Annotated in this window: 54 protein-coding genes and 3 pseudogenes; 24 read left to right on the forward strand and 33 right to left on the reverse strand. The window is 64.7% G+C overall.

Features of this window, described 5'->3' with window-relative positions:
- Nucleotides 1–54 precede the first annotated feature (54 nt).
- Nucleotides 55–888, reverse strand: coding sequence for a dienelactone hydrolase family protein (locus tag ACFFWD_RS13635; protein ID WP_376965827.1), 834 nt, complete (start codon nt 886–888; stop codon nt 55–57).
- A 186-nt stretch (nt 889–1,074) separates the two neighbouring features.
- Here ACFFWD_RS13635 and ACFFWD_RS13640 point away from each other — a divergent pair, with 186 nt between their 5' ends.
- Nucleotides 1,075–1,302 (forward strand): DUF2093 domain-containing protein, encoded by a 228-nt coding sequence (locus ACFFWD_RS13640; RefSeq protein ID WP_376965829.1) that lies wholly within the window; start codon nt 1,075–1,077, stop codon nt 1,300–1,302.
- Here ACFFWD_RS13640 and lpxK read toward each other — a convergent pair.
- The 6 genes from lpxK to ACFFWD_RS13670 all read right to left on the reverse strand — a co-directional run bounded on the left by lpxK (nt 1,299) and on the right by ACFFWD_RS13670 (nt 6,876).
- Nucleotides 1,299–2,327 (reverse strand): tetraacyldisaccharide 4'-kinase, encoded by a 1,029-nt coding sequence (lpxK, locus tag ACFFWD_RS13645; RefSeq protein ID WP_376965830.1) that lies wholly within the window; start codon nt 2,325–2,327, stop codon nt 1,299–1,301. The two genes, ACFFWD_RS13640 and lpxK, sit on opposite strands and share 4 nt — an antisense overlap.
- Nucleotides 2,320–3,624, reverse strand: a complete 1,305-nt coding sequence (locus ACFFWD_RS13650; protein ID WP_376965832.1) for a 3-deoxy-D-manno-octulosonic acid transferase — start codon at nt 3,622–3,624, stop codon at nt 2,320–2,322. The genes lpxK and ACFFWD_RS13650 overlap by 8 nt, the downstream gene beginning before the upstream one ends.
- Nucleotides 3,617–4,330 (reverse strand): lysophospholipid acyltransferase family protein, encoded by a 714-nt coding sequence (locus tag ACFFWD_RS13655; protein ID WP_376965834.1) that lies wholly within the window; start codon nt 4,328–4,330, stop codon nt 3,617–3,619. The genes ACFFWD_RS13650 and ACFFWD_RS13655 overlap by 8 nt, the downstream gene beginning before the upstream one ends.
- On the reverse strand, nt 4,327–4,575 hold the full coding sequence (locus ACFFWD_RS13660; protein WP_376965836.1) for a DUF4170 domain-containing protein: 249 nt from the start codon (nt 4,573–4,575) through the stop codon (nt 4,327–4,329). Before ACFFWD_RS13660 ends, ACFFWD_RS13655 begins: the two co-directional genes overlap by 4 nt.
- A 107-nt stretch (nt 4,576–4,682) precedes the next feature.
- The gene (locus ACFFWD_RS13665) at nt 4,683–5,492 is read right to left on the reverse strand and encodes a 3'(2'),5'-bisphosphate nucleotidase CysQ (protein ID WP_376965838.1); all 810 of its coding nucleotides are present in this window, start codon (nt 5,490–5,492) and stop codon (nt 4,683–4,685) included.
- Nucleotides 5,479–6,876, reverse strand: coding sequence for a TldD/PmbA family protein (locus ACFFWD_RS13670; protein WP_376965840.1), 1,398 nt, complete (start codon nt 6,874–6,876; stop codon nt 5,479–5,481). The genes ACFFWD_RS13665 and ACFFWD_RS13670 overlap by 14 nt, the downstream gene beginning before the upstream one ends.
- Nucleotides 6,877–7,158: 282 nt before the next feature.
- Between ACFFWD_RS13670 and ACFFWD_RS13675 the strand changes: the two genes are divergently transcribed.
- Nucleotides 7,159–7,683, forward strand: a complete 525-nt coding sequence (locus tag ACFFWD_RS13675) for a DUF6101 family protein (protein WP_376965842.1) — start codon at nt 7,159–7,161, stop codon at nt 7,681–7,683.
- Nucleotides 7,684–8,486: 803 nt separating this feature from the next.
- On the opposite strand, the gene ubiA is transcribed toward ACFFWD_RS13675, so the two are convergent.
- Both ubiA and ACFFWD_RS13685 read right to left on the reverse strand, forming a co-directional pair.
- A complete protein-coding gene (ubiA, locus tag ACFFWD_RS13680; RefSeq protein WP_376965844.1) occupies nt 8,487–9,422 on the reverse strand; it encodes a 4-hydroxybenzoate octaprenyltransferase in 936 nt (311 codons plus the stop codon).
- 10 nt (nt 9,423–9,432) lie between these two features.
- Nucleotides 9,433–10,131 (reverse strand): hypothetical protein, encoded by a 699-nt coding sequence (locus ACFFWD_RS13685; protein WP_376965846.1) that lies wholly within the window; start codon nt 10,129–10,131, stop codon nt 9,433–9,435.
- Nucleotides 10,132–10,295: 164 nt separating this feature from the next.
- On the opposite strand from ACFFWD_RS13685, the gene ACFFWD_RS13690 reads away from it, so the two are divergent.
- The 6 genes from ACFFWD_RS13690 (at nt 10,296) to ACFFWD_RS13715 (ending at nt 16,373) form a co-directional block, all read left to right on the forward strand.
- Nucleotides 10,296–11,048: a 16S rRNA (uracil(1498)-N(3))-methyltransferase gene (locus ACFFWD_RS13690; RefSeq protein WP_376965848.1), complete on the forward strand. Its 753-nt coding sequence runs from the start codon at nt 10,296–10,298 to the stop codon at nt 11,046–11,048.
- Nucleotides 11,049–11,316: 268 nt separating this feature from the next.
- A complete protein-coding gene (locus ACFFWD_RS13695; RefSeq protein ID WP_376965850.1) occupies nt 11,317–12,480 on the forward strand; it encodes an ATP phosphoribosyltransferase regulatory subunit in 1,164 nt (387 codons plus the stop codon).
- Complete coding sequence (hisG, locus tag ACFFWD_RS13700; RefSeq protein WP_376965852.1) at nt 12,477–13,454, forward strand: ATP phosphoribosyltransferase; 978 nt, start codon at nt 12,477–12,479, stop codon at nt 13,452–13,454. The genes ACFFWD_RS13695 and hisG overlap by 4 nt, the downstream gene beginning before the upstream one ends.
- Nucleotides 13,455–13,533: 79 nt before the next feature.
- Nucleotides 13,534–14,580, forward strand: coding sequence for a glycosyltransferase family 2 protein (locus tag ACFFWD_RS13705; RefSeq protein WP_376965854.1), 1,047 nt, complete (start codon nt 13,534–13,536; stop codon nt 14,578–14,580).
- Nucleotides 14,577–15,422: a ChbG/HpnK family deacetylase gene (locus tag ACFFWD_RS13710; RefSeq protein ID WP_376965855.1), complete on the forward strand. Its 846-nt coding sequence runs from the start codon at nt 14,577–14,579 to the stop codon at nt 15,420–15,422. Before ACFFWD_RS13705 ends, ACFFWD_RS13710 begins: the two co-directional genes overlap by 4 nt.
- Nucleotides 15,423–15,551: 129 nt before the next feature.
- Nucleotides 15,552–16,373, forward strand: a complete 822-nt coding sequence (locus ACFFWD_RS13715; protein WP_376965857.1) for a DUF2076 domain-containing protein — start codon at nt 15,552–15,554, stop codon at nt 16,371–16,373.
- 154 nt (nt 16,374–16,527) lie between these two features.
- Here the strand turns inward: ACFFWD_RS13715 and ACFFWD_RS13720 are convergent, their stop codons facing one another.
- Nucleotides 16,528–17,331 (reverse strand): L,D-transpeptidase, encoded by an 804-nt coding sequence (locus tag ACFFWD_RS13720; protein WP_376965859.1) that lies wholly within the window; start codon nt 17,329–17,331, stop codon nt 16,528–16,530.
- Nucleotides 17,332–17,639: 308 nt separating this feature from the next.
- Between ACFFWD_RS13720 and ACFFWD_RS13725 the strand changes: the two genes are divergently transcribed.
- A complete protein-coding gene (locus tag ACFFWD_RS13725) occupies nt 17,640–18,425 on the forward strand; it encodes a protein phosphatase CheZ (protein WP_376965861.1) in 786 nt (261 codons plus the stop codon).
- Between the two features lie 331 nt (nt 18,426–18,756).
- Here the strand turns inward: ACFFWD_RS13725 and ACFFWD_RS13730 are convergent, their stop codons facing one another.
- Complete coding sequence (locus tag ACFFWD_RS13730; protein WP_376965863.1) at nt 18,757–19,272, reverse strand: hypothetical protein; 516 nt, start codon at nt 19,270–19,272, stop codon at nt 18,757–18,759.
- Nucleotides 19,273–19,588: 316 nt separating this feature from the next.
- On the opposite strand from ACFFWD_RS13730, the gene ACFFWD_RS13735 reads away from it, so the two are divergent.
- From ACFFWD_RS13735 to ACFFWD_RS13755, 5 genes are all read left to right on the forward strand, one after another.
- Nucleotides 19,589–19,885 carry a co-chaperone GroES gene (locus ACFFWD_RS13735; protein WP_376965865.1) on the forward strand — a complete coding sequence of 99 codons (297 nt, stop codon included), beginning with the start codon at nt 19,589–19,591 and terminating at the stop codon, nt 19,883–19,885.
- 169 nt (nt 19,886–20,054) lie between these two features.
- Nucleotides 20,055–21,698: a chaperonin GroEL gene (groL, locus tag ACFFWD_RS13740; protein WP_376965867.1), complete on the forward strand. Its 1,644-nt coding sequence runs from the start codon at nt 20,055–20,057 to the stop codon at nt 21,696–21,698.
- Between the two features lie 122 nt (nt 21,699–21,820).
- Nucleotides 21,821–23,017, forward strand: coding sequence for a hypothetical protein (locus ACFFWD_RS13745; RefSeq protein ID WP_376965869.1), 1,197 nt, complete (start codon nt 21,821–21,823; stop codon nt 23,015–23,017).
- Between the two features lie 571 nt (nt 23,018–23,588).
- Nucleotides 23,589–24,200, forward strand: a complete 612-nt coding sequence (locus tag ACFFWD_RS13750) for an alpha/beta fold hydrolase (RefSeq protein WP_376965871.1) — start codon at nt 23,589–23,591, stop codon at nt 24,198–24,200.
- A 55-nt stretch (nt 24,201–24,255) separates the two neighbouring features.
- Nucleotides 24,256–24,579, forward strand: a complete 324-nt coding sequence (locus ACFFWD_RS13755) for an alpha/beta fold hydrolase (RefSeq protein ID WP_376965873.1) — start codon at nt 24,256–24,258, stop codon at nt 24,577–24,579.
- 151 nt (nt 24,580–24,730) lie between these two features.
- On the opposite strand, the gene ACFFWD_RS13760 is transcribed toward ACFFWD_RS13755, so the two are convergent.
- From ACFFWD_RS13760 to ACFFWD_RS13775, 4 genes are all read right to left on the reverse strand, one after another.
- A complete protein-coding gene (locus tag ACFFWD_RS13760) occupies nt 24,731–25,060 on the reverse strand; it encodes a hypothetical protein (RefSeq protein ID WP_376965875.1) in 330 nt (109 codons plus the stop codon).
- A gap of 63 nt (nt 25,061–25,123) precedes the next feature.
- Complete coding sequence (locus ACFFWD_RS13765; protein WP_376965877.1) at nt 25,124–25,348, reverse strand: GDCCVxC domain-containing (seleno)protein; 225 nt, start codon at nt 25,346–25,348, stop codon at nt 25,124–25,126.
- Between the two features lie 16 nt (nt 25,349–25,364).
- Nucleotides 25,365–25,649: a cation transporter gene (locus ACFFWD_RS13770; protein WP_376965879.1), complete on the reverse strand. Its 285-nt coding sequence runs from the start codon at nt 25,647–25,649 to the stop codon at nt 25,365–25,367.
- A gap of 13 nt (nt 25,650–25,662) precedes the next feature.
- On the reverse strand, nt 25,663–26,049 hold the full coding sequence (locus ACFFWD_RS13775; protein ID WP_376965881.1) for a mercuric transporter MerT family protein: 387 nt from the start codon (nt 26,047–26,049) through the stop codon (nt 25,663–25,665).
- Between the two features lie 47 nt (nt 26,050–26,096).
- On the opposite strand from ACFFWD_RS13775, the gene ACFFWD_RS13780 reads away from it, so the two are divergent.
- A complete protein-coding gene (locus tag ACFFWD_RS13780) occupies nt 26,097–26,531 on the forward strand; it encodes a MerR family transcriptional regulator (RefSeq protein ID WP_376965929.1) in 435 nt (144 codons plus the stop codon).
- Between the two features lie 395 nt (nt 26,532–26,926).
- Here the strand turns inward: ACFFWD_RS13780 and ACFFWD_RS13785 are convergent.
- A pseudogene (locus ACFFWD_RS13785) lies at nt 26,927–27,378 on the reverse strand (GNAT family N-acetyltransferase).
- Nucleotides 27,379–27,567: 189 nt separating this feature from the next.
- A pseudogene (locus ACFFWD_RS13790) lies at nt 27,568–27,918 on the reverse strand (P-loop nucleotide/nucleoside kinase family protein); the annotation flags it as partial.
- 159 nt (nt 27,919–28,077) lie between these two features.
- Here ACFFWD_RS13790 and ACFFWD_RS13795 point away from each other — a divergent pair.
- Nucleotides 28,078–28,752, forward strand: a complete 675-nt coding sequence (locus ACFFWD_RS13795) for a hypothetical protein (protein WP_376965883.1) — start codon at nt 28,078–28,080, stop codon at nt 28,750–28,752.
- 49 nt (nt 28,753–28,801) lie between these two features.
- On the opposite strand, the gene ACFFWD_RS13800 is transcribed toward ACFFWD_RS13795, so the two are convergent.
- Nucleotides 28,802–29,173, reverse strand: coding sequence for an META domain-containing protein (locus ACFFWD_RS13800; RefSeq protein ID WP_376965931.1), 372 nt, complete (start codon nt 29,171–29,173; stop codon nt 28,802–28,804).
- Between the two features lie 201 nt (nt 29,174–29,374).
- Nucleotides 29,375–31,039: an L-lactate permease gene (locus ACFFWD_RS13805; RefSeq protein ID WP_376965885.1), complete on the reverse strand. Its 1,665-nt coding sequence runs from the start codon at nt 31,037–31,039 to the stop codon at nt 29,375–29,377.
- 308 nt (nt 31,040–31,347) lie between these two features.
- On the opposite strand from ACFFWD_RS13805, the gene ACFFWD_RS13810 reads away from it, so the two are divergent.
- Nucleotides 31,348–33,093, forward strand: coding sequence for an ABC transporter ATP-binding protein/permease (locus ACFFWD_RS13810; protein ID WP_376965887.1), 1,746 nt, complete (start codon nt 31,348–31,350; stop codon nt 33,091–33,093).
- Between the two features lies 1 nt (nt 33,094).
- On the opposite strand, the gene ACFFWD_RS13815 is transcribed toward ACFFWD_RS13810, so the two are convergent.
- The 6 genes from ACFFWD_RS13815 to ACFFWD_RS13840 form a co-directional block, all read right to left on the reverse strand.
- Nucleotides 33,095–33,598, reverse strand: coding sequence for an HPP family protein (locus ACFFWD_RS13815; protein ID WP_376965889.1), 504 nt, complete (start codon nt 33,596–33,598; stop codon nt 33,095–33,097).
- Between the two features lie 76 nt (nt 33,599–33,674).
- A complete protein-coding gene (locus ACFFWD_RS13820) occupies nt 33,675–34,664 on the reverse strand; it encodes a TorF family putative porin (RefSeq protein ID WP_376965891.1) in 990 nt (329 codons plus the stop codon).
- A 411-nt stretch (nt 34,665–35,075) separates the two neighbouring features.
- Nucleotides 35,076–35,468: a histone gene (locus ACFFWD_RS13825; RefSeq protein ID WP_376965893.1), complete on the reverse strand. Its 393-nt coding sequence runs from the start codon at nt 35,466–35,468 to the stop codon at nt 35,076–35,078.
- Nucleotides 35,469–35,659: 191 nt separating this feature from the next.
- Nucleotides 35,660–36,976, reverse strand: coding sequence for a glycolate oxidase subunit GlcF (gene glcF, locus ACFFWD_RS13830; RefSeq protein WP_376965895.1), 1,317 nt, complete (start codon nt 36,974–36,976; stop codon nt 35,660–35,662).
- Nucleotides 36,973–38,211: an FAD-binding protein gene (locus ACFFWD_RS13835; RefSeq protein ID WP_376965897.1), complete on the reverse strand. Its 1,239-nt coding sequence runs from the start codon at nt 38,209–38,211 to the stop codon at nt 36,973–36,975. The genes glcF and ACFFWD_RS13835 overlap by 4 nt, the downstream gene beginning before the upstream one ends.
- A 33-nt stretch (nt 38,212–38,244) precedes the next feature.
- A complete protein-coding gene (locus ACFFWD_RS13840; protein ID WP_376965899.1) occupies nt 38,245–38,934 on the reverse strand; it encodes an ArsR/SmtB family transcription factor in 690 nt (229 codons plus the stop codon).
- Nucleotides 38,935–39,260: 326 nt separating this feature from the next.
- On the opposite strand from ACFFWD_RS13840, the gene ACFFWD_RS13845 reads away from it, so the two are divergent.
- Complete coding sequence (locus tag ACFFWD_RS13845; protein ID WP_376965901.1) at nt 39,261–39,596, forward strand: putative quinol monooxygenase; 336 nt, start codon at nt 39,261–39,263, stop codon at nt 39,594–39,596.
- Between the two features lie 51 nt (nt 39,597–39,647).
- Here the strand turns inward: ACFFWD_RS13845 and ACFFWD_RS13850 are convergent, their stop codons facing one another.
- The 4 genes and pseudogenes from ACFFWD_RS13850 to ACFFWD_RS13865 all read right to left on the reverse strand — a co-directional run bounded on the left by ACFFWD_RS13850 (nt 39,648) and on the right by ACFFWD_RS13865 (nt 44,614).
- Entirely contained in the window at nt 39,648–40,730 is a 1,083-nt protein-coding gene (locus ACFFWD_RS13850; protein WP_376965903.1) for an acyltransferase family protein, read from the reverse strand.
- Between the two features lie 366 nt (nt 40,731–41,096).
- Nucleotides 41,097–41,251, reverse strand: a pseudogene (locus ACFFWD_RS13855) (FAD-binding oxidoreductase); the annotation flags it as partial.
- A gap of 33 nt (nt 41,252–41,284) precedes the next feature.
- Entirely contained in the window at nt 41,285–42,802 is a 1,518-nt protein-coding gene (locus tag ACFFWD_RS13860; RefSeq protein ID WP_376965905.1) for a hypothetical protein, read from the reverse strand.
- A 318-nt stretch (nt 42,803–43,120) separates the two neighbouring features.
- A complete protein-coding gene (locus ACFFWD_RS13865; RefSeq protein ID WP_376965907.1) occupies nt 43,121–44,614 on the reverse strand; it encodes an FAD-linked oxidase C-terminal domain-containing protein in 1,494 nt (497 codons plus the stop codon).
- A 231-nt stretch (nt 44,615–44,845) separates the two neighbouring features.
- Between ACFFWD_RS13865 and cycA the strand changes: the two genes are divergently transcribed.
- Nucleotides 44,846–45,238: a cytochrome c-550 CycA gene (cycA, locus tag ACFFWD_RS13870; protein ID WP_376965909.1), complete on the forward strand. Its 393-nt coding sequence runs from the start codon at nt 44,846–44,848 to the stop codon at nt 45,236–45,238.
- A gap of 147 nt (nt 45,239–45,385) precedes the next feature.
- Here cycA and ACFFWD_RS13875 read toward each other — a convergent pair whose 3' ends face one another.
- Nucleotides 45,386–46,345, reverse strand: coding sequence for an alpha/beta fold hydrolase (locus ACFFWD_RS13875; RefSeq protein WP_376965911.1), 960 nt, complete (start codon nt 46,343–46,345; stop codon nt 45,386–45,388).
- Between the two features lie 308 nt (nt 46,346–46,653).
- On the opposite strand from ACFFWD_RS13875, the gene ACFFWD_RS13880 reads away from it, so the two are divergent.
- On the forward strand, nt 46,654–46,830 hold the full coding sequence (locus ACFFWD_RS13880; RefSeq protein WP_376965913.1) for a hypothetical protein: 177 nt from the start codon (nt 46,654–46,656) through the stop codon (nt 46,828–46,830).
- Between the two features lie 149 nt (nt 46,831–46,979).
- Here ACFFWD_RS13880 and ACFFWD_RS13885 read toward each other — a convergent pair whose 3' ends face one another.
- The 3 genes from ACFFWD_RS13885 to ACFFWD_RS13895 form a co-directional block, all read right to left on the reverse strand.
- A complete protein-coding gene (locus ACFFWD_RS13885; RefSeq protein ID WP_376965915.1) occupies nt 46,980–47,633 on the reverse strand; it encodes a tetratricopeptide repeat protein in 654 nt (217 codons plus the stop codon).
- Nucleotides 47,634–47,752: 119 nt separating this feature from the next.
- A complete protein-coding gene (gene ykgO / locus ACFFWD_RS13890; protein WP_002718645.1) occupies nt 47,753–47,878 on the reverse strand; it encodes a type B 50S ribosomal protein L36 in 126 nt (41 codons plus the stop codon).
- A gap of 319 nt (nt 47,879–48,197) precedes the next feature.
- Nucleotides 48,198–48,584, reverse strand: coding sequence for a hypothetical protein (locus tag ACFFWD_RS13895; protein WP_376965919.1), 387 nt, complete (start codon nt 48,582–48,584; stop codon nt 48,198–48,200).
- A 225-nt stretch (nt 48,585–48,809) separates the two neighbouring features.
- Here ACFFWD_RS13895 and ACFFWD_RS13900 point away from each other — a divergent pair, with 225 nt between their 5' ends.
- From ACFFWD_RS13900 to ACFFWD_RS13915, 4 genes are read left to right on the forward strand one after another with little or no spacing between them, the layout of a single operon-like run.
- Complete coding sequence (locus ACFFWD_RS13900) at nt 48,810–49,694, forward strand: amidohydrolase family protein (RefSeq protein ID WP_376965921.1); 885 nt, start codon at nt 48,810–48,812, stop codon at nt 49,692–49,694.
- A 39-nt stretch (nt 49,695–49,733) separates the two neighbouring features.
- On the forward strand, nt 49,734–50,564 hold the full coding sequence (locus ACFFWD_RS13905; RefSeq protein WP_376965923.1) for a dienelactone hydrolase family protein: 831 nt from the start codon (nt 49,734–49,736) through the stop codon (nt 50,562–50,564).
- Nucleotides 50,561–51,307, forward strand: a complete 747-nt coding sequence (locus ACFFWD_RS13910) for a haloacid dehalogenase type II (protein ID WP_376965925.1) — start codon at nt 50,561–50,563, stop codon at nt 51,305–51,307. The genes ACFFWD_RS13905 and ACFFWD_RS13910 overlap by 4 nt, the downstream gene beginning before the upstream one ends.
- Nucleotides 51,308–51,312: 5 nt before the next feature.
- Entirely contained in the window at nt 51,313–51,783 is a 471-nt protein-coding gene (locus ACFFWD_RS13915; RefSeq protein ID WP_376965927.1) for a YbaK/EbsC family protein, read from the forward strand.
- Nucleotides 51,784–51,890 lie beyond the last annotated feature (107 nt).

Below are 51,890 nucleotides of genomic sequence, written 5' to 3' on the forward strand. Positions count from 1 at the left end.
TGAACCGCTATCATTAGGATAAAACCGCCTTCCCGGAGCTAACTGGACAGGCTCCTAGCGCGCCAACCACTCGGCAACGAGCTTCTGCGCATCGTGGCGCGCATTGGTGTCGGTGCCGATATGGCCGCGCTCGGGCAGCGTCGCATCGGTAGACGCGCCGATTGCGTGCAGCGGCAGGTTGGCACGATCGAAATCATGATAGGCGTCGGGATAGACCACGATCCGCGCGAGCGCACTGCGGCCGCGCGCGCCGTCAACCATCTGGTGACAGGCCGACGGCGAGGAGACATCGTCGCGGCCGCCGATCAGGACCAGCGTCGGCACCCGCGTGCTCCAACCAAGGCCGGACGACGAGCGGCAATCCGGATAGAAGGCGATCGCCGAACGGAAGTCCGGCCCGGCGCCACGCGACGATAGCTGCGGCCGCACCGCCCACAGCAGTGCGCCGGCACCATTGCCCCAGCCGACCAGGCTGATGCGGTCGCGCGCCACCCATTTCTGCTGCACCAGCCACTGCCGTGCCGCGGTGATGTCGGCCACCCGCTCGCGGCGGGCCTGGACCTGGCGCTCCCGGACGCGACATTGCGGACCGAGCTCGCGCGAGCCGTAGCTGTCCGGCAGCAGCACCGCATGACCCGTGGTCAGGAGCTGTTCGGCCCAGTCGCGGTAGCGCGGCAGCACCGGTTCGGAATGGCCGGCGAGGCCGCCGCAGCCGTGCAGCGCGATCACGGTCGGAAACGGCCCCTCGCCGTCGGGCCGGTAGAGCTGCGCGTGCAGGGTGACGTTGCCGTCGGGAATCTCGACCTGATGTGGGGCGGGCAGCGGTGCCGCGGCGGCAAGCGGCGCGGCAAACATCGCCAGAAGGGTGAAGACTGACTTGAGACGCATCCGATCCGGCCGTGTCTTGATGGAGCTGGACACACAGCTAACCACGCCTGCAAGGCTACCATGCACCTCCGCCGCCAAATCATCACAAGTCGGTGGTTTAACGGGCGGACATGCCATCCTATCTGTGATAGACGGCTTCATGAACATCCAGTAAGCCTCGTGCGAGGCATAGCGGAGAGCTCAATCGTGCTGAACAAGTTCGGTCCCTCGGGCCATGGCGAAGCGCAGGTGCAGTATCTCGACGGCGATTTCCGCGTGATCTCGCCCGGCACCTATGTGCGCTGCGCGATAACAGATGCGCGGATTCCGCTCGACGAACTGAAGTACTGGAGCGTCGACCTGCAGGAGGCCTACGCCGTTCCGAGCGCCGTGCTGCAGCGCCATTTCCCAGGTGCGCCGAAGCCGCAGAGCTAGGCCGACTTGCGAAATTTCCCTTCCCTCGCCTTGAACAACTGATCCGTCACGAAGCGCCGCAGCGCCGCGGGTTCTTCGAATTCCAGCGTCACCGCGAACGGCACGATCGCCTGCGCCCCGGCCGGCAGGCCGTCGGCACCGCGCAGCCGCGCAAGATCCTTCTCTGTCGTCACCAATGTCAGCGCTTCGCGCCGGGCATCGGCGACGAGTTCCTCGATCTCGCCTCTCGCAAACGCATGATGATCGGCGAACGCGCGGCTCTGCGCGACGTCGACGCCGCTGGTCTTCAGCGTGTTGAAGAAGCGCGCGGGATCGCCGATGCCGGCAAAGGCCAGCACGCGCTTGCCGCGGAGCGCCGCGAGCGAGGCCTCGTCGGGCTTCAAATGCGCCGCCAGCACCGGCTTGCCGCGGTCCGCGACCTCGGCTGCGATCGTCCGCGCCGCCTCCCCCTCGCCGACCACGATCAGCGCATCGGTGCGCGCGAACTGCGGCACGAGCGGCGCACGCAACGGGCCTGCCGGGATGACGCGGCCGTTGCCAAGTCCGCGCGCGCTGTCGATCACGATCAGCGAGGCGTCCTTGACGACCGACGGGTTCTGGAATCCATCATCCATCAGGATGACGCTCGCGCCCTGCGCCAGCGCGAGCGCCGCGCCGTCGGCACGATTGCGCGCAATGACAACCGGCAATGTCGAGGCCATCATCAGCGGCTCGTCGCCTACATCCGCCGCCGTGTGGCTGTTGAGATCGACCTTGACCGGGCCGCGCAAGTGGCCGCCATAGCCGCGGCTGAGCACCACCGGCAGCTCATCGAGCTCGCGCAGCAGTTTCGCCAGTGCCAGCACCGTTGGCGTCTTGCCGGCGCCACCGACATGATAGTTGCCGACGCAGAGCACGGGGATGCCGGCGTCAAGCCCCGTACGCCGCATGCGCCGCGCGGCGACGGCGCCATAGATGGCCGCGAGCGGCCTCAACAGATGCGATTTCCAAGACGAAGGCCGGTGCCAGAAGGCCGGCTCACGCATTGGCGGCTCCCATCTCGAGCCGCAGCTGCAACAGATAAGGCTCGAGCGCGGTGAGCGTGCGCTCCAGCGCGCCGCCAAGCTGTTCGACCACGCGTTCGGATGCGGCGAGCGAGGCGTCACGCGCCGCGGGATCGGCGAGGAACTGGCCGAGCTGCTTCACCAGCGCTTCCTGGCTGTCGGTGCGCCGGGCGCCGCCGGCACGATCCAGCGCGTCATAGACGTCGGTGAAATTGAAGACATGCGGACCGTGCACGATCGAGGCGCCGAGCTTCACCGCCTCGATCGGATTCTGCCCGCCATGCTCGACCAGCGAGCCGCCCATGAACACGATCGGCGCCAGCCGGTAGAACAGGCCGAGCTCGCCCATGGTGTCGGCGACATAGATGTCGGTGGTCGCGACCGGCAAATCCTCATGCGAGCGCAGGCCGGGATGGAGACCGGACGATGTCACGAGGCGCGCGATCGCCTCGCCGCGGTCAGCGTGGCGCGGCACGATCACCGTCAGTAGCCCGGGGAAAAATCCCGCGAGCGTCTTGTGCGTCGCGATCAGGACCTCCTCTTCACCCGGATGGGTGGACGCCGCGACCACGATCGGGCGGCCGCGCGTCACCGACATCAGCCGCTCCAGCTTGGCGGGATCGGCCGGCGGCGCCGCGACGTCGAGCTTGAGATTGCCGGTCGTGATGACGTTGCGGCTGCCGAGCGCGGCGAAGCGTTCGGCATCCGTATCCGACTGTGCGAGGCAGATATCGAACCGGCCGAGCAGCGCCGAGATGGTGCCATAGGCGCGGCGCCAGCGCGGGAAGGAACGCTGTGACATCCGTCCGTTGATCAGCACCATCGGCAGCCGCCGGGCCGCGCTCGACAGGATCAGGTTCGGCCATAGATCGGACTCGATGAACAGCGCCAGCGACGGACGCCAGTGATCGAGGAACCGCGCGACATAGCGCGGCGAGTCGTACGGCACGTATTGATGGATTACGTCGGGCGGAAAGCGCTTTGCCACGATTGCGGCCGAGGTCACGGTCCCCGAGGTCACCAGAATGCGCAGGTTCAATGCGCGCAGCCGCTCGATCAGCGCCGCCGCGGCCAACACCTCGCCGACGCTCGCGCCGTGGATCCAGACCAGCGGTCCGTGCGGCCGGACATCGGCGCTGACGCCGCGCCGTTCGCCGACGCGTTCGGGATCTTCCTTGCCGAGCTTCAGCCGCCGCTTGATCAGGGCAGGCGCGAGCGGAACCATCGCTGACGACAGCTTGCGGTAAACGCGCAACGTCATCGGGAGCGAGTTAGCCAAGCGCTGCCTCCGGTCGCCCAACGGCTGCATAGGCGCGTCGGGTCGCTTCGTTCAGAAGGGTCTCCACCTGCAACCGAAGCTTCTCCATCGTCTCGGCATCGGCATCCGGCGGCACGTGGACCGGCTCAATACCTACCACTGCGCCGCGCCCGAATGGCAAATTGATGGTGCTGGAATCCCAGTTTTTCAACCGGATGAAGCGGCTGGTGACCATGGCAAGGGGCAGGATCGGCCGGCCGGTCTCCCGAGCCAGCATGATGGCGCCGAGCCCCGCCACCCGCGCCCGCTTCGGCACGTCGGCGGTGGTCGCAACATTCCAGCCCTCCTCCAGCGCCCGCCCCATCTCCTTGAAGGCGCCGACGCCGCCCTTGCGGTGGAACGCGCCGGAATGATCGCCGGAGCCGCGGATCGTGCCGATACCGAGCCGCTCGGCCGCTATCGCGTTGAACTCGCCGTCGCGGTGCCGGGAGATCAGGACCTTGGCGCGGTAGCTCTCCTTGATCTTGATGAACGGCGTCATGAAGTGCTGGCCGTGCCAGAACACGAAGATCGCCGGCATCATCGGCTCGACCTGTTCATAGACGTCGGCCGGCTCATAGACAAAGCGGTTGGTCAGCCAGACCAGCCGCAGATACTCGGCCGCAAGCACACCCAACGCGCGCTGCACGAAGCCGCTGCGCAGCAAATCGCGAAATAGACGTTTCAATGGGAGTGCTTTGCGTCCTGTTCCGGATCGAGCAACCGGTGGAGGTGAACGACGAAGTAGCGCATCTGGGCGTTGTCGACGGTCTGCTGCGCCTTCGCCTTCCAGGCCGCATAGGCGGTCGCATAGTTCGGGAACACGCCGACGATGTCGACCTCGTCCAGATTCTTGAAGGTGTTGTGCTCGAGATCGATCAACTCGCCGCCGATGACGAGGTGAAGCAGCTGCGGCTGGGCATTGTCTGACATGATGGCCTTTTCCTTACGAGATGCCCGGCAAGCAAGTCTGGTCGTGGTGGTCGCTGGTCTTAAGTCGCTGGTCTTGGGTCAGATGCGTGGTGCGGATCGACGGGGTCTCAGGGCAACGGACGGCCGCGAAAATGCTCGACAATGCGTGCATGACGATCGCGTCCTGCTGCCACCAGCACCCCATGCGATACCTCCCGGCGATTGTACTCAATCGCATCCCCCGAGAGCGTGGTCATCTTACCATCCGCTTCCTGCACGATCAAATTCGCCGCGGCAAGATCCCAGTCGCGGCTTTGCCCGCCGGCAAAGGCCGCGTCAAGGCTGCCTTGCGCGACCCGGCACAGCCTGAGCGCCAGCGATCCGATCCGCGGATAGAGCGTGATCTCTTCCGATGCGGGGCTCAGCCGCTGCACCAGCGGTTTCGGCCCCGCCATGCGCGGAAAATCGAAATCGGTACCGGCGGTTGCGTGCACGGCGAGATCGTTGCGCGTCGCGCCCTGGCCGCGCGCGGCAAAGAAGAACTCGTCGCTGGCCGGCGCATAAACCGCCGCGAGCACGGGTGTGGCATTTTCAACCAGCGCCACGCTGACGCACCAGTCCTCGCGTCCGGCCAGATAGGCGCGGGTGCCGTCGATCGGATCGACGATCCAGACCAGGCGCTTGCCGAGGCGGGTGGCGTCATCGGCGCTTTCCTCCGACAGCCAGCCGTAATCCGGCGTTGCCGCGCGCAGCCGCGCCTCGAGCAGGTCGTTGACGGCGATATCGGCCTCGGAGACCGGCGACGAGGCGCCCTTGATCCAGTTCTTCAGCTCGGTGCGGAACAGCGACAATGCGAGGCGGCCTGCCTCGTGCACGGTCTTGGTCAGCAATGCGGCGTCGCGCGCCTTGGTCCAGTCGTCCGTATCAGCGTCCGCCAAGCGTCAAGCCCTCGATGCGCAGCGTCGGCGCGTTGACGCTGTAGCGGAATTCCAGGTCGTTGGCCGCGACCAGCGACTTGAACATCGGCAGCAGGTGGCCCGCGATCGTCACCTCGCTCACCGGATAGGTGATCTCGCCATTCTCGATCCAGAAGCCCGACGCGCCGCGGCTGTAATCGCCGGTCACGCCGTTGACGCCGGAACCGATCAGGTCGGTGACGTAGAAGCCCTGCTTGATGTCGGCGATGAGCTCCCTCGGCGTCAGCGTGCCGGGCTCGAGATGCAGATTGTACGATCCCGGCGACGGCGACGACGACACGCCGCGATGGGCATGCCCGGTTGTGACCAGACCGAGCTCGCGCGCGGTCGCGGAATCCAGAATCCATGAGGTCAGCACGCCCTCGTCGATCAGCGCGAGCTTTTTCACCTTGACGCCCTCGGCGTCGAAGGTCTGCGACCGCAGGCCGCGCACCCGCAAGGGATCGTCGATGATGCGAATGTCCTTCGAGAACAGCTGCTCGCCGAGTCGGTCCTTCAGGAAGCTGGTCTTGCGCGCGATCGAGGCGCCGTTGATGGCGCCGACGAGATGGCCGATCATCGATCCCGCGACACGCGGGTCGTAGATCACCGGCACCTTGCAGGTCTCGACCTTGCGCGGGTTGGCGCGCGCCACCGCGCGCTCGCCGGCCTTGCGGCCGACATCGGCGGGGGAATCGAGATCGGCGGCATGCGGCGCGCTGGTGAAATCATAGTCGCGCTCCATGCCGGTGCCCGCGCCGGAGATCGCGGTCGTCGAGATGCCCTGGCTTGAGCGCAGATACGAGCCGTGGAATCCAGTCGACGTCACCAGCACCATGCCGCCGATCCCGGTCGAGGCCGAGGCACCGCCTGACTTGGTGACACCCTTCACCGCAAGCGCCGCGGCTTCGGCCTCCATGGCACGCCGTTCGAGGTCGGCCGTAGACGGAATTTTTCGATCAAGCAGATCGAGATCGGGGAAGTCGCGCGCATGCAGCGACGGATCGGCAAGCCCGACATATTTGTCGTCGGGCGCCACGCGCGCCATCGCAACCGCGCGCTCGGCGAGCTTCGCGATCCCGTCACCGCTGACGTCGTTGGTCGAGACCACCGCCTGACGCTGACCGACGAACACGCGCAGACCGACGTCGTCGCCTTCCGAGCGCTCGGTTTCCTCGACGCGCCCGTCGCGCACCTCGACGCCCTGCGACACGCCGCGCACCGCGATCGCGTCGGCAGCATCGGCGCCGGCGTGCCTGGCGGCCTCGACGAGCCGCTGCGCCAGATCGCTCAAGGCGGATTGATCGAACAGATCGGAGGTATCACCGTGTCGCGACGACGAAGCTGCAGATGGTGAAGAGTTCACGAACAAATTCCTGCGGTTTGGACGGGGGTCGGAACCGAACTTTGCAAGCCATCCAGATGTGCTGGATTCACAGGGATTTCAAGCATTTTGCGTCGCCAGACAACAAAGATTCTCGGCATCATCGCAAGGCTTCGTCAATCATGCACGCCAAGGTCTTGTCAATCATGGCCGTAGAAGCAGCGCCGGTGACGCCTGATTAACCAGGCTTTTTAAGCCGAAACGGCAACGCCTCGGCTAAGGTCTCACGCATCGACCGGGAACACCCGGCGGGGAGACCAAGCCGTGAGGCGTCAAACATCAACAAGCGGGACCAATCCCGCCGGGTCGAGCCGCGCGATGCGGCTCGACCCTCTTTCCCTTCCGCTCTCCTTCCACGCGCATGATGGGCGCGCGGATGGCGGCGTGAGGCAAATCGAGCTTCATCGCGAACGCGTCGTGCTGCGCCGTGCCGTCAAGGGCATGCGGATGGCGGTCAATGTTCGTGTCAGCGACTTCCTCGGTGTCGCGGTGCGCGGCATCGACGATGCGCAGATGCTGGTGCTGGTCCATCGCGACCCTTCGCTCACCATTCCGCTCGGCACTAGTTCCGATCCGGAAGAGATCGCATCCGCCTGGCAGATGTGGAGCGAGATCTTCCGTCTTCCGCAACTGACCGAGGAGGCGCCGCGCGCGCCCGCGTCGCGCCGCCGCCGCCACAACACGATCCGCGCCCGCCGTCCGAAATTCCTGGTCCGCCGCCGCGCCGGCTTCCGGGTCAACGGCACCAGCATGCATCGCGGCGAGCGCGAGATCATCGCGCGGAATTGAATTGCGCTCAGTCCCGTGCGACATCACCGCTGTCGTCCCTGCTTAGTGCGCAATTGCGCACGGGAGCAGGGACCCATAGCCACCGGCTGTCGTTGTCGATAGGATTGCGGCCACAGCGGCGCGTACCAATTCGCATTTGTGGTTATGGGTCCCGGGTCAAGCCCGGGACGACACCGAGTGTGTTGCGCGATCAACCTTCGATAACCCGCAGATGTAAGTTTGCGTTCTCGCGACATGATGTGTCCGAGTTTTGCATCATCATTGCCCCTCCTATCGAACAGAGGGCGCAGGGAAAGCCGGGTGCCGATCGCACCCATGGGTCCCGTGCAACAAAAAGCACGGGGGTAGGACCACAGGTGAAAGACTCCGGCTTTCCCTGCGCGATGGTTTCACGGCTTATTTCGTGCTCTCCCCGGCGAGACCGGGCTTGTTTGTCACCGTCTTCGCAAAGCGTTTCGCGCGTCTTGCGAGGAGACACCTGCCACTGGGGCGTCAGGACCACACGACTGCCGTCCGCGTTGCCCGCACTCGTCAGTTGCGCGCGCCGCGTCCACCGCATCTCACACCACGTTCGTGACGATCGCGAAGCGCCCCTCAGGCGGATGAGACGGATGGATTCATACACTGATTTTCCATTCCGAAAAACCGAAATATTCTTCATTAAGGCACTTGCGCCGTCGGGCAAATCAGTGCCAAGGGCCGCGGATCCGTAGGGTGGGCAAAGCGAAAGCGTGCCCACCGTCACGAGCTGAGTGCGCGATGGTGGGCACGGCGCAAGCGCGCCTTTGCCCACCCTACGAAGCTCACATGATTGCGCGCAGCACGGCATCAACCAGCAAGCCTGCAAACAACAGCAACCCCGCATCGCGGTTGGACTTGAAGATGCGCAGGCACAGCGCCGGATCGCTGGTGTCGAGCCGCCTGATCTGCCAGACCAGATGAACCGCAAAGGCTGCCAAGCCGATCCAGCCGGCCCAGCGCACGCCGGCAAGCGCCATCGCGACACCGATCAGCACGACCGCGAGCCCGTAGAGGATCACAAGCGCGCGATGGGTGCGGGCGCCGAACAGGCGGGCGGTGGACTTGACCCCGATCAGCGCGTCGTCCTCGGCGTCCTGATGCGCGTAGATGGTGTCGTAGCCGATCACCCAGGCGATCGAGCCGGCATAGAGGATGACCGCGGCCGGATCGATCCGCCCGAGCGTCACCGCAAACCCCATCGGCGCGCCCCAAGAGAAGGCCAGTCCCAGCACGACCTGCGGCCACCAGGTGATGCGCTTCATGAACGGATAGATCGCGACGATCAGGAGCGAGGCGATCCCGGTCAGAATCGCAAAGCGGTTGAACTGCAACAGCACCATAAGCCCGACCAGCGCCTGCGCGACCAGGAATGCGAGCGCCTGCGGCACCGTGACTTGCCCGGCCGGGATCGGCCGCGATCGCGTGCGCTCGACCATACCGTCGAGATCGCGATCGGTGATGTCGTTCCAGGTGCACCCGGCGCCGCGCATCACGAAGGCGCCGATGAAGAACAGGACGATGACGAGCGGCAGTTGCCTGATGTCGTGGGCGACACCGGCAGCGATCGCCGCCGACCACCAGCACGGCATCAGCAACAGCCACGATCCGATCGGCCGGTCGTAGCGCGCCAGCCTGAGATAGGGCCGCGACCATACCGGCGCGCGCGTATCGACCCAGTTGCCTGTGGAGTCGGCAACGCGGGCGGTGACGTCGCTCATCGGCGGAGGGTCATCGGGTGAGAACGTTGCCGTTCAGCGTATCGAAGGTGCTGCCGCCCTTCTTGGTCGGGGTTGCTTCCGGCACCGAGGCCGCCGAGCCCAGCACGTCGCTGAAGCTCGGACCGGCCGGAGCGCGGGTCTGGGCCTGCTCTGCAACGTTGCAGACCTTCTTCAGCAAGGCCTCGGTGTTCTTGTGACCGGTCTTGAGCTGGTCGGCGATCTGCGGCGGGATTCCGCATTTGGCCGCGTTGGTCTCGACATACCTGATCATCTTGATCTCGGCCTGGCTGTAATTGCCGATCAGCTTGCAGGCTTCGACCGGGCTGGCATGGCGGTCGCTCGCCGCCTTGATCATCTTGCCCTTCTTCTCGGCGTCTTCACGCAGCGGAACGAAGTTCTTCATGCAGGCTTCCGACGCACCACCTGACGCCCCGGACGGCGGCGGTGCGGAGAACCCGCCCGTGATCGGGGCGGCACCGCCACTCGGGAACGGCGACGGCGCGCTGACGCTCGCCGAAGGCGCGGCGCCATTGACTGGTGGAAACGGCGAGGCGTTGTTCGCAGGCACCTGGTTGGGGAGCGGGGCCGGAAATGCGCCCTGGGCGGCGGCCTGCCCCATGGACAGGGCGGTCGCGGCAACGGTGAGCACGATCAGGCGGCGGATTCTCAAGGTTGTTTCTCCGGCAAGGTCCAGGCAACCCCAGCGCATCAAAACGAAGCAAAGAAATTTGAGGGGCTTTTTACGATTCCTGCGAAGCCTTAACAACCCGTGGATTTGGGCGACAGCGCGGCGTAGGGACGCGCCGGCCGCATTAAATTATCGCCTGATTTGAGGCCCTTAGGCTACAAGCGGGCCGAAACGGACCATCATCTATGCCTGAATTGGACTTTCGCGCTCCCCGGCTGTTCGTCGACGCCGCCCTGAGCGCCGGCGCCAACGTGTCGCTCGAGCGCAACCAGAGCAACTATCTCGGCAACGTGCTGCGGCTTGCCGCCGGCGACGCGGTGCTGGTGTTCAACGGCCGCGACGGCGAATGGCGCGCGGAGATCGGCGGGCGCAAGCGGGCCGATGCACTCACGATCACGGCGCAGACCCGTGCCCAGGACCGCCTGCCCGATATCGCCTATGTGTTCGCGCCGCTGAAGCACGCCCGGCTCGACTACATGGTGCAAAAGGCCGTGGAAATGGGCGCCGCGCGGCTGCAGCCGGTGCTGACGCGGTTCACCCAGGTCTCAAGGGTCAATGGCGAGCGGATGCGCGCCAATGTCATCGAGGCCGCCGAGCAATGCGGGATCATCTCGCTCGCCGAGGTGGCCGATCCGGTCACGCTCGACCGCTTCCTCGGCGGTCGCGCTCCTGAGCGGCTGCTGGTGTTCTGCGACGAGGCGGCCGAGGTCGCAAACCCCGTGCAGGCGCTGCGGGCGGCTACGGCGGCCAATGCCGGGATCGACGTCCTGATCGGCCCGGAAGGCGGATTTGCCGAGGAGGAGCGCGCCCTGCTGACGCGGCAGCCCAACATCCTGCGCCTTGCGCTGGGCCCACGGATCCTGCGGGCGGACACCGCGGGCGTTGCGGCGCTGGCGCTGGTGCAGGCGGTGCTCGGGGATTGGCGGAACAGTCCGTAGCCCGGATGGAGCGCAGCGTAATCCGGGGCCAGCTCGCGCCGTCGACAAAGCTACCCGGATTTCGCTGCGCTCCATCCGGGCTACGGCGCCCTCTCCCTGCCCCCTAGCCAAGCCGTCGCAAAATCGTTAACGCACCCAATCATTAAGCCACTTGGCCGATCCCTGTCGAAACGTCACATCGGCCATGGTAAGGGCTGCACCAATTGAACTTGGAACCCGCTTTGGAACCCCGCTCCGGAACCCTGTTCCGGGCGATTTGGACGTCGAGATGACTGGACCTGCTGCTATCAATGCAAACGTGTCAGCCGGTTGGGCGGACACGCTGCTGTTGTCGTTCGCCCAGGCCGGCTATCTCAGGGCCGAGCCGGCGATCCTGCAGCCGGCCGAGCCGTTCCTCGACCTCTCCGGCGAGGACATCCGCAAGAGCCTCTACCTGACGACGGATGCCACCGGCGAGGAGCTCTGTCTGCGGCCTGACCTCACTATTCCGGTGGCGCGCGACTACCTCGCCTCCCCGCGCGCCGGCCAGCCGGCGGGCTTCAGCTATCTCGGGGCGGTGTTCCGCTATCGCGACGGCCGTCCCAGCGAGTTCCTGCAAGCCGGTATCGAGTCGTTCGGGCGGCAGGACCGCGCCGCGGCTGACGCCGAGATGCTGGCGCTGGCGCTGGAGGCGACCACCGCGTTCGGGGTGAGCGATGTCGAGATCCGCACCGGCGACGTCGGCCTGTTCAACGCGCTGATCGATGCGCTCGATCTCTATCCGGTGTGGCGGCGGCGGCTGGTCAAGGATTTCAACCGCAAGGTCTCGCTCACCGACGATATCGAGCGGCTGACGCTTTTGACCGCGCCGGGCCGCAATGAATATGAGGGCGTGCTCGCCGCGCTCGCCGGCTCCGACCGCAAGGCGGCGCTCGCGCTCGTCACCGATCTGATGTCGATCGCCGGCACCACCAATGTCGGCGGCCGCAGCGTCGCCGAGATCGCTGACCGCTTCCTCGAGCAATCGACCTTGAAGGCCGGCGCGCTGCCGCACGACGCGGTCAACATCATCAAGCGCTTCCTTGCGATATCGGGCGATCCGGACGACGCGGTCGCGCAGCTGCGCGCGCTGGCTAATGATGCCAAGCTCAACCTCACGGCCGCGATCGACCAGTTCGAGAGCCGCGTCGGCTTCATGGCCGCGCGCGGCATCGACACCCACCGGACGCGGTTCTCGACCTCGTTCGGCCGCGGCCTCGACTATTACACCGGCTTCGAGTTCGAGCTGCACGCCACCGGCAACGGCGCCGAGCCATTGGTCGCGGGCGGCCGCTATGACGGGCTGATGACGCAGCTCGGAGCGGCCGACCCGATCCCCGCGGTCGGCTTCTCGGTCTGGATCGAGACCTTGACCAAACACGGCAAGCCGGCATCGCGCGGAGGTGCGGCATGAGCACGCCTTTCGTCGTTGCGGTTCCTTCAAAGGGCCGGCTGCAGGAAAATGCGGAAGGCTTCTTCGCCCGCGCCGGGCTGACGCTGGCAAAACCCGGCGGCGCCCGCGACTATCGCGGCACCATCAACGGGCTCGACAATGTCGAGATCGCCTATCTCTCGGCGAGCGAGATCGCGGCCAATCTGGCGCGCGGCGCGGTGCATCTCGGCGTCACCGGCGAGGATCTGGTGCGCGAGAGCATCCCTGAAGCCGACAAGCGCGTGCTGCTGATCGACAGCCTCGGCTTCGGCAGCGCCAATGTCGTGGTCGCGGTGCCGCAGGCCTGGATCGACGTCCGCACCATGGCGGATCTCGACGACGTCGCCTCCGGCTTCCGCGAGCAGCACAATCACCGCATGCGGGTGGCGACCAAATACATCAACCTGACGCGCGGCTTCTTCGCCAAGCACGGCGTCGGCGACTATCGCATCGTCGAGAGCGCCGGCGCGACCGAGGGCGCGCCCGCGGCCGGCACCGCCGAGCTGATCGTCGACATCACCACGACCGGCGCGACGCTGGCCGCCAACGGGCTGAAAGTGCTCGACGACGGCGTGATCCTGCGCAGCCAGGCCAACCTCGTCGCTTCGAAGGAGGCCGACTGGTCGAGCGGCGCCCGCGAAACCGCACGCGTGATCCTCGACCACATCGCCGCGCGCGCCCGCGCCAGCAAGTATCGCGAGGTTCGCACCCGCTTCGCCGGCTGCAACGACGCGCTGCTGTCGGAGGCGCATCAGCGCTTCGGCGTGGTGGCACCGTTCGGCGGCCCGACCTCCTCGGGCATGCTGACGCTGCACTGCCCACCCGGCAAGCTCTATGCGCTCGGCAGCTTCCTGCGCGACCACGGCGCCGACACCGTCTCGGTGGTGTCGCTCGACTACGTGTTCGACCGCGAGAACCCGCTGTTCGCCAAACTCAAGGCGTTCCTGCGGCAATGAGTCGTCGGTTTCGTTCATCCTGGCGACAGGTAGCGGCCGGTAGAATAGTCTGCCCAAGGGATGCGTGTGGGATTGATCGATGACGCTCGGCTCTGACGTTTCCGGCCTGACCACGACCGCGGCCACTGCCGCGGCGCGCGGGCTGTCGATTGTCGTGCCCGTCTACAACGAGGCTGCCGGACTGGCGCTGCTGCACGAGCGGCTGATCAACCTCGCCAAGACCTTGCGGGCGCGCTACGGGCTCGCCTGCGAGGTCGTCTATGTCGACGACGGCAGCAAGGACGCGACGCTCGCGATCGCGCGCGGCCTCTCGGCCGACGCGCTCGACGTCCAGGTGGTGTCGCTGTCGCGCAATTTCGGCAAGGAAGCCGCGCTGATGGCAGGCCTCGACCACGCCCGCCGCGGCGCGGTGCTGTTCATGGACGGCGACGGCCAGCATCCGCCGACGCTGGTCGAAAAGCTGGTCGCGCACTGGATCGAGGACGGCTACGACGTCGTCTATACCGCGAAGGCGCATCGCGACAATGAATCGGCCGCGCGGCGCCTTGCCGTGCGCGGCTTCTACGCGCTGATCAACTGGGGCGCCCGGCAGAAGATCCCGGAAGACGCCGGCGACTTCCGCCTGCTGTCGCCGCGCGCCGCCGCGGCGCTGCGGCAATTGCCCGAGCGCAACCGCTTCTTCAAGGGACTGGCGAGCTGGATCGGCTTCCGCCAGATCCGCGTCGATTACGAGCCGGCGCCGCGCGCGCACGGTGTCACCACCTTCAGCGCCGGCCGGCTGATCGGCCTCTCGATCGAGGGCCTGACCTCGTTCTCGGTGGCGCCGCTCCGCTTTGCCAGCCTGCTCGGCGTGCTGCTCGCGGGCGCCGCCTTCCTGTTCGGCCTGTCGATCCTGTGGGAGGTCTGGACCACCGGCAAGCAGGTCCCTGGCTATCCGTCGCTGGTGATCGGATTGATGACGATCGGCGGCGTGCAGCTGATCATGATCGGCATCGTTGGCGAATATATCGGCAAGATCCTCTCTGAACTGAAGGCGCGGCCGATCTACTTCGTCGCCGAGCATACCGAGAAGCGCGCCGACGGCGGTGCTGCCGAAAACGCCACCGAGCGGACCGCCGCCGAATGAACGGTGCCGCGCCGCCGCGCCGGATCTGGCTGTGCGCCGATGACTATGGCCTGAGCGACGGCGTCAACCGCGCGATCCTTGCGCTGATCGAACGCGGCCGGCTCAATGCGACCTCGGTGATGCTGGTGACGCCTGCGATCGGCCGCGATGCCGCGGCGGCGCTGCAGGCGGCTGCCGGCAAGAGCCCGCGCTGCGCGATCGGCCTGCATGTGACGCTGACCGCGCCGTTCCGGCCGCTGACGCTGCATTTCCGGCCGCTCGACGGCGACATGTTCCTGCCCTTCCCGAAGCTGTTGCGCCGCGGGCTGTTGCGGCGGCTCGACGCCGAGCTGGTTCATGCCGAGGTGCTGGCACAGGTCGATGCGTTCAAGGACCTGTTCGGCCGTGCGCCCGACTTCGTCGACGGCCACCAGCATGTGCAGCTGTTCCCGCAGGTCCGCGACGGATTCCTGCGCGCGGTGAAGGAGCGTGCTGCCGATGCCTGGGTGCGCCAGGGCGGCGGCAACCTCAAGCTCGCGGAGCGGCTCGCCGCGCCGAAGGCGCTGGTGCTCGACACGCTGAGCGCGCAGTTCCGCAGCAAGGCGGCGCGGCTTGGCTTGCGGTTCAACCCGGCGTTTGCCGGCGCCTATGATTTCACCCGAGCAGCGGACTTCGGCGCACTGATGCGGCAGTTCCTGGACGGCCTGCCGGAGGACGGCCTCGTGATGTGCCATCCGGGCTTTGTCGACGAAACGCTGAAAAGCCTCGACCCGCTGACGACGCAGCGCGAGACCGAATACGGCTACCTCGCTAGCGAGGATTTCGCCGGCCTGCTGGCCCTGAACAATGTTACACTGGCTTGATATGGTTCAGGAAATCGGCCCGGGCGTATTGTCGCATACATAAATTTAATCCAGCTCCCCACTCCTTGCGCCGCAAACCCCGCCCTAGATATGCGGCGCGCCGATTCGATCGACGCGATGGAGACAGCCATGACACCGCAAGAACGCCAATTGATTGACGATCTCTTCGACCGGCTCGCCAAGCTGGAAAACGCCCCGCGCGATTCCGAGGCGATGTCCGCGATCATGCAGGGGCTGCGCACGGCGCCGAATGCGGTCTATGCGCTGGTCCAGACGGCGCTGGTGCAGGACGAGGCGCTGAAGCGCGCCGACGACCGCATCCAGCAGCTCGAGGCCGCGCTCGGCCAACAGCAGCCTACGCAAGCGCAATCCGGCGGCTTCCTCGATTCGATGCGCGATGCGATCTTCGGCAAGGACCAGCCGCACGGCTCGGTGCCGCCGGTGCGCGCCCCCGACATGGGCCGTGACCGCCCGGTCTGGAATTCGGGCCAGGCGATGCAGCAGGCGCAACCGCCGGGCTATGGCCAACCTTACGGCCAGCCTTATGGCGGACCGCAGCCGCCGGCATTCGGCGGCGGGGGCGGAGGCGGCTCGTTCCTCGGCACGGCCGCGGCGGCCGCGGCCGGCGTGGTCGGCGGCTCGCTGCTACTCAACAGCATCCGCGGCATGATGGGCGGCGGCAGCCACCAGGCCTTTGGCGACCAAGGCGGCCTCGGCGGCGGCTCGCGCCCGTGGAGCGACCAGTCGTCGAGCGATCTGGCGCGTGACGCCGGGATCAACGACATCGGTTCGTCGGGTGGCCGCGGCAGCGACAATTCCGGCTCCCGTGCCGGCCTGTTCGACCAGGCGTCGAACGATACCAACGACGACGACCGCGATGACCATGATGCCGACGGCTTCGATGACGACGGCGGCTTCGACGACGGCGGCGGCGATAGCGACTACGCCTGATCGATAATCTGAAATGAACAACGGCCGCTCTGCTCGAGCGGCCGTTTTTGTTTGCGTAGCCCGGATGCAGCGCAGCGTAATCCGGGACCACTCACTCCGCGGGGAAAGAGCCCCCGGATTTCGCTTCGCTGCATCCGGGCTTCGCGGGCAAAGATTACATCACGACCACCCTGGCGCCGACATTGACGCGGCCGTAGAGGTCGATCACGTCTTCGTTGCGCATCCGGATGCAGCCGGACGACACGTTGGTGCCGATGGTCCAGGGCTCGTTGGAGCCGTGGATGCGATAGAGCGAGGATCCCAGATACATTGCGCGTGCGCCGAGCGGATTCTCCGGGCCGCCCTCCATGTGCCGCGGCAGATCGGGACGGCGCGCCAGCATTTCCGGCGGCGGGGTCCAGGCCGGCCATTCCTTCTTGGCCGAGATCGTCTTGACACCCGACCAGGTGAAGCCGGGCCGGCCGACGCCGATGCCATAGCGCAGCGCGCGGCCGTCGCCCTGCACCAGATAGAGGAACTTGTTCGGCGTATCGACGACGATGGTGCCGGCGCCTTCCTTGCCGTGATACTCGACCAACTGCTTTTCATATTGCGGATCGAACGGACGCTGCGCCGGATCGAGCGCCGTTTCCTGCTGCTGGCGCAGCATCTGCTGCTGCGGATCCATCGGCGGCAGACCGCGCCGTCCATAATAGTCCGGCTGCTGCTGGTACACCGGCTGCTGCGGGTAGTAGCCCTGCGACGACGGCGCGTCGCCGAACAGGAACTCGATGAAGCCGCCGCCCATGTTGGAGCGCGGCTGCATGTAGGCGGTGCGCACCGGCTGCGGCACCGGCCGCGGCGCGTAGAGCACCGTCGGCTCATTTGATGGCGGCTGGTCGAACGCGAGGGCTTGATGGGGGGCCGCACACAGGAAGGAGGCGCCGGCGAGCAGCGCAAGCGTGGTTTTCTTGAACATCGACGTACTCTGTACTGTTTCGTCGTGACTCGTTTCGCGCGGCGCGGACTCAACGCCGTTGCACGTGGTCAATAAGCAATGAAAACCGCATCGGTTTGGTAAACAGAAACGGCGTTTCGATTCACCACGTCGTCATCGCCGCGCGGTTTTGGCGGATAGCGTTTATTTTGCGTGAACGCACGGCCGACATGGTTAATCATCGGTTTGACGAAGCATGTGCGGTTTGAATAGCAAACTGTTCCCGCGTGAACCTCACGTTAAATCGCCGTCGTCTAGAACGGGCGAAGTGAATGGGCGGGAATGAACTCATGTCGGTCAGTCGCAAGCGTTTTCGTGTTGAACAATCCATGATGGGAGAGATGCCGATGCCGGAAGCAGTGGTCGCCGAGGGCGGCGACATTGGCCCGATGCATCGCGAGATCATGGCGGAGCTTCGCTCCATCCGCGCCCAGATGGCGGCCGGCGGCATGCAGCGCGCGGCGGTGACCGAAACCACGGAAGCCTCGGTGGCACGCGAAGTCGCGGAAACGACTGCGCTGCTCGAAACCTATCGCGCGCAGATCGAACAATGCGAGAAGCTGAAGGTCGAGCTCGACCTGATCCACGACGCGATCTCCCGCACCAAGCGCGAGATCGCCGTGCTGCACGGCAAGAGCTTCAACGGCGAGGAGATGGCCAAGGTCAACGGCGAGCTCGGGGCGGTCGTCGGCGGCACCGAACAGGCCACCCAGCAGATCCTCGAGGCGGCGGAGGCGATCGACCAGGCCGCGACCGCGCTGTCGAAGAACGTGACGCCGGACCAGCAGAAGCTGCTCAGCGAGGAGATTCAGGAACGCGTCGTCGGCATCTTCGAGGCCTGCAACTTCCAGGACCTCACCGGCCAGCGCATCAACAAGGTGATGCAGACGATGAAGTTCATCGAGCAGCACATCTACGAGATGATGAACATCTGGGGCGGCGTCGACGCCATCAAGGCGCATACGCCTGCGATCGTCGACACCCGCGAGGGCGACGCCAAGCTGCTCAACGGCCCGAAGCTCGACGGCGACGCCGGCCACGCCTCGCAGGACGACATCGACGCGATGTTCAACTGAGCGAACGGATCAGGCACAGACAACAAAACGCCGGCAGCGATGCCGGCGTTTTTTGTTTTTGTTCGGACGGTCGACGCCCCCTTCCCTTCTCCCCTTGTGGGAGAAGGTGGCCTAGGCGGCCTTCCGGCCGCCGTTTCGTAGAACGCCGATGCTTTGCATCGGCTACGGCGCCGGATGAGGGGTTCTATCCGCGGGCTCGTTGCGAGAGAGGTTCACCCGCGGAGGCAAACCCCTCACCCGGATCGCATCTCACGATGCGATCCGACCTCTCCCACAAGGGGAGAGGTGCGCCGTCGATGCGGCCTGACTCAAGTTGAGATTGCGTTGCCCCTCACGCCCTTGGCGCGCAGCGGACGTAGACCATGTTGCCGTAGCGGGTGGCGGCGTCCTTGTCGACGAAGCGGGTGATCAGCACGCGGCCGTCGAACGAGACGATCTCGCGATCCTGCTCGCCGGGGGTCGGGCCGGGCGGGCCGATATAGTTCTTGCCGCTCGGCGAGCCCTTCAGGCGCAGTTCCTGCGGAGTGGCCTGGTCGGCGAGGTGCATGATGACGCCGCCGGACTGGCCGGCGCCGATCACATAGGGCTGCTTGCACTGGGAGCGCGCGGCGGCCTCGGTGCGGGCGCGGTCGTTGGGGTTCTGGAACGAGGCAAGGCCCCAGCGGCCGACGATCTCGTCGCCGCGGATTGTCGCAGGCATTTCCGGGGCCACCCCCGGCTCCGGCGCGGGCTCGGGGCTCCCCGACAGCGACGGCAGGCTCATGCTGTTGCAGGCCGCCAGGAAAATGGTCAGCGCCGAGACAGCCGCAAGCTGTGCGGCCATGCGCGCGTTGAGTGACCTGTTCATTCGTATCCCCCGATAATATCCTGGCCGCACCCGTCCTGCAGCCAAGCGTAAAACTAAAGGCGGAGCAATGACGTCTGACGAAATTACGTCATCGCTACGATTTGGTTTCCGGTCCACCATCCTATATTGGCCTCACCAAGGCCTTAACCCCTTTGCTTGACAGGAACAGCGCCAAGCCATATTTCCCGGCGCGCAATTAGCACTCTAGCACCATGATTGCTAAACCGTCGGGCGTCCTGCCCGGCGCCTGGCGACCGGCATTCAATGCCGGTCCCGATGAACCGGACCTGAAACCAAGCCTCCAAGAGGGAACGTCATGGCTAAATCCAAATTCCGCCCGCTGCACGACCGCGTCGTGGTCAAGCGTATCGATGCCGAGGAGAAGACCAAGGGCGGCATCATCATCCCGGACACGGCCAAGGAAAAGCCCTCCCAGGGCGAAATCGTCGCCGTCGGCCCGGGTGGCCGCGACGAGGCCGGCAAGCTGATCCCGATCGACCTCAAGGTCGGCGACCGCGTGCTGTTCGGCAAGTGGTCAGGCACCGAGGTCAAGCTCGAGAATGAGGAACTCCTGATCATGAAGGAGTCCGACATCATGGGCGTGCTGGTCTAGAGCCGCGAAACCGAGCGTCGCCGCCCTCTCCACTGTCATGCCCGGACTTGATCCGGGCATCCATCAATCTTCAAAAGAATCTTGCAGAGGCGATGGATTGCCGGGTCAAGCCCGGCAATGACGAGCACGGACAGCGGCGACCGTACCTAATCAATCAGGAGAAAATTCAATGGCTGCCAAAGACGTAAAATTCGCCGGAGACGCCCGCGAGCGCATGCTGCGCGGCGTGGACGTGCTCGCCAATGCCGTCAAGGTGACGCTCGGCCCGAAGGGCCGCAACGTCGTCATCGAGAAGAGCTTCGGCGCCCCGCGCATCACCAAGGACGGCGTCACCGTCGCCAAGGAGATCGAGCTCGACGACAAGTTCGAGAACATGGGCGCGCAGATGCTGCGCGAAGTCGCCTCCAAGACCAACGACACTGCCGGTGACGGCACCACCACCGCGACCGTGCTGGCGCAGGCGATCGTCCGCGAAGGCGGCAAGTCGGTCGCCGCCGGCATGAACCCGATGGACCTCAAGCGCGGCATCGACATCGCGGTCGCCGCCGTAATCAAGGACCTCGAAAAGCGCGCCAAGCCGGTCGCCGCCTCGTCGGAAGTCGCCCAGGTCGGCACCATCTCGGCCAATGGCGATGCCGCGATCGGCAAGATGATCGCGCAGGCGATGCAGAAGGTCGGCAATGAAGGCGTGATCACGGTCGAGGAGAACAAGTCGCTCGAGACCGAGGTCGACATCGTCGAGGGCATGAAGTTCGACCGCGGCTACCTGTCGCCCTACTTCATCACCAACGCCGAGAAAATGACCGCCGAGCTCGAGGACGCCTACATCCTGCTGCACGAGAAGAAGCTGTCCGGCCTGCAGGCGATGCTGCCGGTGCTGGAAGCCGTGGTGCAGTCCGGCCGTCCGCTCCTGATCATCGCCGAGGACGTCGAGGGCGAGGCGCTGGCGACGCTGGTGGTCAACCGCCTGCGCGGCGGGCTGAAGGTCGCCGCCGTCAAGGCGCCGGGCTTCGGCGATCGCCGCAAGGCCATGCTGGAGGACATCGCGATCCTGACCGGCGGTCAGCTGATCTCCGATGAGCTCGGCATGAAGCTCGAAAGCGTCACCATCAACATGCTCGGCCGCGCCGGCAAGGTGGTGATCGACAAGGAGAACACCACGATCGTCAAGGGCGCCGGCAAGAAGAAGGACATCGAGGCCCGCGTCGCACAGATCAAGGCGCAGATCGAGGAGACCACCTCGGACTACGACCGCGAGAAGCTGCAGGAGCGCCTTGCCAAGCTCGCCGGCGGCGTTGCGGTGATCAAGGTCGGCGGTGCGACCGAGATCGAGGTCAAGGAGAAGAAGGACCGTGTCGAGGACGCGCTGAACGCGACCCGCGCCGCGGTGCAGGAAGGCATCGTGCCCGGCGGCGGCGTGGCGCTGCTGCGCGCCAAGAAGGCGGTCGGCCGTCTCACCAACGCCAATCCCGACGTCCAGGCCGGCATCAACATCGTGCTCAAGGCGCTGGAAGCTCCGGTTCGCCAGATCTCGGAGAACGCCGGCGTTGAGGGCTCGATCGTGGTCGGCAAGATCCTCGAGAACAAGTCGGAGACCTTCGGCTTCGACGCCCAGACCGAGGACTATGTCGACATGGTCGACAAGGGCATCATCGACCCCGCCAAGGTGGTGCGCACCGCGCTGCAGGACGCCTCCTCCGTGGCCGGCCTGCTCGTGACCACCGAGGCCATGGTCGCCGAACTGCCGAAGGACGCAGCCCCGGCGATGCCGGGCGGCGGCATGGGCGGAATGGGCGGCATGGGCGGCTTCTAAGCCCCGTCAGCACATCTGCATTGAGATCGAAGGCCGCCTCCGGGCGGCCTTCTTTTTTGGCCAATGACATGCAGGTTTGCTACTTACCCGCGGAACCGATTCTGCCTGTCGAGGAAATCTGCATGCGCGCGCCTACACTGCTCTTGCTCGGTCTCGTCGCGGCCTCAGCCCCTGCCCTTGCCCAGATGAAACTCCAGCCCAAGGCCGGAACCGGCGGGCCGGAGACGCGCTATTTCACCGCGATCGACGGCCTGATGGACGGCAACGCCGACGTGGTGCTCAAAGAGACGCGCCAGGGCAAGACGGTCACCGCAGTGGTGCTCGACGTCTGCTACCCCGCCGAAAAGGGATCCGACCGCAAGGACCGCTTCATCGCCAACCTCGCGGTCAGCGGCCAGACCCTCTCCGGCACGACGCAGAGCGTCATCGAAAAGCAGCCGGTCACCGTGAAGCTGACCCGCAAGCAGACCGGCGACAGCTTTGAATTCCGCGGCCAGATCACGATCGGGCAGACCGTGACCGAGGTCGCCTCATCTGACAATTCCGACCTCAGCGAGAAGGAATTCCAGGACAACCAGACCACCGACGACGGCATCACGCCGCAGCCGAAGGATTTCACGGAAGTGTCGCCGGAATCGGTCGGCGTGCGGGTGAAGCTCGATTCCGCTGCCGACTTCCTCAAGGGCCTGAAGGGCGAACCCGTCGAGATCGGGGTCAACAGCCTCGCCGTGACGTGCGATGCGATGCGCGCCGGCGAGCAGACCATCAACCTCACCGTCGATCCCGAGCGCTCGCCGGCGCTGCTCGCCAAGGCGAAGTCCGCGCCCGGCGTCACCGCGGCGGGCTGGACCAGCGGCGTGGTGGAGATGGACCGCACCATCCGCTTCGCGAGCGCCGACTGGATGAGCGGCGACAAGATCAACAAGGACAAGATCGCGACCGCGGTCGCGGGCGTCCTCACCAGGACGCTGGCGGCCAAATCCTCGACCGCAGCCTGGAACGCCAACACCGGCAAGCTGAAGCTGATCTTCAAGCGCCCGAGCCAGATCTATCCCTCGCTCGGCCTCACCGAGAATCTCGAGATCACGGCGCTGGTCTCCTCGGACAAACCCGGCGCCTCCGACCGGCTGATGCTGTGGATCTCGAGCCCGGTGATCTCGACATCGGACGAGAGCGCGGGCGCGAAGCTCAATTTGTCGGAAGACACCAGCGGCGACGAGGAAGGCGGCGAGCCGAAGGACGACAACGGCGCGATCGAAGCGCTCGCCAAGGAGTTTCGCGGCCAGCGCTGGGACGCCGACAGGTCGGTGTGGAAGTAGGCTCTCCTCGCTCCGCGTGCGCGCCGAGAGGAGCAAGCTCGCGCGGAGTAGATCGGGATAGGAGGTGCCTCCGCGAAGTCGGTGGGGGCGAGTCGACGCGAGCTGGATGCGAGCGAGGTCGCTCACTCGCGAACCGCCACGCGGCTGGTTTGGCGGCCCGCTCATGATCGGCGAGTTCATAACGCATCATTCAAAGCTCCCGCTCGGGAGTTTGAATCATAGCGCTCTGGCCAACTCCAACGCGCATTCCGCTTGTCGTCCTTGCCCCGAGGGTCTCCCTTTTGGAGACAAGCTGACATCAACTGGCGCGCAAAGCCGGCCGACTCTATCGAGAACGACCCGTTGCGGAAGTCGGCTACCAGAATCGCTGCAACGCACAACGCGCGGTGTGGTAGGGTTAGGCACTCGGCGTTGCGATGCATGAGTTAGCTCGTGATCCAAAACGGAGGTTGCGACGGTAGGCTGCCGTCGTCCCTCAGTCGCAGACCACGCCCGTATTTTGGGTATTGAGCCTCTGATGGCGCTGCTCTGTATATTTGCGCAAGCGATCAGATTAGAGGGAGGAAATTTCATGTTCGACCTCAAGTCATCTCCGCTGGCGCGTCGTTCTTTTCTTGGAGCTTCCGTGGGAGCCATGGCTGCGGGATTTGCTGCACAGGCCTTGCCTGCCCTCGCGCAGACGCCGACCGACGTCCCGTCCAACTTCTTCCCGGGCTTCCGACGCCACACAATCCAAACCAGTGGAACGACCATTAATGTGCTTGTCGGAGGCAATGGCCCACCGATCTTGCTTCTACATGGCTACCCACAAACTCACGTCGAATGGCGTAAGATCGCTCCCCAGCTTTCGGCAAATTACACGGTGGTCATTCCAGATCTCCGGGGCTACGGCGACAGCGGCAAGCCAGAAGATGGTGACAATCACATCAATTATTCAAAGCGCGCCATGGCTTTGGATCAAGTCGAAGTAATGGAACAGCTTGGTTTCAAACAATTCGCGATGGTTAGCCATGATCGAGGGGCGCGTAGGCCATCGCTTGGCACTCGATCATCCGAACAGGCTCACCAAACTGGTTATGATGGACATCATCCCCACCTATTACATGTACAAGACGACGGATCGGCAATTCGCCTCTGCTTATTTTCACTGGTTCTTCCTTATCCTTCCCGCTCCATTTCCTGAGACCCTCATCGGGAATAACGTCGATACAGTACTTAAGCTCTTTATGGGGTCAGCTATGCCAAAATACATTGAGCCGGAGGCCTATGCTGAATATCGCCGATGTTTTAGTGATCCGGCCGCCATTCACGCTTCTTGCGAGGACTATCGGGCGGCGGCCTCGATAGATCTGGTCCACGATGACATGGACAAAAAGGTCGCGTGCCCGGTTTTGGTGCTTTGGGGCGCGAAGGGCCTCGTCGGCCGAAAATACGATGTGCTCGCAATATGGCGAGAGCGAGCGACACAGGTATCGGGCAAGGGTCTGGCGTCTGGCCACTGGCTGGCCGAAGAGGTGCCGGATGAGACGTTGGCCGAAGTGAGACCATTTCTTGCTGCGTGACAACCTACATCTGCGGTTGCAGTCCCTGCCAGAAAACCGCTCTTCTTCGAAGGTCGGTTTCTGGGCCCATTGCATCATTCGCTGCCGCGCAGCAATTGCGTCACTTTAGGAGCTCAGCGGACATCGACGACAGTGAGGCGTACGACCGAATTTACGAGTACAGGCCGTAGTGAAACCCGCCCCATGTTCGCTCGGTGGCCCACCAGATGAGCCCGCTTCCGCCAAGGATGATCGCGACCATCGAAATCCACCCGAACAAACCGACGGAGACGAGCCCGGCACCCAGCGCCAACACGGGCAAGATCATGGCGAGAAAGTAAGGCCCGGTGTAGCGGCAGTGCGTGCGGCCACAACGCCGCGCATTCAACATGCACGCTAAGCCCATCCATGCGAGGGCGATTGCCCAACCAGCGGTTCGCAACGATACCGGAACCAGCAGCCCGGCAATCATCAGCGCAAGCGGTATCCACCACGCGAGCATGCTGGCGCTTCTGCTGCTGAGCCAGTCGCGCGAGCTATCCGCCTCCCGGCTGCTCACTGCGACCTACCCACAGCACGGCAGGGAATCGGGCTCGCCAGCCCGCTGCGCTTGAATGGGGGGACACGGCACCGAGCCGTAGGAACAGAAGACGCAACAATCGCCCGACCTTGGCTTCAGCTTCGTGCCGCAGCCGGTGCACACATAGAAGAACTGGCAGGCGTCGGTCGGCATGGTCTCCGTTCTCGCGACGGAGCAGTGCGGACAGGTAATGGTTGATTGAAGAAGCATCGGATCAGCTCTTCGATCAGCTTCTGGGCGCAGACGGATAACCTGCGTTGGTGGTGGCCGAGGTCAGTTGGCCCACATCCGCCTTGGCATCGTCATAGGTGACCGTTGCCGTCCTGTCCTTGTAGGACACCACAACCCCGGTCACGCCGGGAACCGCTTGCAGGCTTGCCTTGACGATGGTGGGACATGCCGCGCAGTCCATGTTCTTCACTGCAAGCGTGATCGTCTTGTCTGCGGCCATCGCCGTTGAAGATGCGAAAACGACGGCAACGAAAGTGGCATGCATAGCGAGCTTGTTCACGTGCGTTCTCCGGTCACGAGTCGAGAAAGAGGGGTGCGATGAAATCGAGGCCGAGCGCAGCGGCGACGAGAATTGTCGCCAGGATGAGGCTCGCCTTGACGATGCGGCTCGGCAGCGGTCGCGCGCAGGCATCTCCAACGGCGCAGGCACGCATTCCCGACCGGTAAACCAGCCAGTAGCCGTAGCCCAGGAACGCGACTGTCGCCGCGACGAAGTAGGGCTGGTAGGGAGTAAGGCGGGTGAAATTCCCGATCCAGGCTCCGCTGACCCCGAGACCAAACATGGCGAGTGGCAGTATGCAGCATGACGATGCTGCGAGTGCGCCGAGGAGGCCACCGGCCGCGACGAGACGCTGTTGCCGCTGATTGTCGGCGAGGTGAGCGGTTCCGTTGCTTTTCATGGCTATACCATGCATCCTGTAGTCACTACAGGATCAAGGACGATTTGATGAACGCCATCACACATTCGCGAGCGGAAGGCCTATCGATCGGCGAATTGTCCAAGCATAGCGGCGTGAACATCGAGACGATCCGTTATTACGAGCGCATCGATATGCTGCCGGCGCCACCGCGCACCGCAAGCGGGCGACGGGTCTACGGCGCCGCCGAGGCGCGAACATTGGCCTTCATCCGGCGATCCCGCGAGCTGGGTTTCACCCTTGAGGAGATTCGCGCCTTGCTTGCCCTGGGAGGACCAGAGCACGCCCCATGCGCCGACGTGCACAGGATCGCGAGCGCGCATCTCGCCAACATTCGCCAAAAGCTCTCCGACCTCAGCAGGCTTGAGGCCATTCTGGCGAAAACCGTTGCGCAATGTTCCGACGGCGCGACGCCCGAGTGCCCCGTGCTCGATATTCTGGATGCGGGCCGGCAAGGCCGCTAGCCCTCGCCGGCCAACGAGTCAGCGCTGGGACGCGGGCAAGTCGGTGCGAAAGCGAGCCCGGTTGTCTCTCGCACGCGCGCCAACAGCGGGGGCGGCGAGCATTCCCCAGGCTCAGGGGGGACGAACTTGGGACACCGACTCTGACGGTAGTTATCCGGAATCCCCAGGCGGTGAGAATTCGCCTAGGTTACGATCATTGCAGAGCAGGGGCAGTATTATTCCGAGCCCATTTTTCCCGGAAGGGCCGCTGATAATTGGTCAGCGGCCCTTTCGGCTTGAAGGACCGAACTCTTCGTTGCGGTCGGCGCGCTCCTCACCAAATCAGCATGGCCGGATGACGCGCACGCTTTCGGCGTGGCGTCGCCGATCACCGCGAAACAGACAACGTGCCGTGCTCAGGACGCGAGGCGTTTGGTCATGAACAGACTGAGCGGGTCGGGCTTGTAGGTCCCGAACGGCGCGCACTTCCGATAGCCCGACGCGCGATAGAGTCCGATCGCTTCCGGCTGTTTGATCCCTGTCTCGAGGCTGATGCGCTCAACATGCTGCCGTCGCGCGGGGCCTCTTCCAGCGCCTCGAGCAAGCGCCGGCCGAGCCCGGCGCCCCGCGCGCCCGGTCGCACGAACATGCGCTTCATCTCGGCATGTCCGGGCGCGATGATCCGCAACGCGATCGATCCGACAACTTCGCCATCGCGGCGCGCCACGAAGAAGGTCGTGTCGGAGGCTGCAAGCGCGTCGGCGTCCACGAGGTGATTGCTTTCGGCGGGATAGAGCGCCTGCATATGGGCATCCGACTCGGCGATGAGGCGTCGGACCTCAGGCTGCCTCGGGTCTTCGGGTGCGATGTTCGCCTTCGCCGCAGCCGTAAGCACCCCTCCACGGACATGCGCCTCCGCGATATCAACCAAATACTCGATCGAGTCGTTGGCCGTATCGAGGACGACATGCGCCCGGTCCCAGGGCTCGTAGACCATGGCCGCGATGTCGTCCCATGTCGGCAGTTTGAGGCCGTCGAGATCAGGGAGGCGGCCTTCGAGCCGGCTGCGATGCACCGACGCGTCGCTGCAAAGGGCCTCAATCTCGATGATCGCGGCGGCGTTTTGCCGCGCCGTCGCCCGCCAGCCGCGCCGGCTTGCGGCGACGGGATTGACACAATCCACGACGACGGCGCGGCCCAGCCTGAGGTTCTCCGCCGCCAGCGCATTCGCGATCGCGTAGCCCATTGTGCCGACGTCGGCGCCGGCTGCGCGCAGGCTCTGCTCGATCGCATCGATGCGGAGATAGGTTGCAGATAACCGCTTGGTCAGCTCGCGTGCGATCGTGGTCTTTCCGCTTCCGGGAAGACCGCCGAACACCACGAGGACCGCCCGCCCGAAGTCTGTCATGCCGCGAATGTCCGATGGCGTCGCGAGTTGGTCAATACGCGGGCCTGCCGATGCCCGGCTGGACGTGCTTCGCGCGCGATGCCGCAGTCCGGTCACTGAGTCTTAAGACTCGATTCAGCTTCGAGGATCATCATCGGCAAGCCGAACGTAGGTCACGCCATGCAAGACCGCGAGCCGAGTACCCTCGAAAATATCAGGCCGGGAGATGCGGCCGGCAATCAATTGCCGGAGCCGCCGGCGGAGCCGTGGGACCTCCCGGACAGCAATCACGACGCCGTCCTGGTGCTGCGGGAATCGTTCGTCGATCGCATCGGCACTATCGCGGCGGTCGCAGTCGCCGTGGTGGCAAGCTTCGGACTGGGATGGGTCGGCGGCCTGAACTGGCCCGGCTTCGCGAGCGCGCCCGCCGCTGGTCCCGTCGCGCAAAAGGAAGCTCCGCCGCCCCACATTGCCGAGGCGAGGCCGAGCTGCAAAATGGAGGGTGCGCGGAAGGCGGCCTCTGCGCCTGATCCCGTCGTCACAGGAAGCCTGCCCAAGACGTCCGCTCGCCTGCCGGCGAACGCAGCCGCTCCGGCCGGCACGACCCCGGCCAGCGTCGCCGCCGCGGCGAGGCCGCAAGCGCTCGGACCCGCACCGGAAACCAGGCCGTCCACGATTCCCGGATGGTCGGTGGTCGAGGTGCGCGACGGCACCGCGGTTCTCGAGGGTCCCGAGGGAATCCGGATGGCTGCACGTGGCGACACGGTCCCCGGCCTCGGGCGCGTCGATTCCATCGTGCGCTGGGGCAACCGCTGGATCGTCGCCACCGCGAGCGGATTGGTCGCGACGCCCTAACCGCTCAGTAGCTTCACTGCCGTGGGCTGTGGTTGACGTTTGGCCGGCGTCAATTCGTGTTGATGCGAAACCGCAGCGACTTGCTTCCGATCAACGTGACGTCGTCGCCCTGTCGCTTCCAGGTCGCGATGTCGCCGAGCGCCGCCAGCAGATCGTCGTCGGCCTGCGCGCGATCGGGCGGGCAGTTGCGCGGCTCCATCGCGCCGGGGACGAAGATGATGGTGTTGCCGGCGACCGAGAACTGTCCCTTGCCGCCCTTGCACCAGAGCTCGAGCGACACCTCGCCATTATCGCCGATGTCGAGCGAGGGAATCCGCTTGGAGCCCGGCATGCGCGCGGCATCCAGCATCATTTCGAAGCCGAAGGGGAATTCCTGCGCAACCACGGCGCGGATCGATCCGCAGGTCGCTGCCAAGAGCATCGACGCGGCCACGCCGCCCTTCAAGATTCGTCCGACCGACACCATACCATTCCCTGCAATTCGCAAGCCTTCAACGCCCGCCGTTGTATTGGACGAGGATGCGCTTGGCCAGATTGGCGGCGCGAGAAAAAATCCTTGAAAAGGAAATCCCCGCGGGTTTCACGCCCGCGGGGATTGTCTCGTCGATCGCCGATGGGCCGTCTATTTCAGGACCATCATTGAGAACGGATAGACATAGGCCTGCAACGTCACCAGCACGCCGACCAGACACGCCAGCACGATCGAGTGCAGGAACACGTAGCGCAGGATCGAGCCTTCGTGGCCGTACCAGTTGGTCGCGGTGGAAGCGACCACGATCGATTGCGCGTCGATCATCTTGCCCATCACACCGCCGGACGAGTTCGCGGCCCCCATCAGGATCGGCGACAGGCCGAGCTGTTCGGAGGTGATCTTCTGCAGGTTGCCGAACAGCACGTTGGAGGCCGTATCCGATCCGGTCAACGCGACGCCGAGCCAGCCGAGCAGCGTGCCGAAGAAGGGATAGAGCACGCCGGTCGCGGCGAAGGCGAGGCCGAGGGTGGCGTCGACGCCGGAGAGCCGGGTCAGCGTGCCGATCGCCAGCATCGCCGAGATCGTGATCAGCGAGATCGCGCACAGCTTGATGGTGCGGCCATATTCCGCAACCAGCTTGGCGGGCGACACCCCCATCAGGAGACCGGAGATGATCGCCGCGATCAGCATGCCCGAGCCGGTGAACGACAGGTAGGTGAAGCTGAACACCGCCGCTTCCGGGGTCGGCTTGGCCGCGACCGGAGGCATCTTGTTGATCAGCTTGTCGAGCTCGGGGACCGGGAAGTTGTAGGTGAAGATCGAGTTCGCCCAGGTCTTGAAGGCACCGTTGCCCCAGATCAGCATCACGACGCAGACGATGATCCACGGCAAGAGCGCGCCCCACAATTCGGACGAAGTCAGCGGCGTCTTGTCGAGCGGCTTGGCCGGCGCCATGGTCGCCGCGGAATCATCGTGGTGGCGCAGCGCCGGCGACAGCCAGAGCTCGCGCGGGTGCCACACCTTGAGGAACAGGATCAGGGCGCCCATCGAGATCAGCGATGCGCCGATGTCGACGATCCAGGGATTGACGTAGTTCGAGATCACGAATTGCGGGACCGCGAAGGAGATGCCGGTGACCAGGATCGCCGGCCAGACGTCCTTCATGCCCTTCCAGCCCGCGAACGCCCACACCACCCAGAACGGCACGATCAGCGAGAACACCGGCAATTGCCGGCCGACCATGGCGCCGAGGATGTAGGGATCAAGCCCGGTGACCGAGGCAAGGCCCTGGATCGGCGTGCCGAGCGCGCCATAGGCGACCGGCGCGGTGTTGGCGATCAAGGAAAGGCCCGAGGCTGCCAGCGGCGAGAAGCCGAGCCCGATCAGCACCGCACCGGTGATCGCAACCGGCGTGCCGAAGCCGGACGCGCCCTCGAAGAAGGCGCCGAACGAGAACGCGATCAGGAGCAGTTGCAGGCGGCGGTCTTCGGTGACGCCGCCGATCGCACGCTTGAGCAGCTCGAACTTTCCGCAGCTCACCGTGACCTGGTAGAGGAAGATGACGTTGAGCACGATCCAGCCGATCGGGAAGAACCCGGTGACGACGCCGAGCAGCGTGGCGCGGATCGACATGTTGGCCGGCATCGTGAAGATGAAGATCGTGATCAGGTTGGTCACGATCACCGCGATGATGGCGGCGATGTGCGCCTTCACCTTGCCGCTCGCGATCAGGACCAGAAGCGTGACCACCGGAATGGCGGCCGCGACGGTCGACAGCACGGCGCTGCCGAGCGGGTTGTAGACTTGATTCCACATGTTGCGGATCCTCCCCACGCGTTATGCAGCGCGACGGCCGGCGTGAACGGTCCAGGCGCGCTGGCGTGATCGCGGGAGCAAGTCGAATATGCCAGGCCGGCTCCGAGGATCCACGATCCGAACGATCGCTCACATCCTCGCGAAATCTGAAGGTCCCCCGCCCCTCGCCGTTGTCGCCATGCTAGGGTTGACTCGAATACCGGGACAAGCCAACGCTTGCATGCCAGATCTCAGACTTTAGTCTAGGCGCTTTCCGATTGTCCCGATTTTTCAGGCCTTTGCGGCCCATCCCCCGGAGACGATAATCTGTGAACAACATTCGCTCGACGCTCGCGGCCGTGTGGCGCATCGCCACGCCCTATTTCAACTCCGAGGATAAATGGGCGGGTCGCGGCCTGCTTGGCGCGGTCATCGCAATCGAGCTGTTGCTGGTCGGCAACGACGTGTTGGTCAACCAGTGGCGGAACCGCTTCTACACCGCATTGCAGAACAAGGATTGGGACAGCTTCAAGCGCGAGATGCTGGTGTTCTGCGCGCTGGCGACGGTTGCGGTCGTGCTCGGCGTCTATCAGCTCTATCTGAACCAGTGGCTCCAGATCCGCTGGCGCAACTGGATGACCAACCAATATCTCGGCGGCTGGCTGCACGACGCGAACCACTACCGCATGCAGCTGCAGGGCGACACCGCCGACAACCCCGACCAGCGCATGAGCGACGACGTGAAGCTGTTCGTCGAGCGGACGCTGCAGATCGGCGTCGGGCTTTTGAGCTCGATCGTGACGCTGGTGTCCTTCGTGGTGATCCTCTGGGGGCTGTCGGCGTCGGTGCCGCTGCTGCTGTTCGGCAGCGACTTTTCGATTCCGGGCTATCTGGTCTGGGGCGCGCTGGTCTATGCGATCTTCGGTACGTTGCTGACGCAGTGGATCGGCTCGCCGCTGGTGAACCTCGACTTCCACCAGCAGCGCCTGGAAGCGGACTTCCGCTTCAACCTGGTGCGGGTTCGCGAGAACTCCGAGCAGATCGCGCTGCTCAAGGGCGAGGGAGCCGAGCGCGAGCGGCTGTCCGACCGGTTCAGCCGCGTCGTCGCCAACTGGTACGGCATCATGAGCCGGACCAAGCGGTTGACGGCGTTCACGCAAAGCTATGCGCAGGCGGCCGTGGTGTTTCCGTTCGCCCTGGCAGGACCCGCCTATTTCGTCGACAAGTCGATCCAGCTCGGGGCACTGATCCAGATCGCCGAAGCCTTCGGCAAGGTGCAGGATGCACTGTCGTTCTTCGTCTCGGTCTACCGCACCATGGCCGAATGGCGCGCCGTGATCGCCCGTCTCGACGGGTTCGAGGGCTCGATCGCGGGCGCCGAACAGCTGGCGCGCGATGCCGCCTCGATCCACACCGCGCCGGCGGCGGGCGGCGCGATCACGCTGCCGCAACTCTTGGTCAAGCTGCCGAACGGCGCGCCGCTGGTCTCGGCCGACCGTTTCAGCTTCCGTCCCGGCGAGCGGACGCTGGTCACCGGCCCCTCCGGCGCCGGCAAGTCGACGCTGTTCCGCGCGGTCGCCGGCATCTGGCCGTTCGGCCATGGCGCGATCGAGATCCCGGCGGACGCGACGCTAATGATGCTGCCGCAGCGCCCCTATCTGCCGATCGGCTCGCTGCATGCGGCGATCGTCTATCCGGGCGAAACCGCGCAGTATGATGCCCGGCGGGTCCGCGACGTGCTCGCCGCCGTCGGCCTGCCGCAGCTCGCGGTACGGCTCGACGAGGAGGCGCACTGGAACCGGATGCTCTCGCTCGGCGAGCAGCAGCGCCTCGGCATCGCGCGTGCGCTGTTGCATGCGCCGCAATTCCTGTTCCTCGACGAGGCGACGGCCTCGCTCGACGAGCCCTCCGAGGCGGCGCTGTACAGGCTCATCACCGAGCGGCTGCCGGCGACCACGATCGTTTCGATCGGCCACCGCTCGACGTTGGACGCCTTCCACCAGCGCAACGTCGTGCTCGTCCGTGACAGCGACCGCTTCACGCTGCGCGACGCGGTCAAGGCCGCGGCGTCCTGACCTAGGATCGGGGCGGCCGCGGCCAGAGCCTGCGGCTGACCCAGCGGTGCCAGGCATAGGCGAAGGCGGCGAGCAGCAGCGCGCCGGCCAGCACCGGCGCGAGCAGGAACGACCAGGGCAGGTTGTTGGAAACGATCAGCAGCGGATTGATCCCCGCCGGCGGATGGAAGGTGCGAGTCAGGTACATCGCGAGGATGGCGAGGCCGACCGCGGCCGCCGCCGCCCAAGGATGCGGTCCGGTCAGGGCCAGCACCGCAAAGCCCGTCAGCGCCGACACCACATGGCCGCCGATCAGAGCGCGCGGCTGCGCCGGCGCGGCCTCCGGCGATCCCACCACGAGCACGATCGAGGTCGCGAACGGGATCACGGCAAGCGGGTAATGGGTGGTCACCGAGAACCACTCCATGGTGGCGATGGCGATCGCGCCGCCAAGGCCGGCCACCGCGCCGGCAATGAGATCGCCGCGCGGCCGGGTCGCCTCGGTCGCCGTCCGCGGCCGCTCCATTTTCATCCCAGTGGGCCCTGCAAAAACAAAAGGGGCGGCAGATTGCTCTGCCGCCGCCCACCCTAAGTAGAACCCCTTACTTCAGGTTGGTCATCGCTGTCAGGTCGGCCGAGAGCTTGGCGATGCCGGCGGCACCGCACCAGTTGGAGCCGACGCCAGTCGGGTTGATCGGGGAGAAGCTGCTGCTGAACCGGGCGGTGTAGTCGCTGGTGAAAGCGTTGCAGTTCGCCTTCGACAGGTTGGTGTCGGAGTAGCGCAGATCGAGCGTGAACACCTTGTAGGTGAAGCCGATGCCGACGTTCCAGGTGTTGTAGTCGGCATATTTGATGCCGTTCGGGAAAGCCGGGACGCCGTAGAACGAGTCCGTCGTGCCTAACCACTGACGGCCGAACTCGCCGGAAACGTACATGCCGACACCGCTCGAGCCGAAGGTGGTGCTCGGCGCGGTCCACTTGCCGATGATCGAGGTGTAGTTGCCCCAAGCGCCGCTGTTCAGGAAGCTCGGCGTGTAATACTCGTTCAGGGTGAACGCCCAGTTGTCGTTCACGGTGTAGGTGGCCTTGCCGTAGACTTCGAAGAAACTGACGTCCTTCTTCATCACGTTGCCGTTGACGAGGAAGTTGGTGGCGCACTCGGCGCCGAGCGGCTTGCCGGCCGTGTCGAAAGGCGCACCGAACTGGCAGGTTCCGCCCGGATACAGGTAGCCCCAGACGCCGATATCGAACGCGAAGGCGCCGAAGGTCGGGCGGATACCGCCGTAGACGTCGATTTCAGCCGCGGCGCGGTTCGCGAACGAGATGCTCTCCCCGGACACGCCGACATAGAGCTGCAAGTCCTTGGTGACGTTGTAGCGCGGCTCGAAATAGGCGGTGACCGACGGCTTGTGGTTGGACTGGGTGACGCCGCGGAAGATGTAGTCGTTCATGATGCCGCCGCCGAAGGCGACGTCCCAGGGATCGAACGGTGCCGGCGGCGGCGCCTTGACGGCCTTCACGGCCATGTCGGCGGCCATGGCCGAGCCAGAAATCATTGCTAGCGCCGTTGCTAACAAAGCCAGTTTCTTCATGACGATCCCCATCACCTTTCCAAACAGCCCGATTCCGGTGGCCCCCCAGGGCATGCGATAACCGACTGCAACCAAATCTTGCGTGATCAATCTGAAGCGCATGGCCAAAGTGGAGAAGCCAAAAAGTCCGGCATGTGCTGACTTTTTAGGCGTTCTTGCAGTTTTGCCTCACGTTGGTTGGCGGGTGTTGCATTCGCACAACAAGTTGCTTGCGCTCTCGTAGCGGTTGAGCGCGGACGGACCGGAAAGCGATCGGCCGATGCGCGCCGCGAACATGCGCGCGGCGAATCGCTCTGCCCGCAAAAGCACGGGCCGGAGCCGGAAAAAGCCGCAGCGGCAACCGCTGCGGCTTTTGCGATGATCTGCTCCATCCCCCGCCCGGCAGTTTGGACAGCGGGTTTGAAGACCTGGCTAGTGGTGCTCGCCCCCTTCGGACGAGCTGCCCGCGCTCCAGGTCGAGGCCTGCTCATCGCTCGGCGTCGCCCAGCTCGGGGCCGGCTGCGGCGCGGGTTCGGGCGCCGGCGGCGGAGGAGCGGCGACGGGCTTGGCCGCTTTCTTCGGCGCGCTCTTCTTGGCGGCCTTCTTCGGCGCGGTGGCCTTCTTCGGAGCTGCCTTCTTGGCAGCTTTCTTGGCAGCTTTCTTTGCCGCCTTCTTCGGTGCCTTCTTGGCTTTCTTTGCTGACTTCTTGGCGGCCTTCTTTGCAGACTTCTTGGCCGACTTCTTCGCGGATTTCTTCTTCGCTGCTACCGCCTTCTTGGCCTTTTTGGCCTTCTTGCTCTTTTTCGCCTTCTTCGCTTTAGCCATCGTGGTCCTCCTGTTGCCGCTGATCGAGGTCCGTCGTGCGCTTCAAAGTGTCCGCCTGCCACAAGCAGGATGGCGCTCCGTCAAAGCGTCCTCCCGCTTCGTCTCGTACCGGGCATGATCTGGTCGATGCACTTGTCTCACGTTACGCCAACGTGAATGCGAGGTCCGGATCATGCTCGAAAGGCAATCGATCACTTCAATCCTGGCCGGGGACCTCCTGTCGCCCAATCGAGAAGCTCAATCGTGTGCACCACAGGAACTGACGTACCGCCGGCAATCTGAACCATGCAGCCAATATTGCCCGCAGCGATCATGTCCGGTTTGACAAGCGCAATATTGGCGACCTTGCGATCGCGCAATCTGCTCGCAATGTCGGGCTGGAGAATGTTGTAGGTCCCCGCCGAACCGCAACACAAATGGCTCTCGGGCACATCTTTCACCACGAATCCATTCTTGGAAAGCAATTCTTTCGGAAGTTGAGTGATTTTCTGTCCGTGCTGCAGCGAACAAGCTGAGTGATAGGCGACGGTGACGTCGCCTTTTTGCGTCGAAGGCTTGAGCTCGAGGCGCGCGAGATACTCGGTGATATCCTTGGCCAGCGCCGAGATCCGTGCAGCGGGTGCGGCGAAGTCAGGGTCCTCGCGCAGCAAGTAGCCGTAGTCCTTGACCACCGTGCCGCAGCCCGAAGTCGTGACCAGGATGGCGTCGAGCCCGCCGCGTTCCGCTTCCCTTTGCCACACCGTGATGTTCGCCCGCGCGCGCTTAAGCGCGTCACCGTCCTGCCCCATATGGTGGGTGAGCGCGCCGCAGCATTGCTCGTCCTTGACCAGCACCACCTCGACGCCGTGCCGGGTCAGCACGTTGATGGCGGCCTGGTTGATGCGCGGCGCCAGCACCTGCTGGGCGCAGCCCTGCAGCAATGCGACGCGGCCCCGCCGTTCGCCGTTCGCCGGAAACACGGTCCCTGCTGCCGGCCCCGGCGGCGGCAGGCTCCGCGGCGCCAGCGCCAGCATGGCCTTGATCCGCCGCAACAGGCCCGGGCTCGCCGCGCCAACCGAGGGGGTCGGCAACAGCCTCGAGAACGGGCGGGCGAGCCCGGCCAGGATCATGCTGATCCGGAACACGCCAGGCCGCGGCAGCACGAAAGCAAGCACCGACCGCAACAACCGCTCGGTCAGCGGCCGCTGGTAGTCCCGCTCGATCCTGACCCGCGCCTGGTCGACGAGGTGCATGTAGTTCACCCCCGACGGGCACGTCGTCATGCAGGCGAGGCACGACAGGCAGCGGTCGATATGCTTGACCACCTCCGCCGTCGGCGGCTTGTCCTTCTCCAGCATCTCCTTGATCAGGTAGATGCGGCCGCGCGGGCTATCGAGTTCGTCGCCGAGCAGCACATAGGTCGGGCAGGTCGCGGTGCAGAAGCCGCAATGCACACAGGCGCGCAGGATCTTGTCGGCCTCCTTGATGTCGGGATCGGTGAGCTGTGCGAGGGTGAATTCGGTCTTCATGCGGTCTCACCCCGCGTCATGCGGCCGCGGTTCAGGACGGTCTTGGGATCAAAACTCTTGCGAACCCGTTCGCCGAGCGCAGCAAGCCCGGCCGGCTGCGGCTGGAACACGTCGACATTGCGCCGCACCTCCTCCGTGGCGCGGATCAGCGTCGCATGTCCGCCGGCGGCGCCGACGCGGCTGCGCACCACGGCGGCCTGCGCGTCGGCATTAGGCGGCAGCGCGGCCCAGATCAGCCCGCCGCCCCAGTCGTAGATCACGTCACCGCCGGTGTCGCGCGCCAGCCTCTCTCCGAGCGCGCCGCCAGCGGCCGGCGGACAGACGATCCGCCAGACCGGCCACGCCCCGAGCGTGCCATTGGCCGCGAAGGGCGCGACGTCACGGAGCGCGCTCCAGATCGCAACCGAGGCGCCGTCCTCGAGCAGGTCGACCGTCCCATAGGAGGACAGCGCCTTGCCGAGCGAGGCCGCCCGATGCGCGGCCGAGGCCGCGATGCCCTCCAGGCGCACCAGCGTCACCGATTGCCCTGCCGCCGCAAGGGAGGCCAGCGCGCCCGCCGGGGTGCGGAACGCCGACCCCGGCAGATGGGCCGCGCCCGACACATCGAACGGCGAGCCCAGCGCCGCCGTCATCGCCTTGTTGGCGGTGGCATCGTCGAGGCCGCGCAGGAGCAGCGTGCGCTCGCTTTCGGGCTTCGGCATCACCTTGAACGTCAGCTCGGTCATGACCGCGAGCGTGCCCCAGGACCCCGTCAGCAGCTTGCAGAGATCGTAGCCGGTGACGTTCTTCACGACCTTGCCGCCGGTCTTGAAGCTGTCGCCGTAGCCGGAGACCGCATGGGCCCCGAGCAGATGGTCGCGCGCGCCGCCGGCCTTGATGCGGCGGGGCCCCGCGAGCCCCGCCCCGATCATGCCGCCGATGGTGCCGATCCCGGCCGTGCCGAGCAGCACCGACGTATCCATCGGCTCGAAGGCGAATTGCTGGTTCTTGGCGTCGATCAGCGACTGCACGTCGGCGAGCGGCGCACCGGCCTCGACCGTGATGATCAGCTCGTTCGGCTCATAGGAGCTCACCGCGTTCAGGCTTGAGAGGTCGAGCACCGCGTTGGTCGCCATCGGATGGCCGATCGCGCGCTTCGACCCATGGCCGATGATCTCGAGCGGCTGCTCGCCGGCAACCGCCGCGCGCACCACTTCTTCGACGTCTTTGGCGTCTCTTACCTTGAGCGTATCCACGGCTTAAGCCGGTAGCCAAATTTGGCTCCGAAATCAAATGCGCGCGCCGAACAGAGTCCTGAACGCCGCAAGCCCGGCCGTGGTGATCTCGACCGAGCGGCCCTGCGGCCTGCGGCGAATCCATTCGCGCCGGAAGGCGAGGTCGGCAACCGCGGCCCCGGCCCGCCCGGCCAGGTGCGGTCGCCGTTCGCTCCAGTCGAGGCAGGGCCGGCAAAGCGCCCGCCGCTGCCGCGGCTGCGGACGCAGGTCGACGCCAAGACTCCCCAGGAATGCGGTGCCCGCGGCGGTCAGTTCACCGGCATCCTGCTCCAGCACGAGATAGCCGCGCTCGCGCATCGCGTCGGTGACGGCAACGCCGAGCTCGCCCGCAAGGTGATCGTAGCAGGTCCGCGCTCGCCGCATCTGGGCATCGATCCGCGACGGCGGCCGGGAGGCTTGCGGACCGGTGACCGCAACCGTCATCATCCCCTCGAGCATCTGCGCAACCAGCGGGGTGGCCAGCCGGTAGAGCCGGCGCGGACCGCGCCGCTCGACCTTGAGGAGCGCGCGCTCGACCAGCCGCGACAGATGCCAGCTCGCCGTCTGCGGCGTCACGCCGGCGACCTGCGCCAGCTCGCTCGCGGTCTGCGCGCCCGCATCCATCAGCCGCGACAGGATGCGGGCACGGCCGGGATCGGCGATCAGTTGCGCCAGCTCGGCAAGCTCTGCTGCGATGATCGACACGGCCAGCTCCGGCAGAAATCCACCCTGACTATCGCACGGGTCCTGCCGTAACGCTTCGATCATGATCGAAATGTTCACGACATCGACACTTCGACCACCGGCGAACCGGAGCAGCCGCGGCATCGCTACAAGGTTGCGCCGATCGCGATCGAAACCAATCAATGGAGACAGACATGGAGCAATCAGCATTCGCGCGGCCCACGCCGCGATCCGACGAAACGTTTCGCCGCAGATCGGTGATCCTGGCGTTCGGAGTGGTGCTCGCGAGCACCCTCTCGCCATGGACGATTTCGCCATCTCAAGCCCAGCAGCAGGGAGCCGGAACCATGAAGCACTACGCAACGCAGAAATCGATCAGCGACGCCGTCGACGGCGGCGGCCTGCTCATCGTCGCGCAATGGGAGGCGAAGCCCGGCGAGGCCGACAAGGTCGCTGCGATCCTCGACCGCTTCCTGCCCGAGGCGCAGCGCGAGGACGGCGTCAAGCTGTTCCTGATCTCGCGGGCCAAAGACAGTCCGGCACAGTTCCTGTTCTACGAACTGTTCCGCGACGAAGCCGCCTTCAAGGCGCACCAGGACAGCGCGCATTTCAAGACCTACATCGCGGGCGAAGCGCTACCGCTGCTGGCGAAGCGGGAGCGGATGCAATACGCGCTTCTGTGAGCGACACTGCGGGACGGGCTTGCCACGCAAGCCCGTCCCGCAGACTCAGTGTCAGATCGATGCGCTGCTGCCAAGCGTCGCGCCCAACTCGACCTGCTCGGGCGGCCTGCGCCAGAACCCGACGATCGAAATCCTAGAGAGAACCGCAGCCTCGATCGACTCGACGTGACTTCTCAGCCGAAGTGCATTTTTCTCGACAAGATGCCAGGAGGCGAACGCGACGCAGAAGGCAATCGGCAGGCTGATCAGGATATTCAGATACCAGTGCTGAACCGAGGGGCCGAATGCCGCAACGCACTGCTGGATGACGAATCCATAGAGATACATCCCGTAAGAGTAGTCGCCGGATGACACGATCCAGCCGCGCCGCGGGTTCATGAGGCCCAGATAACACACGACATAGGCAGCCGGCACGGGAGCAAACGCGTCGCCGCGTCCAGTGGCCATGCCGGCAGCACATAGCACCAGCGCGAACAGGCACGCCGTACGGTTGAACGGCACCTTGTCGCGCCAGAGGTAGAAGCCGACACCAGAAAGGAAGCAGAACACGAGGAGATGCGGGCGAAGCTGGATGTCCACCTCGTCCCAGCGAAAGATATCGTAGCAAGCGAGCCCGATCTGGGCGATCACCATGAACACAAGGTACAATACCCTGTTGAAGCAAATGGCGGTCGCGGCAAGGAGCGCCAGGATGACGTAGCACCACAGCTCATATGGCACCGTCCAAAGCTGGGTATTCACCAGATCGGGCACCGGGTTGTGATGAAATACGCCTGGAAGCTCATAGTGGATGTCGCCGACGATATTGAGAAAATAGGCAAAGAATTTCGGGTCCGCGAAGTACTGCGCCAGGGGTATCGCAGTGAAGATCGGGCCGATGATGACAGCCGAGAGCGTTGTCTCGACCGCGAGCGCAGGCGCAATGCGAAGTACGCGCAGGCCGAGAAATGAAATCAGGCTCTTGCACCTCAGCAGGCTGGCCGTCACCAGAAATCCGCTCAAGGCAAAAAAGAGCGCAAGGATCATCGCGATCGCGATACGAAGCGAGCTCAGTATTTCCAGCGTCCGGCCGAGCCCAAACGTCACGTTCATGCTGTGCAGGCAGATGATCGCCGCCGCCAGCGCAATCCGCATATAGTCGAAACCTGCGGGCCGATTGTGCGTTATCGCCAGCTGATCAGCTAGGCTGAACGCGGTCGTCTTCCCAAAGACATGCATCTCCGGAAATTATCGAAAGATGATCTAAGGTTGTGTAAACGCGGCCCGCCGCAATTGTCGCCACTCGTGACGGATCGCCCGGCGGCTCAGGGCGGTGCATGCCGGCAATCGCAGCAAGCATCGGTTAGGGTTATCGACTGGATGGGATAATCAGTCGAATTATATCAATCAGCGGCACACGCTAAAGAGCGATGAGATTAGGATGAATCGTCATCGCGCTTTAGATCTTTGTTTGAGCATGATCTTTTCGGAAAACCGCTTCACACTTTTCCGGATCATGCTCTAGAACCGCGGGATATCCGGGAAAGCGAGCTTGCCGGCGTGCACCTGGACGCGGCCGAGCTCAGCGCAGCAGTGTAAGCCAGGAAGACCTTGCCGGGATTGAGCTGGCCCTGCGCGTCGAAAGCGCATTTCAGCCGCCGCTGCTGGTTGAGGTCGGTGAACCTGCGCAAGTGTTGCAGCGGATTCGGCTATTTCCGAGCGTCGCCTGGCTCGGCGGCCACGAGACCGGCGAGCGACGGAATCTCTTCGAGCCTCTGTCGGGCGGCCAGATGGATTTGGGTGCCAGGCATGGCGTAACGCTTGGTGAGGCCCGCAGCGTCGGCTATCGCATGCAACCGCCGCGCGTCGTAACCGTCGGCGAAGAAGACCGCTGTGTCTGGCGAGGTGATCGCCTCGCTCGGCGCCGCTTCGTCGCCCAGCAGAAACGGCACTTCGCTCTGCACAAACCCGTTCGGCGCAACCGCGGCAACGCTGTTGTCGACGAGCAACCGACCGAGCATCGGGCGTGCTGCGCTTATTGCCACCACGGCGCGATCGGTCGCAGCCTGCCGTGCGAGGGATGGCGGGTCCCAGAACGCTTGAGGAAGGGGCAATCGTCCCGGATCGTGTATCCCGATGCCAGGGACGAAGCTTAACGCCAGCAGCGTAGCGAATCCGACGATGACCATAGACGGATCGCCTGCGTTCCCCGTCCGTTGCTGCTGTCGCATCACGGCGAGGAGCGGCCAAGCCAGGGCGATAAGAAACGGAAAAGCGTAGTAGCTCACAAGCATGCCGGCGAGCGGAGCTTTCGCCAACATGTGCACGAGTAGCCACGGAATACTGGCAGCAAACGCCAGCACGATGGAGGGATTCCGTGCTCGCACAGCCCATATGCAGGCACCAAGGGCCGGATACAGGATGTACGGAAGGCCGACCACGAAGTAGAGCAAACGGTGCGCAATCAGCCCGGCACCTAGATGTGCAAGGGGTGGGTCACCGAGATAGACCCGCACGAATGCTGACGTGTCGGGAAATAGCAGGCGCTGCACGGCCATCACGGCGATGGCGTAGAATAGCGCCGCCAACGCGAAGGTCCATTCCGTCCGCTGCTGCCGCAACGGTATGCCACAGGCAACGTTTAGCGTGACCAGTAAGCCGAGGATCGCCACATAGTGAAACCCGGCATCCTCGCGGGTCGCGAGGCCCAGGACGAAAAACGCGATGGCGAGGCGTCGATATCCAAGCACCTGCGCCACGGCGAACAGCAGGAAGAAGGCCGCGATCAGTGTCTCGAAATGTGGGTAGCGCGCAATCGCGATAGCCAGCCCGCTGAAGGCGAAGCCTAGCGCCGCGAGAGCCGCGATCCACGGTCCCGCTCCGCGCCGCAGGCCGAAGCCCTCCACCAGTAGCCAAAACACGGAAAGTGCCAGCAGTGCGTGGCTCAATCCGACGACGCCGGCAAAAAACTGTGGCATCGAAAATGGCAGGCACCAGCTAAGCGCCGAGGCCGGCAGGAATAGCAGCGACGCGTGCGTGCCGAAGTAGCTGCCTCCGCCGACGCTTGCAGGTTGCGTGAGGGTCGCATCGCTGTGCCACATCAGGGATGCAAGCAGGCCGGTGTCCAGCACGAAGCTGCCCCGTACATAAAAGTGGAACAGCACGAGGTTTGCGAACGCCACGAAGGGGATGCCGATGGCGAGCATTGCCGCCGCAGCGACGCTCACGTCTCCCCATCGAACGGGCAGGAATCTGGCCACGCCGCCCTCAGCGGGCGGGCTCGCGTCATCGACGACTTGATCTCCACAGTATGACTGTTTCATCTGCATCGATAACTTGGCTCTACGATTTATCAGCGCCCTGCTTCGCCGCGCCGGGGGGCGCAGGTGCGAAACGGCCGATACCGCTCCATCTAAACCAGACAGATGTGCAAACAGTTACGGATTGCTTCAAATTGTCCAATATCGGGAAAGTCGGCTACGGGGTCCTTTCAGACAGCGAAACCGATAGCGGACGTCTGATTGCACGCATCCCCCGCCGATCGTTCAGAACCGCGGGATATCCGGAAACGCCAGCTTGCCGGCATGGACGTGGACGCGGCCGAGCTCGGCGCAGCGATGCAAGGTCGGAAACACCTTGCCGGGATTAAGCAGGCCCTGCGCGTCGAAGGCGCATTTCAGCCGCTGCTGCTGGTTGAGGTCGATCTCGGAGAACATCTCCGGCATGAGGTCGCGCTTCTCGATACCAACGCCGTGCTCGCCGGTGAGCACGCCGCCGAGCTCGACGCAGCAGCGCAGGATGTCGGCACCGAACGCCTCGGCGCGCTCGATCTCGCCGGGCTTGTTGGCATCGTAGAGAATCAAGGGGTGCAGGTTGCCGTCGCCGGCGTGGAACACGTTGGCGACGCCGAGCTCGTATTTCTCCGAGAGCTCGCGGATGCGTGCGAGCGCCTTCGGCAACGCGCCGCGCGGAATGGTGCCGTCCATGCAGAGATAGTCGGGCGAGATGCGTCCAACCGCGGGAAAGGCCGCCTTGCGCCCGGCCCAGAACAGGTTGCGCTCGGCCTCTGAATTGGAAATCTGCAAGGTCACCGACCCGCAGCCCTTGGCAATGGCCTCGACCCGCGTGATCAGCTCGTCGACCTCGATCTGGGGACCGTCGAGCTCGATGATCAGGAGCGCCTCGACGTCGTGCGGATAGCCGGCATGGACGAAGGCCTCGGCGGCGTGGATCGCGGGCTTGTCCATCATCTCCATGCCGCCCGGGATGATGCCGGCGCCGATGATGGCAGCCACGCATTCGCCGGCGGCCTCTACCTCGGCAAAGCCGACCATCAGCGCGCGCGCCGTCTCCGGCTTCTGCAGGATGCGGACCGTGATCTCCGTGATGACGCCGAGCAGCCCTTCCGAGCCGGTGATGATGCCCATCAGATCGTAGCCGGAATTCTCCGCCGACTTGCCGCCGATGCGCAGGATCTCGCCGGTCATCAGCACGATCTCGCAGCCCAGCACGTTGTTGGTGGTCATGCCGTATTTCAGGCAGTGCACGCCGCCGGAATTCTCCGCGACATTGCCGCCGATCGAGCAGGCGATCTGCGACGACGGATCGGGCGCGTAATAGAAGCCGGCATGGGCCACCGCCTGGCTGATCGCGAGGTTGGTGACGCCGGGCTCGGTGACGACCACGCGGTTGTCGAAATCGATCTCGCGGATGCGCTTGAACTTGCCGAGGCCGAGCAGCACGCCGTCGGCGAGCGGCAACGCGCCGCCGGAGAGCGAGGTGCCGGAGCCGCGCGGCACCACCTTGATGCCCTGTGCATGGCAATATTTCAGGACTTTTGCGACCTGCTCGGTGGTATCGGGCAGCACCACGACCATCGGCGGCTGGCGATAGGCGGTCAGCCCGTCGGATTCATAGGCCAGCATTTCGGCCGCAGAGTCGATCACGCCCTCGCCTGGAACGATGGCGCGCAAGGCTGCCACGATCTCGCCGCGACGGTTCAGGACCGCCTGATCGGCCGCCGGCATCATGATCGACATGGGTATTCCCTCGAAACTCTCGCGCTAACGAATTGTTACGACAAATCAAGCACGTCTGCACCTGTTTGGGTAGGCCGGCCGAAGGTCGGATTGCCTTCCATGCCAACCGTGAGTTCTCTCTCGGGCAAGTCCGGCGCCAGGAAACCTGTCAAGGTTTCGTGGCTTGTCCGGCCCAAGCGGACCATGCCACAAACAACTCCACCATTTCCGGGACGAAACGAAGAGCACCCTATGAAGATACTGACCTTGAGCGCGCTGGCTGTTGTCACCTCACTGGCTACCGCATCCTCCGCGCTGGCGCAGGACGCCGCCGCCGGCAAGACCTCGTTCAACAAGTGCCTGGCCTGCCACGCGATCGGCGAAGGCGCCAAGAACAAGGTCGGGCCCGAACTCAACGGCCTTGACGGCCGCAAGTCGGGCACCGCGCCGGACTACAGCTATTCGGACGCCAACAAGAATTCCGGCATCACCTGGAACAAGGAGACGTTCCTCGACTACATCAAGGATCCGAAGGCCAAGATCCCCGGCACCAAGATGGCGTTCGCCGGCATCAAGAACGAGACCGAGGCCAACAACCTCTGGACCTACGTGTCCTCCTTCGACAAGGACGGCAAGCCGAAGTAGCCGACCGCGCCCTTTCAGCCTGCGGCCGCCCTGGCGTCGACGTCAGGGCTGCCGCACCGCGATCAACGCCGCGGCAGATGGTCCTCGCGAGATCAGGACAAATCAGCCCGCTGAATAAAGCGGCCGAGGCGCAAGGCAGGCGAAACGCTATTCCACCGCTGCAGTACGTCGCGCCGTCTGCGCGGCCATGGCCTCGATCTCGGCGACCACGCGGTCCGGCACCGCGTGCTGCACCATGTGGCCGACGCCGGGCAGCACGATGAGCCTCGCGTTCGGCACTGTCGCGGCGAGCGGACGCGAGTGGATGCCGGTCGACACCGTCTTGTCGACGTCGCCCGACATGATCGTGATCGGCGCCTTGATCTCGGCATAGCGTGGCGCCTGCTCCGTCACCGCGGCCTTCAGCGTCACCAGATCGCGCGCATTGGCGATGAATTCGCACGGGCGCAGCAACAGCGGCGTCGCGCTGTCGCTGACGAAGTTCTGCGGCATCGCCTGCGGGGCGAACACGCCGTCCACTCCCGACGCCGCGACGAGATAGCCGAGCGGCAGCGTGATGGTGTAGGCGAGCAGCGGGCCGATCACAGGCGTCGCGATCACATCATTGTAGCTGCCAGCGCCGCCAGACCAGGGATAGGCGACGGGCGCGAGCAGCACGAGACCCGCGACGCGCTCCGGATCGTCGAGCGCCATCCGCAACGCCAGTGCACCCGCCCAGGAATGCGCCACCACGATCGCCTTGCCGACGCCGAGTTTCGTGAGCGCCTCCGTGATCATGCGGCCCTGAACGGCGGGCGTTGAATCCTCGATGCGATCCCGGCTGCTCCAGCCATGGCCGGGACGGTCGATCAGGATGACGCGATGGCGTTTGGCGATGATGTCGCCGAGCGGCCGTTGCATCACGCGCAGGTTGGAGCTTGCGCCGTGCAACATCACGATCGGCATATCAGGCGCATCGCGCGCGCCGAGCTCGACGACGTGGAGCACGCCGCCCGACACGTCGATCATCCGTCCCTCCGCGGGAAAGGCACGCTCGATCAGCACGACTCCGGCCTGCGTCGCCAGCGCCAGCCCTGCCAGCGCGAGCACGACGATCACTATCAGCATCGAGATGATCCGGATGATCCTTTGCACCAGCGAGTTACGGGACGACCCGGCGCAGGTTTCGTGCGACGGCGGGCTCAATCTGTACGAGCGTGATCGCGCTCGCAAAATGAGGTTGTCCACAGCACGCCCGGCCTGTGGATAGCGGGTTCATACCAGCGTCATTAGCCATTTCATACATAGGTGGTGGCATTTTCGCCATCAGGCGCCCTGCTTGTTCGCAGGCGAAAGAGTTTCCCGGCCTGTCCACCCTTTCCACAGGAACTGGAACTCTCACTATAAGTTCAACGGGAATAATCGGAGGAGTACAAATGGTTTCCGACCCCAGCGAAGCGGCCATCGACCAGATCGTGGCGAGTTGCAATGGCGACCTGCGTGGAGCCCTGAAGGCGCTGCTGCTGGTCAACGAGCATCTGGAAGCGGAGCTGCAGCAGCTCTATGCCGCGGCCGCCCAGGACAGCGTTGCCCGCGGCAAGTTCCTGCACTGAGATCCCTAAAGACGCCTTTAGCGCGCCCGTCGGTCGCGGGCGGCCATCCGCAGGATAGGCGCCGACCGTCGAGCGGGCGAGATTCGCGTGTGTGAGTAGCGTTGCCGTTCGCGTGCAGCCGACCGGACATCGTGTGGCCTGTCGCGCGCTCAGATATCGCGGCCTTCAACCTTTTCGGAGAGCTGCTTGACCATCTCGGGCACCTTCTCCAGATGCGGATTGACGGCGAGCGCCTTGCGGAACGCCTCCAGCGCGCGCTTCTCGTCGCCGACGTCCTGCATGATCATGCCAAGGCCCGCAAGCGCGCCGAAATGGCGGGGCTCGCGGATGAGGACCTGCCGAATATCCTCCAGCGAATGGGCGTAGTCGCTCTTCAGGTAGTAGATCGTCGCGCGCCGGTTCCACGCCTCGATGTAATCGGGCCGCAGCTTGACCACGGCATCGAGCAGCTTCAGCGCGACATCGATATTCTGGGCGTCGAGCGCGGCCTTGGCGCGCATCATCAACAGCGCGGCGGTGTCGCTCGGGGTCTGCAGCCATAGCGCCCAGATCCGCGCCTCGACATGGCGGGCACTGGCCTCATCGGGCGCCGCCTTCAGCGCACCGAACAGGAAATCGAGCCCACGCACGCGATCGGCCGGGACCTTGGGCAGCTTGCTTGGAGCCTCGGGCAGCTTTTTCTGCGATTTCGGGGGCGGAATGACCCGCCCGTCCTGCGCGGGAGCGGCGACAGGCACAGCCAGCAGCGCGGCGATCAGAAGCGCCAGAACGCAGGTGTTAGGGCCAAGGAGTCGCAATCCCATGGCCGAAGTCTAGACGCACAAAGCCGCGCTGCAAAGCAGCACGGCGTCAAAGACCTGTGAAAGGGAGACGACGCGGGCCCGATCAACGGACCCGGATCAGCAAGGTTAGCCGTTCGAGATCAGCCCTGGCGCGCCTTGAAGCGGCGCTGGACCTTGTTGATCACGTAGACGCGGCCCTTGCGACGGACCAGGCGGTTGTTGCGGTGGCGGCCACGCAGCGACTTCAGCGAGTTACGGACCTTCATGGGACAATCCTGTTGCTTCGAAAGGCCCGTGTTGGAGGCCGTGCCTGATCAATGCCTGAAAGTGGCAGAATGGGATTTATCCCGACCAGCGGCCGTACCGCCCGGGACGGGGCGGTTTCTAAGCCATTGGAGCGGCGGATGTCAATGCAATCAGGCCGGTTTTTGGCCGGCCCAGCCGGTCGGGAACCGGCCCGCCCCATTTATCGGGCATTGAAATCGCTGACAAAATGGCGGCAGCCGGGAGATCGACCAGCCTCTCCCGGCCGCCGCTGCCGCCATTCCCACCGGACCAAGGCCCGGCGTTCCGTCTGGGCTGTGTCTAGAAGACGACGAATCGTGCGGTGCCGTGCAGCGGATGGACGGTATAGAGCTCGGTCTGCCCCACGGGCGGCCCGACGATGGAGAACTTGTGCAACGCCGTGATGCCTTCGGTCGAGATGGTCGCGACCTCGGACGCCGGCAGGCGGACGCTCGGGACCAGCAGCGTGAACGAGGTCGACGGTCCGTCGATGGTCCGCAGCAGGAACACGCTTACCAGCGTGCCGAGCATTGAGCTCTGGGTCTGAATCTCGTCGCCCGAGAAATTCTTGGTCTGGAACGTGTCGTGATAATTGAAGAGCGGCTTCTCCGTAATGCTCGTCGTCGAATAGGTGACGTGAATGCCGTGTCCGGAGACCTCGTAGAGATTGGGCTGGGTATTCGCCATGACGCTGACCTTTCCTGTCAAGCGCAACAATTTCAGGTTGCACCATGGCGCTGCGCTACCGCAAACCGTATGAACTGCGTCACAGGCCGCGGGTGGCCCGCCGAACACGATTTCGCGATTGACGGCGGCCGCCGCCGCGGGTGGGCCAGCCAGGCGGCTTGCGAAAATAATTATATAGTATAATCAATTTGCCGAACCAGACATCAAGCCGCCGGGGAGGCCCTTATGCCCAAGCTCAAACTGCCCGACATCGAGAAGGTCGTCGCGATCGACATCCACACCCATGCCGAGGAGCCCTGCGGCATGCATGGCGACGACGGCTATGACGACTTCCAGGCGCAGATGGCGGAATACTTCAAATCGCCGCACAAGCATCCGCCGACCGTGCCGGAGACCGCGGCCTACTACCGTACGAAAAACATCGCCGCGGTGATCTTCCCGGTCGACGCCGAGCGCGAGACCGGCTTCCGCCGCTACAACAATTACGAAATGCTCGAAGTCGCTTCCGAGCATCTCGACGTCTTGATCCCTTTCGTCTCGATCGACCCGCACAAGGGCAAGCTTGGCGTGCGCGAGGCGAGGAAGCTGATCGAGGAGTACGGCGTCCGCGGCTTCAAATTCCATCCGACCATGCAGGGCTTCTACGCCAATGACCGCATGGCCTATCCGCTCTATGAGGCGATCAATGACGGCGGCGCGATCGCGCTGTTCCACACCGGACAGACCGGCGTCGGCTCGGGCATGCCCGGCGGCATGGGGATGCGGCTGAAATATTCCAACCCGATGTATATGGACGACGTCGCGGCGGACTTCCCCGATCTCAAGATCATCCTCGCGCACCCCTCCTTCCCCTGGCAGGAAGAGGCGCTCTCGGTCGCGACCCACAAGCCGAACGTCTATATCGACCTCTCCGGCTGGTCGCCGAAATATTTCCCGCCGATCCTCGTGCGCTACATCAACTCGATCCTGCAGGACAAGATGCTGTTCGGCTCGGACTGGCCGGTGATCACGCCGGACCGATGGCTTGCCGATTTTGCAAACCTCGACATCCGCGAGGAAATCCGGCCGAAGGTCATGAAGGCCAACGCAAGGAAGATTTTGGGCGTCTAACGGAGTATCATCGGCGGCAAGCTTCCGAGGTGGTTCACGATGAACTTCGCCGGACTTGCCGCCCTCCTCGCCGCATTCCTGGCCGGAATTGCGACGTCGGCCATCGCGGCCGAACAGCCGCCGACGCTGGTCGAGATCGAGAACCCGCTTGCCAGCACGCATCCGCTTCAGGGCTACCTGAGGCGGAGCAATAGCACGGGTCCCTTGCCGGCCGTGGTGTTGCTGCACGGCTGCAACGGAAATTGGGGCCACATCGACGAACGCTGGGGCAGGCGGATCGCATCCTGGGGTTACGTCACGCTGTCGGTGGACAGTTTCGGCCCGCGCGGCCTTAACAATTGTGGCGAGGGCGTTCGGGATGACCTGACCCGGGATGCCTACCGCGCGCTGGACTTTCTGGTGCGCGACCCGTTCGTCGATCCCGCGCGCGTCGCGGTCATCGGTTTCGCGCATGGCGGGCGGGTGGCCCTGATGTCGGTCGAGCGCGGCCTGCTGGAACAGACCTCACCCAGCAAATTCCACGCTGCCGTCGCCTTCTATCCGCCGTGCCTCGGATTCAATGGCATCATGACCGCGCCGACGCTAATTCTGGCCGGCGAACGCGATGACTGGAATTTGGCCCGGGAATGCCGCAACCTGGTTGACGGTCGGGACGATTGGGGGATATCGCGACAGAAAGGCGAAGGTTTCCCGATGAAGCTCATCGTCTATCCCGGCGCTTATCATGGTTTCGACGCGCCTGCGCTCGAGACGCCGCGCCAGATGTCCGGGCACCACCTCGAATTCAACCAGGCGGCGACCGATCAGGCCGCCGCGGCGCTCCGCGAATTCCTCGATGCCACGATCGGCCCGCAGGAGAGACCACAATGACCATCAAAGCCGTTGTCTTCGATGCCTATGGCACACTCTACGACATCCAGTCGGTGGCCGAGATCACCGAGGATGCGTTCCCCGGCTATGGCGAGATCATCACCCAGATCTGGCGCATCAAGCAGCTCGAATACTCCTGGCTGCGCTCGCTGATGCGGCGCTACCAGGCTTTTTCGGTCGTCACCCGCGAGGCGCTTGCCTACACGCTGCGCAGCCTCGGCCTGCAACATGACGAAGCGACGTTTGCGCGCATCATCGACAAATACCTGCATCTCGATCTCTATCCGGATGCGCTCTCCATGCTTGAGGCGCTGAAGGATCGCAAGCTTGCGATCCTCTCCAACGGCAGCCCGGACATGCTGAACGCGCTGGTCCGCAACTCAGGGCTCGAGCGCGTGCTCGACGCGACCATCAGTGTCGACAAGAAGAAGGTCTTCAAGCCCGATCCCGCCGCCTACGCGCTGATCGAGGAGGTGTTGCACGTACCACCCGCGGAGGTGCTGTTCATCTCCTCCAATCCGTGGGACGCCTGCGCCGCCAAGGCGTTCGGCCTCAACGTCGCCTGGATCGAGCGGGTGACGCCGGAAGCGATGGCGCTCGCCTGCGTCGAAAGCGATACGGTCGCCCCATTGACCATGTTCAAGGCGTTGCGTACCCAGATGGATGAGCTCGGCGTCGTGCCGGATCACCGCATCCATGCGCTCTCCGAGCTTCCCGCCCTGGTGTCCGCGCAAAGGTCCTGAACGTAATGAGCCTTGAGTCCGTCCGCGCCTTCTTCGCCGAGAAGGCGCCCGAAATCTCCTTGATCGAATCGTCCGTGAGCTCCGCGACCGTCGTGCTGGCGGCCGAGGCCTATGGCGTCGAGCCGGCGCGGATCGCCAAAACGCTGAGCCTGCGGGTCGGCGATCGCGTGGTGCTGATCGTCACCAGCGGCACCTCGCGGATGGACAACAAGAAGCTCAAGGCGCAGTTCGGAGGAAAGCCGAAGATGCTCGGCCTCGACGAGGTTGCCGAGATCACCGGCCACGAGGTCGGCGGCGTCTGCCCGTTCGGACTGAAGTCGCCGTTGCCGATCTATTGCGATGTGTCGCTGAAGGCGTTCGATGTCGTGCTGCCGGCCGCGGGCTCGACCCACAGCGCGGTGCGCATCACGCCCGACAGGATGGCGCAATTGACATCGGCCGAATGGATCGATGTCTGCGAGATCAGGCCGTCATAGCGCTTCTCAACGAGAGCATTTTCGGTACTGATAAAATCAGAACCGAAGCTCTAGCAGTCTGCTGAAAAACCCAGAAATTGAAGCATTGCTGTGTGTTTGGGCAGGTG

The sequence above is a fragment of the Bradyrhizobium erythrophlei genome (assembly GCF_042430365.1).
In the GTDB taxonomy this organism is placed as follows: Bacteria; Pseudomonadota; Alphaproteobacteria; order Rhizobiales; family Xanthobacteraceae; genus Bradyrhizobium; species Bradyrhizobium erythrophlei.

Bases quoted from the DNA above. Each gene is read 5' to 3' on its own strand.
- ACFFWD_RS13635 (WP_376965827.1), bottom strand. From the start codon at position 888: ATGCGTCTCAAGTCAGTCTTCACCCTTCTGGCGATGTTTGCCGCGCCG.
- lpxK (WP_376965830.1), bottom strand. From the start codon at position 2,327: ATGCGTGAGCCGGCCTTCTGGCACCGGCCTTCGTCTTGGAAATCGCAT.
- ACFFWD_RS13660 (WP_376965836.1), bottom strand. From the start codon at position 4,575: ATGTCAGACAATGCCCAGCCGCAGCTGCTTCACCTCGTCATCGGCGGC.
- ubiA (WP_376965844.1), bottom strand. From the start codon at position 9,422: ATGAGCGACGTCACCGCCCGCGTTGCCGACTCCACAGGCAACTGGGTC.
- ACFFWD_RS13685 (WP_376965846.1), bottom strand. From the start codon at position 10,131: ATGCGCTGGGGTTGCCTGGACCTTGCCGGAGAAACAACCTTGAGAATC.
- ACFFWD_RS13690 (WP_376965848.1), top strand. From the start codon at position 10,296: ATGCCTGAATTGGACTTTCGCGCTCCCCGGCTGTTCGTCGACGCCGCC.
- ACFFWD_RS13695 (WP_376965850.1), top strand. From the start codon at position 11,317: ATGACTGGACCTGCTGCTATCAATGCAAACGTGTCAGCCGGTTGGGCG.
- hisG (WP_376965852.1), top strand. From the start codon at position 12,477: ATGAGCACGCCTTTCGTCGTTGCGGTTCCTTCAAAGGGCCGGCTGCAG.
- ACFFWD_RS13705 (WP_376965854.1), top strand. From the start codon at position 13,534: ATGACGCTCGGCTCTGACGTTTCCGGCCTGACCACGACCGCGGCCACT.
- ACFFWD_RS13710 (WP_376965855.1), top strand. From the start codon at position 14,577: ATGAACGGTGCCGCGCCGCCGCGCCGGATCTGGCTGTGCGCCGATGAC.
- ACFFWD_RS13715 (WP_376965857.1), top strand. From the start codon at position 15,552: ATGACACCGCAAGAACGCCAATTGATTGACGATCTCTTCGACCGGCTC.
- ACFFWD_RS13720 (WP_376965859.1), bottom strand. From the start codon at position 17,331: ATGTTCAAGAAAACCACGCTTGCGCTGCTCGCCGGCGCCTCCTTCCTG.
- ACFFWD_RS13725 (WP_376965861.1), top strand. From the start codon at position 17,640: ATGTCGGTCAGTCGCAAGCGTTTTCGTGTTGAACAATCCATGATGGGA.
- ACFFWD_RS13730 (WP_376965863.1), bottom strand. From the start codon at position 19,272: ATGAACAGGTCACTCAACGCGCGCATGGCCGCACAGCTTGCGGCTGTC.
- ACFFWD_RS13735 (WP_376965865.1), top strand. From the start codon at position 19,589: ATGGCTAAATCCAAATTCCGCCCGCTGCACGACCGCGTCGTGGTCAAG.
- groL (WP_376965867.1), top strand. From the start codon at position 20,055: ATGGCTGCCAAAGACGTAAAATTCGCCGGAGACGCCCGCGAGCGCATG.
- ACFFWD_RS13745 (WP_376965869.1), top strand. From the start codon at position 21,821: ATGCGCGCGCCTACACTGCTCTTGCTCGGTCTCGTCGCGGCCTCAGCC.
- ACFFWD_RS13750 (WP_376965871.1), top strand. From the start codon at position 23,589: ATGTTCGACCTCAAGTCATCTCCGCTGGCGCGTCGTTCTTTTCTTGGA.
- ACFFWD_RS13755 (WP_376965873.1), top strand. From the start codon at position 24,256: ATGCCAAAATACATTGAGCCGGAGGCCTATGCTGAATATCGCCGATGT.
- ACFFWD_RS13760 (WP_376965875.1), bottom strand. From the start codon at position 25,060: ATGCTCGCGTGGTGGATACCGCTTGCGCTGATGATTGCCGGGCTGCTG.
- ACFFWD_RS13765 (WP_376965877.1), bottom strand. From the start codon at position 25,348: ATGCTTCTTCAATCAACCATTACCTGTCCGCACTGCTCCGTCGCGAGA.
- ACFFWD_RS13775 (WP_376965881.1), bottom strand. From the start codon at position 26,049: ATGAAAAGCAACGGAACCGCTCACCTCGCCGACAATCAGCGGCAACAG.
- ACFFWD_RS13780 (WP_376965929.1), top strand. From the start codon at position 26,097: ATGAACGCCATCACACATTCGCGAGCGGAAGGCCTATCGATCGGCGAA.
- ACFFWD_RS13795 (WP_376965883.1), top strand. From the start codon at position 28,078: ATGCAAGACCGCGAGCCGAGTACCCTCGAAAATATCAGGCCGGGAGAT.
- ACFFWD_RS13800 (WP_376965931.1), bottom strand. From the start codon at position 29,173: ATGCTCTTGGCAGCGACCTGCGGATCGATCCGCGCCGTGGTTGCGCAG.
- ACFFWD_RS13805 (WP_376965885.1), bottom strand. From the start codon at position 31,039: ATGTGGAATCAAGTCTACAACCCGCTCGGCAGCGCCGTGCTGTCGACC.
- ACFFWD_RS13815 (WP_376965889.1), bottom strand. From the start codon at position 33,598: ATGGAGCGGCCGCGGACGGCGACCGAGGCGACCCGGCCGCGCGGCGAT.
- ACFFWD_RS13820 (WP_376965891.1), bottom strand. From the start codon at position 34,664: ATGAAGAAACTGGCTTTGTTAGCAACGGCGCTAGCAATGATTTCTGGC.
- ACFFWD_RS13825 (WP_376965893.1), bottom strand. From the start codon at position 35,468: ATGGCTAAAGCGAAGAAGGCGAAAAAGAGCAAGAAGGCCAAAAAGGCC.
- glcF (WP_376965895.1), bottom strand. From the start codon at position 36,976: ATGAAGACCGAATTCACCCTCGCACAGCTCACCGATCCCGACATCAAG.
- ACFFWD_RS13845 (WP_376965901.1), top strand. From the start codon at position 39,261: ATGAAGCACTACGCAACGCAGAAATCGATCAGCGACGCCGTCGACGGC.
- ACFFWD_RS13850 (WP_376965903.1), bottom strand. From the start codon at position 40,730: ATGCGGATTGCGCTGGCGGCGGCGATCATCTGCCTGCACAGCATGAAC.
- ACFFWD_RS13865 (WP_376965907.1), bottom strand. From the start codon at position 44,614: ATGTCGATCATGATGCCGGCGGCCGATCAGGCGGTCCTGAACCGTCGC.
- cycA (WP_376965909.1), top strand. From the start codon at position 44,846: ATGAAGATACTGACCTTGAGCGCGCTGGCTGTTGTCACCTCACTGGCT.
- ACFFWD_RS13875 (WP_376965911.1), bottom strand. From the start codon at position 46,345: ATGCTGATAGTGATCGTCGTGCTCGCGCTGGCAGGGCTGGCGCTGGCG.
- ACFFWD_RS13880 (WP_376965913.1), top strand. From the start codon at position 46,654: ATGGTTTCCGACCCCAGCGAAGCGGCCATCGACCAGATCGTGGCGAGT.
- ACFFWD_RS13885 (WP_376965915.1), bottom strand. From the start codon at position 47,633: ATGGGATTGCGACTCCTTGGCCCTAACACCTGCGTTCTGGCGCTTCTG.
- ykgO (WP_002718645.1), bottom strand. From the start codon at position 47,878: ATGAAGGTCCGTAACTCGCTGAAGTCGCTGCGTGGCCGCCACCGCAAC.
- ACFFWD_RS13895 (WP_376965919.1), bottom strand. From the start codon at position 48,584: ATGGCGAATACCCAGCCCAATCTCTACGAGGTCTCCGGACACGGCATT.
- ACFFWD_RS13900 (WP_376965921.1), top strand. From the start codon at position 48,810: ATGCCCAAGCTCAAACTGCCCGACATCGAGAAGGTCGTCGCGATCGAC.
- ACFFWD_RS13905 (WP_376965923.1), top strand. From the start codon at position 49,734: ATGAACTTCGCCGGACTTGCCGCCCTCCTCGCCGCATTCCTGGCCGGA.
- ACFFWD_RS13910 (WP_376965925.1), top strand. From the start codon at position 50,561: ATGACCATCAAAGCCGTTGTCTTCGATGCCTATGGCACACTCTACGAC.
- ACFFWD_RS13915 (WP_376965927.1), top strand. From the start codon at position 51,313: ATGAGCCTTGAGTCCGTCCGCGCCTTCTTCGCCGAGAAGGCGCCCGAA.